This window comes from Nonomuraea sp. NPDC049714, from assembly GCF_044465295.1.
GTDB lineage: Bacteria > Actinomycetota > Actinomycetes > Streptosporangiales > Streptosporangiaceae > Nonomuraea.
Genome location: NZ_JBITLM010000002.1, coordinates 1,236,076 through 1,291,828 on the forward strand (window position 1 = coordinate 1,236,076; position 55,753 = coordinate 1,291,828).

The 55,753-nt window shown below is 72.4% G+C and carries 53 protein-coding genes and 1 tRNA gene (2 of these 54 running past the window's edge); 14 read left to right on the forward strand and 40 right to left on the reverse strand.

The window, feature by feature from the left end:
- The 17 genes from ACIBQX_RS12870 to ACIBQX_RS12950 all read right to left on the reverse strand — a co-directional run.
- Positions 1-969: the 5' portion of an ABC transporter permease gene (locus ACIBQX_RS12870; RefSeq protein ID WP_397003689.1), read on the reverse strand. The gene continues 216 nt to the left of window position 1, outside the view; only the first 969 of its 1,185 coding nucleotides appear in the window; it begins with the start codon at positions 967-969; its stop codon lies off the left edge, out of view.
- Between the two features lies 1 nt (position 970).
- On the reverse strand, positions 971-1,909 hold the full coding sequence (locus tag ACIBQX_RS12875) for an ABC transporter ATP-binding protein (RefSeq protein WP_397003691.1): 939 nt from the start codon (positions 1,907-1,909) through the stop codon (positions 971-973).
- Positions 1,906-2,970, reverse strand: a complete 1,065-nt coding sequence (locus tag ACIBQX_RS12880) for a nitrous oxide reductase family maturation protein NosD (protein WP_397003693.1) — start codon at positions 2,968-2,970, stop codon at positions 1,906-1,908. Before ACIBQX_RS12880 ends, ACIBQX_RS12875 begins: the two co-directional genes overlap by 4 nt.
- Positions 2,970-3,506 carry a hypothetical protein gene (locus ACIBQX_RS12885; RefSeq protein WP_397003695.1) on the reverse strand — a complete coding sequence of 179 codons (537 nt, stop codon included), beginning with the start codon at positions 3,504-3,506 and terminating at the stop codon, positions 2,970-2,972. The genes ACIBQX_RS12880 and ACIBQX_RS12885 overlap by 1 nt, the downstream gene beginning before the upstream one ends.
- Entirely contained in the window at positions 3,503-4,288 is a 786-nt protein-coding gene (locus ACIBQX_RS12890) for an alpha/beta fold hydrolase (protein WP_397003697.1), read from the reverse strand. Before ACIBQX_RS12890 ends, ACIBQX_RS12885 begins: the two co-directional genes overlap by 4 nt.
- A 108-nt stretch (positions 4,289-4,396) precedes the next feature.
- The gene (locus ACIBQX_RS12895) at positions 4,397-5,254 is read right to left on the reverse strand and encodes an ester cyclase (RefSeq protein WP_397003698.1); all 858 of its coding nucleotides are present in this window, start codon (positions 5,252-5,254) and stop codon (positions 4,397-4,399) included.
- Positions 5,247-5,750 carry a phosphopantetheinyl transferase gene (locus ACIBQX_RS12900; RefSeq protein ID WP_397003700.1) on the reverse strand — a complete coding sequence of 168 codons (504 nt, stop codon included), beginning with the start codon at positions 5,748-5,750 and terminating at the stop codon, positions 5,247-5,249. Before ACIBQX_RS12900 ends, ACIBQX_RS12895 begins: the two co-directional genes overlap by 8 nt.
- Entirely contained in the window at positions 5,747-6,655 is a 909-nt protein-coding gene (locus ACIBQX_RS12905; RefSeq protein ID WP_397003702.1) for an ACP S-malonyltransferase, read from the reverse strand. Before ACIBQX_RS12905 ends, ACIBQX_RS12900 begins: the two co-directional genes overlap by 4 nt.
- Positions 6,656-6,674: 19 nt before the next feature.
- Positions 6,675-7,544, reverse strand: a complete 870-nt coding sequence (locus ACIBQX_RS12910; RefSeq protein WP_397003704.1) for an alpha/beta fold hydrolase — start codon at positions 7,542-7,544, stop codon at positions 6,675-6,677.
- Positions 7,541-8,779, reverse strand: coding sequence for an FAD-dependent oxidoreductase (locus ACIBQX_RS12915; RefSeq protein WP_397003883.1), 1,239 nt, complete (start codon positions 8,777-8,779; stop codon positions 7,541-7,543). The genes ACIBQX_RS12910 and ACIBQX_RS12915 overlap by 4 nt, the downstream gene beginning before the upstream one ends.
- A 5-nt stretch (positions 8,780-8,784) precedes the next feature.
- Complete coding sequence (locus ACIBQX_RS12920; RefSeq protein ID WP_397003706.1) at positions 8,785-9,513, reverse strand: nitroreductase family protein; 729 nt, start codon at positions 9,511-9,513, stop codon at positions 8,785-8,787.
- Positions 9,510-11,774 (reverse strand): beta-ketoacyl synthase N-terminal-like domain-containing protein, encoded by a 2,265-nt coding sequence (locus ACIBQX_RS12925; protein WP_397003708.1) that lies wholly within the window; start codon positions 11,772-11,774, stop codon positions 9,510-9,512. The genes ACIBQX_RS12920 and ACIBQX_RS12925 overlap by 4 nt, the downstream gene beginning before the upstream one ends.
- Positions 11,775-11,809: 35 nt before the next feature.
- Positions 11,810-12,886: an aminomethyltransferase family protein gene (locus tag ACIBQX_RS12930; protein ID WP_397003710.1), complete on the reverse strand. Its 1,077-nt coding sequence runs from the start codon at positions 12,884-12,886 to the stop codon at positions 11,810-11,812.
- 3 nt (positions 12,887-12,889) lie between these two features.
- A complete protein-coding gene (gene fabZ / locus ACIBQX_RS12935; RefSeq protein ID WP_397003711.1) occupies positions 12,890-13,378 on the reverse strand; it encodes a 3-hydroxyacyl-ACP dehydratase FabZ in 489 nt (162 codons plus the stop codon).
- Positions 13,375-13,665 (reverse strand): acyl carrier protein, encoded by a 291-nt coding sequence (locus tag ACIBQX_RS12940; RefSeq protein ID WP_189144725.1) that lies wholly within the window; start codon positions 13,663-13,665, stop codon positions 13,375-13,377. The genes fabZ and ACIBQX_RS12940 overlap by 4 nt, the downstream gene beginning before the upstream one ends.
- A gap of 47 nt (positions 13,666-13,712) precedes the next feature.
- Entirely contained in the window at positions 13,713-14,462 is a 750-nt protein-coding gene (gene fabG / locus ACIBQX_RS12945) for a 3-oxoacyl-ACP reductase FabG (RefSeq protein ID WP_397003713.1), read from the reverse strand.
- Positions 14,463-14,544: 82 nt separating this feature from the next.
- Positions 14,545-14,715, reverse strand: a complete 171-nt coding sequence (locus ACIBQX_RS12950) for a hypothetical protein (RefSeq protein ID WP_397003897.1) — start codon at positions 14,713-14,715, stop codon at positions 14,545-14,547.
- Between ACIBQX_RS12950 and ACIBQX_RS12955 the strand changes: the two genes are divergently transcribed.
- Entirely contained in the window at positions 14,668-16,212 is a 1,545-nt protein-coding gene (locus tag ACIBQX_RS12955) for an FAD-dependent monooxygenase (RefSeq protein ID WP_397003885.1), read from the forward strand. The genes ACIBQX_RS12950 and ACIBQX_RS12955 overlap by 48 nt on opposite strands.
- 116 nt (positions 16,213-16,328) lie before the next feature.
- On the opposite strand, the gene ACIBQX_RS12960 is transcribed toward ACIBQX_RS12955, so the two are convergent.
- On the reverse strand, positions 16,329-17,783 hold the full coding sequence (locus tag ACIBQX_RS12960; protein WP_397003715.1) for a BTAD domain-containing putative transcriptional regulator: 1,455 nt from the start codon (positions 17,781-17,783) through the stop codon (positions 16,329-16,331).
- Complete coding sequence (locus tag ACIBQX_RS12965) at positions 17,783-18,970, reverse strand: macrolide family glycosyltransferase (protein WP_397003717.1); 1,188 nt, start codon at positions 18,968-18,970, stop codon at positions 17,783-17,785. Before ACIBQX_RS12965 ends, ACIBQX_RS12960 begins: the two co-directional genes overlap by 1 nt.
- A gap of 162 nt (positions 18,971-19,132) precedes the next feature.
- On the opposite strand from ACIBQX_RS12965, the gene ACIBQX_RS12970 reads away from it, so the two are divergent.
- Positions 19,133-20,233: a DegT/DnrJ/EryC1/StrS family aminotransferase gene (locus tag ACIBQX_RS12970; protein WP_397003719.1), complete on the forward strand. Its 1,101-nt coding sequence runs from the start codon at positions 19,133-19,135 to the stop codon at positions 20,231-20,233.
- Between the two features lie 13 nt (positions 20,234-20,246).
- On the opposite strand, the gene ACIBQX_RS12975 is transcribed toward ACIBQX_RS12970, so the two are convergent.
- Genes ACIBQX_RS12975 through ACIBQX_RS12985 form a run of 3 tightly spaced genes read right to left on the reverse strand, consistent with a single transcriptional unit; the run spans position 20,247 to position 22,699 of the window.
- Positions 20,247-20,819, reverse strand: coding sequence for a dTDP-4-dehydrorhamnose 3,5-epimerase family protein (locus tag ACIBQX_RS12975; RefSeq protein WP_397003721.1), 573 nt, complete (start codon positions 20,817-20,819; stop codon positions 20,247-20,249).
- Positions 20,820-20,850: 31 nt separating this feature from the next.
- Positions 20,851-22,071, reverse strand: a complete 1,221-nt coding sequence (locus tag ACIBQX_RS12980; RefSeq protein ID WP_397003723.1) for a methyltransferase domain-containing protein — start codon at positions 22,069-22,071, stop codon at positions 20,851-20,853.
- A gap of 28 nt (positions 22,072-22,099) precedes the next feature.
- Positions 22,100-22,699 carry a DUF1707 domain-containing protein gene (locus ACIBQX_RS12985; RefSeq protein ID WP_397003725.1) on the reverse strand — a complete coding sequence of 200 codons (600 nt, stop codon included), beginning with the start codon at positions 22,697-22,699 and terminating at the stop codon, positions 22,100-22,102.
- 126 nt (positions 22,700-22,825) lie between these two features.
- Here ACIBQX_RS12985 and ACIBQX_RS12990 point away from each other — a divergent pair, with 126 nt between their 5' ends.
- Positions 22,826-24,208, forward strand: coding sequence for an NDP-hexose 2,3-dehydratase family protein (locus ACIBQX_RS12990; protein ID WP_397003727.1), 1,383 nt, complete (start codon positions 22,826-22,828; stop codon positions 24,206-24,208).
- On the opposite strand, the gene ACIBQX_RS12995 is transcribed toward ACIBQX_RS12990, so the two are convergent.
- Entirely contained in the window at positions 24,189-25,064 is an 876-nt protein-coding gene (locus tag ACIBQX_RS12995) for a TIGR03621 family F420-dependent LLM class oxidoreductase (protein ID WP_397003729.1), read from the reverse strand. The genes ACIBQX_RS12990 and ACIBQX_RS12995 overlap by 20 nt on opposite strands.
- Before the next feature lie 311 nt (positions 25,065-25,375).
- Here ACIBQX_RS12995 and ACIBQX_RS13000 point away from each other — a divergent pair, with 311 nt between their 5' ends.
- The gene (locus tag ACIBQX_RS13000) at positions 25,376-26,350 is read left to right on the forward strand and encodes an aldo/keto reductase (protein WP_397003731.1); all 975 of its coding nucleotides are present in this window, start codon (positions 25,376-25,378) and stop codon (positions 26,348-26,350) included.
- 9 nt (positions 26,351-26,359) lie between these two features.
- Here the strand turns inward: ACIBQX_RS13000 and ACIBQX_RS13005 are convergent, their stop codons facing one another.
- From ACIBQX_RS13005 to ACIBQX_RS13015, 3 genes are all read right to left on the reverse strand, one after another.
- A complete protein-coding gene (locus ACIBQX_RS13005) occupies positions 26,360-27,028 on the reverse strand; it encodes a response regulator (RefSeq protein ID WP_397003733.1) in 669 nt (222 codons plus the stop codon).
- Entirely contained in the window at positions 27,009-27,773 is a 765-nt protein-coding gene (locus tag ACIBQX_RS13010; RefSeq protein WP_397003735.1) for a sensor histidine kinase, read from the reverse strand. The genes ACIBQX_RS13005 and ACIBQX_RS13010 overlap by 20 nt, the downstream gene beginning before the upstream one ends.
- Before the next feature lie 417 nt (positions 27,774-28,190).
- Entirely contained in the window at positions 28,191-29,141 is a 951-nt protein-coding gene (locus ACIBQX_RS13015) for a UbiA family prenyltransferase (RefSeq protein WP_397003737.1), read from the reverse strand.
- Between the two features lie 360 nt (positions 29,142-29,501).
- Between ACIBQX_RS13015 and ACIBQX_RS13020 the strand changes: the two genes are divergently transcribed.
- Together ACIBQX_RS13020 and ACIBQX_RS13025 are read left to right on the forward strand one after the other, a co-directional pair.
- Positions 29,502-31,319 (forward strand): 2-isopropylmalate synthase, encoded by a 1,818-nt coding sequence (locus ACIBQX_RS13020; protein WP_397003741.1) that lies wholly within the window; start codon positions 29,502-29,504, stop codon positions 31,317-31,319.
- Positions 31,320-31,359: 40 nt separating this feature from the next.
- On the forward strand, positions 31,360-34,176 hold the full coding sequence (locus ACIBQX_RS13025) for an AAA family ATPase (protein WP_397003743.1): 2,817 nt from the start codon (positions 31,360-31,362) through the stop codon (positions 34,174-34,176).
- 106 nt (positions 34,177-34,282) lie between these two features.
- Here the strand turns inward: ACIBQX_RS13025 and ACIBQX_RS13030 are convergent, their stop codons facing one another.
- The gene (locus tag ACIBQX_RS13030) at positions 34,283-35,710 is read right to left on the reverse strand and encodes an acyl-CoA carboxylase subunit beta (protein ID WP_397003887.1); all 1,428 of its coding nucleotides are present in this window, start codon (positions 35,708-35,710) and stop codon (positions 34,283-34,285) included.
- A 200-nt stretch (positions 35,711-35,910) separates the two neighbouring features.
- Between ACIBQX_RS13030 and ACIBQX_RS13035 the strand changes: the two genes are divergently transcribed.
- Positions 35,911-39,117: a GH92 family glycosyl hydrolase gene (locus tag ACIBQX_RS13035; RefSeq protein ID WP_397003745.1), complete on the forward strand. Its 3,207-nt coding sequence runs from the start codon at positions 35,911-35,913 to the stop codon at positions 39,115-39,117.
- Between the two features lie 3 nt (positions 39,118-39,120).
- Here the strand turns inward: ACIBQX_RS13035 and ACIBQX_RS13040 are convergent, their stop codons facing one another.
- The 8 genes from ACIBQX_RS13040 to ACIBQX_RS13075 all read right to left on the reverse strand — a co-directional run bounded on the left by ACIBQX_RS13040 (position 39,121) and on the right by ACIBQX_RS13075 (position 44,572).
- A complete protein-coding gene (locus ACIBQX_RS13040) occupies positions 39,121-40,029 on the reverse strand; it encodes an SMP-30/gluconolactonase/LRE family protein (RefSeq protein WP_397003747.1) in 909 nt (302 codons plus the stop codon).
- A 69-nt stretch (positions 40,030-40,098) separates the two neighbouring features.
- Positions 40,099-40,171 (reverse strand) — tRNA-Ala (locus ACIBQX_RS13045).
- A gap of 55 nt (positions 40,172-40,226) precedes the next feature.
- A complete protein-coding gene (locus tag ACIBQX_RS13050; protein ID WP_397003749.1) occupies positions 40,227-41,057 on the reverse strand; it encodes a metal-dependent hydrolase in 831 nt (276 codons plus the stop codon).
- A gap of 4 nt (positions 41,058-41,061) precedes the next feature.
- Positions 41,062-42,282: a CynX/NimT family MFS transporter gene (locus ACIBQX_RS13055; RefSeq protein WP_397003751.1), complete on the reverse strand. Its 1,221-nt coding sequence runs from the start codon at positions 42,280-42,282 to the stop codon at positions 41,062-41,064.
- A gap of 124 nt (positions 42,283-42,406) precedes the next feature.
- Positions 42,407-43,012, reverse strand: a complete 606-nt coding sequence (locus ACIBQX_RS13060; RefSeq protein ID WP_397003753.1) for an SRPBCC family protein — start codon at positions 43,010-43,012, stop codon at positions 42,407-42,409.
- 29 nt (positions 43,013-43,041) lie between these two features.
- On the reverse strand, positions 43,042-43,419 hold the full coding sequence (locus ACIBQX_RS13065; RefSeq protein WP_397003755.1) for a hypothetical protein: 378 nt from the start codon (positions 43,417-43,419) through the stop codon (positions 43,042-43,044).
- Positions 43,416-43,781, reverse strand: a complete 366-nt coding sequence (locus tag ACIBQX_RS13070; protein ID WP_397003757.1) for a hypothetical protein — start codon at positions 43,779-43,781, stop codon at positions 43,416-43,418. Before ACIBQX_RS13070 ends, ACIBQX_RS13065 begins: the two co-directional genes overlap by 4 nt.
- An 11-nt stretch (positions 43,782-43,792) precedes the next feature.
- Positions 43,793-44,572, reverse strand: coding sequence for a TetR/AcrR family transcriptional regulator (locus tag ACIBQX_RS13075; RefSeq protein WP_397003759.1), 780 nt, complete (start codon positions 44,570-44,572; stop codon positions 43,793-43,795).
- 54 nt (positions 44,573-44,626) lie between these two features.
- Here ACIBQX_RS13075 and ACIBQX_RS13080 point away from each other — a divergent pair, with 54 nt between their 5' ends.
- The gene (locus tag ACIBQX_RS13080; protein ID WP_397003761.1) at positions 44,627-46,024 is read left to right on the forward strand and encodes a DHA2 family efflux MFS transporter permease subunit; all 1,398 of its coding nucleotides are present in this window, start codon (positions 44,627-44,629) and stop codon (positions 46,022-46,024) included.
- Complete coding sequence (locus ACIBQX_RS13085) at positions 45,994-46,488, forward strand: DUF523 domain-containing protein (protein WP_397003763.1); 495 nt, start codon at positions 45,994-45,996, stop codon at positions 46,486-46,488. Before ACIBQX_RS13080 ends, ACIBQX_RS13085 begins: the two co-directional genes overlap by 31 nt.
- On the opposite strand, the gene ACIBQX_RS13090 is transcribed toward ACIBQX_RS13085, so the two are convergent.
- Positions 46,464-46,844: a hypothetical protein gene (locus tag ACIBQX_RS13090; protein ID WP_397003765.1), complete on the reverse strand. Its 381-nt coding sequence runs from the start codon at positions 46,842-46,844 to the stop codon at positions 46,464-46,466. The genes ACIBQX_RS13085 and ACIBQX_RS13090 overlap by 25 nt on opposite strands.
- Before the next feature lie 180 nt (positions 46,845-47,024).
- Here ACIBQX_RS13090 and ACIBQX_RS13095 point away from each other — a divergent pair, with 180 nt between their 5' ends.
- Positions 47,025-48,395, forward strand: coding sequence for a Dyp-type peroxidase (locus ACIBQX_RS13095; RefSeq protein ID WP_397003766.1), 1,371 nt, complete (start codon positions 47,025-47,027; stop codon positions 48,393-48,395).
- A 40-nt stretch (positions 48,396-48,435) separates the two neighbouring features.
- On the opposite strand, the gene ACIBQX_RS13100 is transcribed toward ACIBQX_RS13095, so the two are convergent.
- On the reverse strand, positions 48,436-49,980 hold the full coding sequence (locus ACIBQX_RS13100) for a M28 family metallopeptidase (protein ID WP_397003767.1): 1,545 nt from the start codon (positions 49,978-49,980) through the stop codon (positions 48,436-48,438).
- A 169-nt stretch (positions 49,981-50,149) separates the two neighbouring features.
- Here ACIBQX_RS13100 and nhaA point away from each other — a divergent pair, with 169 nt between their 5' ends.
- The 3 genes from nhaA (at position 50,150) to ACIBQX_RS13115 (ending at position 52,981) form a co-directional block, all read left to right on the forward strand.
- The gene (gene nhaA / locus ACIBQX_RS13105) at positions 50,150-51,946 is read left to right on the forward strand and encodes a Na+/H+ antiporter NhaA (RefSeq protein ID WP_397003768.1); all 1,797 of its coding nucleotides are present in this window, start codon (positions 50,150-50,152) and stop codon (positions 51,944-51,946) included.
- Positions 51,947-51,976: 30 nt separating this feature from the next.
- Entirely contained in the window at positions 51,977-52,606 is a 630-nt protein-coding gene (locus ACIBQX_RS13110; protein WP_397003769.1) for a hypothetical protein, read from the forward strand.
- 87 nt (positions 52,607-52,693) lie between these two features.
- Positions 52,694-52,981, forward strand: coding sequence for a hypothetical protein (locus ACIBQX_RS13115; RefSeq protein ID WP_397003770.1), 288 nt, complete (start codon positions 52,694-52,696; stop codon positions 52,979-52,981).
- A 22-nt stretch (positions 52,982-53,003) separates the two neighbouring features.
- On the opposite strand, the gene ACIBQX_RS13120 is transcribed toward ACIBQX_RS13115, so the two are convergent.
- Positions 53,004-53,456 carry a hypothetical protein gene (locus ACIBQX_RS13120; RefSeq protein WP_397003771.1) on the reverse strand — a complete coding sequence of 151 codons (453 nt, stop codon included), beginning with the start codon at positions 53,454-53,456 and terminating at the stop codon, positions 53,004-53,006.
- 44 nt (positions 53,457-53,500) lie between these two features.
- Between ACIBQX_RS13120 and ACIBQX_RS13125 the strand changes: the two genes are divergently transcribed.
- Complete coding sequence (locus ACIBQX_RS13125; protein WP_397003772.1) at positions 53,501-54,493, forward strand: helix-turn-helix transcriptional regulator; 993 nt, start codon at positions 53,501-53,503, stop codon at positions 54,491-54,493.
- On the opposite strand, the gene ACIBQX_RS13130 is transcribed toward ACIBQX_RS13125, so the two are convergent.
- Both ACIBQX_RS13130 and ACIBQX_RS13135 read right to left on the reverse strand, forming a co-directional pair.
- Complete coding sequence (locus ACIBQX_RS13130) at positions 54,453-55,391, reverse strand: GNAT family N-acetyltransferase (protein ID WP_397003773.1); 939 nt, start codon at positions 55,389-55,391, stop codon at positions 54,453-54,455. The genes ACIBQX_RS13125 and ACIBQX_RS13130 overlap by 41 nt on opposite strands.
- 110 nt (positions 55,392-55,501) lie before the next feature.
- Positions 55,502-55,753, reverse strand: the final stretch of a protein-coding gene (locus tag ACIBQX_RS13135; protein WP_397003774.1) for a GNAT family N-acetyltransferase. 546 nt of this gene lie beyond the right edge of the window; only the last 252 of its 798 coding nucleotides appear in the window; its start codon lies beyond the right edge, outside the window; its stop codon occupies positions 55,502-55,504.

Below are 55,753 nucleotides of genomic sequence, written 5' to 3' on the forward strand. Positions count from 1 at the left end.
GCCGCCGAAGAACGCCGCCACGAAGGAGACGACCATGATCACGCCGTCGGCCTGGGCGTCGGTCCGCACCCGGCTGGCCACCAGCATGGTGATCGCGGCGGCGGCCAGCACGTGCGCGACCAGCACCGCGAACACCGCGACGGGCTGGCCCCAGGTGGTGCCGAAGATGAGCGTGGAGGAGCCCCAGCAGACGCAGACGCTGACCACCGCCAGCGCGAACCCGACGACCCCCTTGCCGGCCACCGGCACCCAGGCGGCGACCGGGCCCGCGCGGATGCGGTCGAGGGTGCCGAGCTTGCGCTCGGTGAGCAGGCCCCGGAAAGAAGCGCCGACGACGAAGAAGGCGAACAGCGCCGCCATGCCGGAGCCGTAGTAGACCGACAGATCCACCTTGCCGCCGGAGAGCGGGTCCTCCGCGAGGGTGAGGGCGGGGCCGGCCGCGCCGTTGCGCTCCACCAGCTCCTTGACCTCCTCGCCGGGCACTCCGGCGCGCAGGACCGCGCGGACGGCGAGGGTCCTGGCGTCCACCACCGCCGAGATCCGGTCCACGATGGCGCTCGCCACCACCCCGGCCAGCGGCGCCTCCGGGGAGGTCAGCACCGAGACGCCACCGCCGCGCCCGGCGCCCACGCTCTGGCTGAACCCGGCGGGGAACACGATGGCCGAGCCGATCTCGCCCGCGTCCAGCGCCCGGCGCGCCTGCTCCTGTCCGGGCAGGTCGCGCAGGGTCACCGCCTCCTTCAGCTCGTCGGAGGCCAGCACCTCACGGCGCACGGAGGCGGGGAACTCGCCGCCGTCCAGGTCCACGAAGCCCACGGTGGCGCGCAACGGCGGGTCGTCGCCGCCGAGCGCGAGGCCGAAGAGGGTGGCCAGGGTCACCGGCACGATCAGCGCGATGACGATCGCGGTGCCGTCCCGCAGCCGGGTGCGCAGTTCGAGCGCGCTCACCGTGACAATCGCCCGCCACATGTCAATCCCGCAAGGTGGTGCCGGTGAGGTGCAGGAAGGTCGCCTCGAGGTCGGGCTCGATGACCTGGGTGGCGGTGACCGTGGCGCTGCCCTCCACGGCGGTGATCAGCGCGGGCAGCAGGTATCTGCCGCCTTCGGCGATCAGCCGTACGGAGCCGGCGCCGGTCCTGGCCGCCTCGATGACGCCCTCGACGGTGCGGAGCTTGGCGAAGGCCGCCTCCACGTCGCCGTCGAGCACCAGCTCGATCTTGTCGGCGCTGCCGACCATGGCGACCAGCTCGCGCCTGGTTCCGTCGGCGACGATCCGCCCGTGGTCGATGATCGCGACCCGCTCACAGACCCGCTCGACCTCCTCCATGTAGTGGGAGGTGTACAGCAGGGACATGCCGTCCTGAACCAGGAGCTCCAGCCCGTCCAGGATCGCCTTGCGGCTCTGCGGGTCCACCCCGACGGTCGGCTCGTCCAGGATCAGCACGTCGGGGCGGTGCAGGAGGGCGGCGCCGATGTTGATCCGCCGCCGCATGCCGCCGGAGTAGGTGTCCAGCCGGCCGTCCGCCCGGTCGGTCAGCCCGATCAGGTCCAGCACCTCCTCGATCCGCCCGGCCAGCCGGCGTCGCGGCAGGCCGAACAGCCTGCCGAAGAAGCGCAGGTTCTCGCGGCCGGTCAGCTCCGGGTACAGGGCGATCTCCTGCGGCACGTACCCGATCCGGGCCTTGGCCCGCCTCGGGTCGGCCGCCAGGTCCGTGCCGCCGACCAGGACGGTCCCGGCGTCCGGGCGCAGCAGCCCGACGAGCATGGAGATCGTCGTCGTCTTGCCCGCGCCGTTCGGTCCCAGCAGTCCGTACGCCTGGCCCGGCGCTATCGCGAAGCCGACGTCATCGACCGCGACCACGTCGCCGTACCTCTTGGACAGGCCCTCGCAGGCCAGCGTGGGCGTCATCGCGGGCCCCAGCCCGCTGCGGCCGTCAGCCCCGGCGGGTCGCCCTTGTCGGCGATGTTGCCGGCGAACGCCTGGCGTGTCAGGTCGGCGCCGAGCTGGAAGTCCAGCGGGCTGTTCCCGGTGATCCGGTTCCACAGCACGTGGTTGTCCAGAGCGTCGTCGCCGCCCCACTCCTTGGAGGAGCCGATCACGAAGCCGGCGCCCATCACGGACTCGCCGCTGGGGTGGTTGTCGTGGATGTGGTTGTCGACGACGCTGACCCGGTGGGTGCCGATCAGCGCCAGGCCGACGCCGGAGATCGGCGGCCCCGCCGCGCCGAGCCCGTCCGGCTCGGCGCCGCTCGCCAGGTCGTTGCCGTGCAGCTCGTTGCCGGCGACCAGGCAGTCGCGCACCCCGCCCTCGGGCTCGCCCTCGTACACCTGGTTGAGCAGCAGCACGCCGATCGCGTTGCCGTGGCAGTCGTTGCGTACGACGCGCGCGCCGGAGGAGTTGTCCACGAAGATGCCGAAGGCGTTGGCGAAGGTCTCGTTGCCGGAGATCAGGCCGCCGGAGCGGGCGCAGAAGCTGAGGGCGACGCCGCCGTACTGGCTGCCCGAGGCCCGGCAGCCCACCACCTCGCAGCCGCTCGACTCGCGCAGGTAGACGCCCCAGACGGCGTTCTCCTCGGCGGTCACCTCGCGCACGGTGACGCCGGCGACGGTGTGGGCGTAGATCCCCGCGCCGGAGAAGCCGCGCACGGACAGCCCCTCCACGCGCACGTCACCGATGCCCCCGCCTGTGCCTCCGCCTGTGCCCTCGCCTGTGCCCTCGCCGTGCACCGTCACGCCGCTGACCACGTCCTCGGCCGCGTCGTGCAGCCGGGGCACGCCCGCGGGCCCGCCTTCGCCGGGGACCAGCACGGTCCGCTCCGGTCCGGCGCCGACCAGGGTCACGCCCGAGTGCCGGATCCACACGTTCTGCGAGTAGACGCCCTCTTCCAGCACGATGCGCGCCCCCGGGCCCGCCTCGTCCAGCGCCCGCTGGATCGACTCTCCGGGTCGTACGGTCACCATCCGCGACATCACACGCTCCCCTCCACGTACACGATCGCCAGCGAAACGAACAGGCCGTCGCCGATCCCCCAGCGGGCGGCGCCGGCCACAGTCCCGTCCGCGCCGCCCTCGGGACGCAACCGGCGCAGGGCCGCCCGGCCGCTCGCGCCACGCACGGTGTACGCGGCGCCCTCGGTCAACGGCAGCCCGGTCGAAGCGGCCAGCTCCCCGGCTGCCTCCTCCAGCAGCGAAGCGCCCCGACCGGCGGGCGGCCGGGACTCGGCCTCGAAGTCGTGCCAGGCGAACCCCGGCGGGCGGCCCCCCACGGCCTTGATCAGGCTCTCCTTCACCGAGAACGCGGCCGGCCCGGGGCCCAGGTCACGTTCGGCGGCGGTGGTGAGGCGGCGGTCGAACACGCCACCGCCCCGCCGGCCCGCCCGGACGATCCGATCCACCTCCACGATGTCCACACCCACCAGCACCGCACCGTCCACGCCGAGGACCACGCCACCGTCCACACCCACCGGCACCGCGCCGTTCGCGCCCAAGGCCACGGCGGCGTTCACACCGGCGCTCCGGCGCAGCGGGCCACGAAGGGCTCCAGCACGGCGGTGTACTCCTCGGCCCGCTCGACCATCGGGATGTGCCCGCTGTCCTCCACGAGCAGCACCTCGTTGCGCGGGTACTCGGCCAGCACCTCCAGCCACGGATCCACGGGCGTCATCCGGTCGTGCCTGCCCCAGACGTACATGGCGGGGCAGGCCACCCGGTCCAGCGCGGCCCTGACCTGGTACCGGCGGGTCGCCTTGAGGCTGCGGGCCATGCTCACCATCGACTCCGGACGCCGCAGCATGTCGCCGACCTCCGTCATGCGCTCGGCCGAGAACAGGCTCTGCCCGCCGTGGAACAGCGCGGCCATCATCCGCTCGCCGAACTCGTCACCGAACGGCCGCACGCTCCCCCTCCGGTCGAAGCTGAGCCCGACGTCGGGGTCGGCGGTCAGGCCGGGCGCGCCGCTGACCACGATGCCGAGCACCCGATCGGGGCGGCGGCCCGCCAGGTCGATGGCCACCAGGCCGCCCAGCGAGTTCGCGCACAGCACGATCTCCGCCACCCCGGCCGCGTCACACGCGCGCAGCAGCGCGTCGCCGAGCTGCTCGATCGAGCCGGCGACCCGGCGGTCGAGCGCGCAGATCGCCTCATTGGTACGCAAGACCGGCCGGCCGGCCGCCTCCAGCCGGCGGTAGGGGTGCTCCCAGATCCAGCCACCCGCGAACAGCGCGGACATGAACACCACGGCCGGCCTGGCGCTGTCGCCGAGCCGATGCTCAGCGGTGAAGTCGATCATCAACGCTCCAGTCACTTACGTCTTCGGGGTCACAGATCGCGAGGGCTCGATGGGCGGATCACAGAGGCTCGGTGGGCAGGAGGGCGGCGGGGCGGGGCGGGGGCGGGGTCATAGGGTGGCGGCGTCTTCGGGGGTCCAGCCACATGGACACGTGGTGTCGGTGCCGGTGGCGATGACGGTGGCGCAGGTGGGGCAGCGGGCGTAGTCGCGGGCGGAGGCGGGGTACCAGACACTGGTGTGCACGCGGGTGCACAGGCCCCCCTTGAAGAAGCGGCGCATGGCCCGCTGATGCGGCCGGGCATGGACCGCGCGCAGCGACTCCGGCCGGTCATAGGCGCTCAGCGTGAACTTGCGGTCCCCGGCGTCGAAGGTCGTCGCGCCGAGGAAGCCGCGGGACGCCCGTAGCGACTTGACGATCTCCACGCTGAGCAGGTCCACGTCGGCGGCCTCGGCGTCGTCGCGGATCTCCAGCCAGGTCAGCACCATTGCGCCGGGACGCTCGGTGCGCCCGGCGGCGACCCGGGCGCTCAGTCCGTACTCGCGCGTCTCGTCGGCGGCCGGCACGAACCGCGCCGCGTACCCCAGCGCCTCGGCGAGCGCCAGCCTGTCGTAGGTCCGATGGACGTGCGCGCCGTCCCGGGCGAGCGTCACCAGGTCGGTGCCGGACACCGCGACGGTCCCGCCCGTCGCCGGCATGCCCAGATACGCGCCCCGGTGGTCGGCCCGCAGCGTCCACGAGACGGTGACCGCGTCCTCCCCGCCCGTCACCCTGTCCACGAGAAAGCGCGGCCCCGCGAAACGTGCCAGCACACCCGCCGCGTACGCCACCAGCGCGTCACCGGCCAGCACGCCCCCGGAGTCGGGGTCGGCGTAGGACGCGACACTCGCCGCCACCCCGTCCGGGTCGCCGGCGCTCCACGCCGCCAGGTGCTCTTCCGCGATCTTCCGTACGTCCAGGTCACCCACGACGCCCTCCCCCATGCCCCATCCGACCCCGCACGCCCACCGCACCCTCGGAGAGGTGAGAAGAGGAAAGGACCACAGCACACTGTGCGTCTTCTGGGAGGAGGGCGGAGGCCAGGGCTACGGCCAGGGCGTGGTCGCGGGTGTGGGTGATCGACACGCGGATGTGCCGGTGGGGGTCGGCCCGGGTGGCGGGGGCCCCGCTCAGGTGTACGGCCGGTGGGTGGCCGTCGAGGCAGGCGGCGTCGCCCCGGCAGGCCGGGGTGGGGTGCGGCAGGATCTCGACCCGGCCGAGGTGCCCGGCGGTGGGCGGCAGGCCGAGCAGGCGCAGCACCGCTCGCTTGCCGGCCAGCCGCCCGGCCCAGTGCTCCAGCGTGCCCGCCGTGGACCTGACGCGTTCGGCAGGGGTGAAGACGTCCGCCACCCGCAGCCCGCCGAGCAGCTCGACCGGCCGCGTCAGCCCGGTGTAGGCGACGGCGGCGCTGCCCCAGCGGTTCACGCGGCCACCTGCTTGGCCAGGCGGCGGAGGGTGCCGGGATCGGCCATGCTCAGGCACCGGGCCCCGGCCCGGCGGGACAGCCCGGCCAGCACCTTGCTGTCGCCGACCTCGACCCCGGGGGCGATCGCGTCGACCGCGCCGATCGTACGGGTCCATCGGACCCTGCCGGTGAGCTGGGCGACCAGCGCCTCGCGGAGGATGTGGAGGTCGGTGGTGGGCTCGCCGGTGACGTTCGGCACGACGGGGACGCGGGGCTCGCGCATCGCGGCCGCCGCGACCTCCGCCGCCCACGCGGGGACCGCGCCGGCCATGAGCGGGGAGTGGTAGGCGTCCCCCACCTTGAGCGCAATGATCTTGGTGGCAGCGGTGGCGAGTTTCTCGAAACGGTCCAGGGCAGGGGCCGCGCCGGAGACGACCACGTGGCCGGGCGCGTTCTCCAGCCCCACCACGACGGGCTCGCCGGGCGCGGTGGCGTCGGCGGCCAGCTCCTCCACCCGTTCGACGGCCAGGCCCATCACCGCGCGCATGCCGCCGCCGGCCCCGGCGGCGGCCGCCATGAGCCGCGAGCGCGTCTCCACCAGCCGTACGGTCCCGGCCAGGTCGAGCACGCCCGCCGCGTGCAGCGCGGTCAGTTCGCCCACGCTGTGCCCGGCCACGACGGCGGGCTCGTACCCCTCCTCGGTCAGCACGGCCAGGGCCGCGAGGTTGCAGGCGGTCACCGCCACCTGGGCGTGCTCGGTGGACACCAGGCGGTCGAGCGGGCCGTGCGCGCACAGCGGCGAGATCGGCCGCGACAGCAGGGCGTCGATCTCGTCGAGCCGGTCGCGGGCCACCGGCCTGCGGCGCAGCCAGGCGCCCAGGCCGACGCGCACGGTGCCTTGGCCGGGGAAGAGATAGCCGAACATGACATGCACTCCCTTTCGCTCACAGGCGGCGGCGCGGCCGGCGTTCCTCGTGTGCCGGGCGCTCGGTGCCGAGGAAGCCGAGCAGCAGCTTGTTGACCTCGTCGGGGGCGTCGAGGGGCAGCCAGTGGCCGGCGTCCTCGATCCGCTCGTAGCGCCACGGGCCCTTGACGAACTTGCCGGACCCGGCCATGCCCTCCTCCAGCAGGGCCTTGTCGCCCGCGCCCCAGATGCCCAGCGCCGGCGCCAGGACCGGCGGGAAGGGGCGGGAGGTACGCAGCTCGGCGGCGGGCGAGCGGTTGGCGCGGTACCAGTTGAGTCCGGCGGTCAGGGCGCCCGGCCTGGCCAGGTCGCGTACGTAGCGGTCATGGTCGCCGTCGCGCCCCATGATCTCCTTGAACAGCCGCCAGCCGTTGCGGCGCAGCAGCTCCTCGCTCACGCCGGGGAACTGGTAGAAGAGCATGTACCACGAGGCCGCCCGCTGCTCGATCGACGGCGTGGCGAAGACACCGGGATGCCCGACCGACAGCGCCACCAGGTGATCGAGCCTGCGCGGCATGAGGAAGGCGTACATCCAGGCGATGGCCGCCCCCCAGTCGTGGCCGACGAGGTGCGGCCGCCTGACGCCGAGCTCGATGGTCAGCGCCACGATGTCGTTGACGATCGTCTGCATCCCGTACGCCTCGACCTCCTGCGGCTTGCCGGAGTCGCCGAAGCCCCGCATGTCGGGCGCGATGACGCGGAAGCCACCCTCGACCAGCGCGGGGATCTGGTTCCGCCACAGGTAGGAGGAGTCGGGGAAGCCGTGCAGCAGGACGACCGGGTCGCCTTCGCCCTCGTCGACGTAGGCGATGTCGACGCCGTTGACGTGAACCGTCTTCTTCTCGATCATGCCGTCTCCCTGAACAACCGCTCAGCGAAGAACTCGCTGAAGCCGAACTCGGGTACCTCTTCGGGGGCGACCATGTTGAGCAGCCCGGTCACCTGCGCGGCGAAGTTCTTGGCCATCAGCTTGCGGACCCGGCGTCTGCGCTCGACGGCGGCGGGCCCGAACTCGACGTGCAGCCTGCTGATGATGGAGGCGCCGAAGTCGAGCCGCTCGATCCGGAAGGCCCGCTCCTCGGCGTACGGCGTGAACGCCGACGGCGACCAGTCGGCGGAGCCGAGCAGGATGTCGCAGACGGTCCTGGAGTCGCGCAGCGCGCACGACAGGCCGGTGCCGAGCACGGTGTCGGCGTTACCCGCCTCGTCGCCGATCAGCACCACGCCCTCGGTCATCGGCGGCCCCTCGGGGACGCTCGACACCGAGGGCCACACCGACAGCGGCCCGGCCGGGATCGCCTCGGTCACCGCCTTGCCCCGGTCGGGCAGGCACTCCAGCTCGAAGGCGGCCAGGAACCGCGCCACGCCGCCGGGGCCCCGGTAGCGGTGCTTGTTCACGGTGGGGAAGTTGAGGTAGAGCCGGGCCCGGCCGTAGCCCTGGGGGAAGACCATGAACATCCGGTCACCCTCGGTGCCCATGGCTTGCACGTCGGGCGGCCAGGCGTCCAGGCCCTCGACCATCATGCCGCCGCCCCAGTGGTGCATGGAGTTGCGCATCGTGATGCCCACCTGGCGGCCGACCGTGCAGCCCCTGCCGGTCGCGCCGAGCACGATCCGGGGGCGCAGCTCGCGCGGGCCGTCGGGGGTGCGGTAGGAGACGACCGGGCGCGGGCCCGGCGTCACGTCGATCTTCGAGGCGGCCATCTCCAGGCGGGCGCCGCTCCGTACGGCCTGCTCCGACATCAGCTCGCACACGGCGTGGTGCGGGAAGGACATCGGGCCGCCGATGCCGGGGATGAACCCGGTCATGTCCACGGCCTCGACCTCGTCCTCGGTGACGGCCTCGTCCCAGGTCATCCACTCACGGATCTCCCAGCCGCCGCCGTTCCAGAAGCACTCGTCCACGCCCAGGCGACCGGCCTCCCGGATGCCCCAGGGCGCCAGCCACTCACCGCGTACCAGATCCTTGTAGGCGTCCTGCTTCTCCAGCAGCACCACGGACAGTCCGCCCGCGGCCAGCTTGCAGGCCGCCGAGGCGCCCGCGATGCCGCCGCCGACGATGACGACGTCGGGCTGCTCGAACACTTGCGTCAACTCCCCCACCTCTCCCAGTAGGTGCGCTCTTCCGCGCTGTAGCGGTCGGCCGGGCGAAAGTCGGTCCCCAGCGTGTAGGCGACCGGGATCATGCACACCTGCGTGACCCCCGAGGGGATGCCGAGCAGCTGTCCGACCTGCCGTTCGTGGGGGACGTGCAGGCAGGTGATGGTGCTGCCGAGGCCCCGGCTGCGCAGCGCGAGCTGGAAGGACCAGATGGCGGGGAAGATCGAGCCGTAGAAGATGCTGGCCCTGGTCTCGCCGTGGCGCACCAGGTGACCGGGGTCCTCGTCGGGCTTGTCCGCCATCCGTGTCCGCCACGCCTCGTTGATGGCCGTGACGTCCGGCGGGCGGCCCAGCACGCACGGGATGACCAGCGCCGGCACCGCCTCCAGCGTTTCGGTGAGGGCGTGCGCCGAGGCGTAGTTGCGCTTGGCCTGCGCGTCGTTGCGGCGGCGGCCCGCGTTGGTCCAGATGTCGTTGCGGTGGAACGTCCAGGACGAGCGGATCATCTCGGCCAGCTTCAGCTTGACGGCCGGGTCGGTGATCACCAGCCAGCGCCAGTTCTGGTGGTTGTTGGCCGTCGGCGCCTGGACGGCGACCTCCAGCGCTTCCAGGATGACCTCGCGCGGGACCGGCCGGTCCAGGTCGAGCCGGCGGCGCACGGATCGCGTGGTCGTCAGCAGGCGGTCGGTCTCGGCGACGTCGAAGGGCATGGTGCTCATGCCGCCCCCAGCAGGACGGCGCCGCACACCGAGCCGGGCGCGGCGGTCAGCGCGAGCGCCTGCGCCACCGGCTCGGGCAGGGTGGGGTCGGTCAGATAGTGGCCGGGGTCGCCGGCGACCGGCCGGGTGAGCCCGTCGAGCGCGGGCGCGATCCCGTCGCGTACGGCCAGCGCGCCCAGGGCGATGTTCATCGCCCCGCTCGCCGCCTGGCAGTCGCCGATCAGGGCAGCGGACGAGGTGAGCGCCGCGCTGGAGGCCATCGCCAGCACGGCCGCCGCCTCCCCGTCCTGACCCGCACCGACCACCACCCCAGGAGCCGCCTCCGGCAGCGCCGCGATGCCCCGCGCCACCGCGTGACGAACCGCTGGGTGGTGGGTGGCGTGGGCGGTGCCGAGCACCCGGGCGTACGCCCGGCCGCCGCGTTCCGCGCAGTGGTCGGCCGACTCGACCACGAAGGCCACCGCGGCGGACCCCGGCACCGGCTCCGCCGTGCCCGTCTCGTACGGGGTCGGCACGTTCTCCTGGTCCTCGTACGCGGGCATGCCGCCGGCTCGCTCGTCGGCCGCGACCACCAGGACCACCTCGGCCTTGCCCGCCCTGATCAGCTCCAGGGCGCAGTCGAGCGCGATCGAGGCCGAGGCGCCGCCGTTGCAGATCGTGGTGGTCGGCCCGCGCAGGCCCAGCGTCTGGCAGACGGCCCCGCCGGTGGCGTTCAGCACGACGTTGGAGAAGCTCAGCACGGCCGGCTTGTTCGGGTTGAGCGCGATGCTCTGGTCGAAGCCGCCGGTGCTCTCGGTCGAGCCGGCGCCGGTGGCGAAGATCAGCCCGACGTCGTCCAGCGCCTTCCTGGGCAGCTTCAGCCCGGCGTCCTCCCAGGCCAGGCGGGAGGCGGCGATCGCCATGCGGGACAGGTGGTTCATGTGCCGCCACAGCGAGCGGGGCGCGTACGTCCGGCCGTCCAGCGAGGGCGCGCGCCCGGCGGCCCGCCGTCCGGCGGCGATGGCCGCGCTCACCTCGGCGATGCCGGTGCCCGCGCCGGTGACCGGCCCGAGCCCGGTGATCACCGCGTCACGGCGCGGCAGATCCTCGTACGGGCGCGGACCGCGCAGATCACGTGGCCGGGTCAGCACGAGGGAGACGTTGTTGCCGCCGAACGCGTAGTTGTTGGACACGACCGTCTCGATGGTCATGGGGCGGGCCACGTTCGGCACGAAGTCCAGGTCGGGGGCGGACGGCTCGGTGTCGAAGCCGATCGTGGGCGGGGCGACGCCGTGGCGCAGCGCCAGCACTGCGGCCACCGCCTCGACCGCGCCCGCCGCCCCCAGCGTGTGGCCGAGGAAGGACTTGATGCTGCTGGTGGGCACCTGCCCGGCACGCTCGCCGAAGGCCAGGCGCATGACCTTGGCCTCCATGGCGTCGTTGGCCGGGGTGCCGGTGCCGTGGCCGCTGACGTAGTGCACGTCCTGCGGTGACAGGCCCGCGGCGGCGAGCGCGCGGCGCACGGCCGCGGCCCCTCCCCTGCCGGTCGGGTCGGGCGCGGTCGCGTGGTAGGCGTCGGCCGACAGGCCGTAACCCGCGACCTCGGCCAGCGGGACCGCGCCCCGCGCCAGGGCCAGGTCCAGCGGTTCGAGGAGCAGGAAGGCGGCCCCTTCGCCCAGGTTCAGCCCGTCGGAGCGGCTGTAGGGGCGGCACGGGCCGGTGCTGAGCGCCTGCAGCCCGGCGAAGCCCGCGTAGGTGCCGAACAGCAGCGGGTCCACGCCACCGGCCAGGACGGCGTCCGCCTCGCCGGTCAGGATCTTGTCCATGGCGAGGCCGACCGCGTTCCCGCCGGCCGCGCACGCGGTGGAGACGAGGATGCGGGGCCCGCGCAGCTCCAGCCGCTCGGCCAGCACGTCGCCGGTGCGGTGCATGGGCTGGTAGCGGCCCGCGACGTCCGGGGTCGCCTGGCACTTGCCGAGGATGATCCCGAACCGCTCGGGGTCGGCGGTCACCGTGCCCGCCTGTGCGATCGCCTGGCGCGCGGCGACGAGCGCCAGCTTGGCCGTCCGGTCGAGCCCGGCGTCGGCGCCGGGCAGCTGGGAGGTGATCCACTCCTCGGGCACCTGGCCGGCGTGCCTGGCCTCGAAGACCGCGTACGCCTCGTCCAGCACCGGGGTGAGGCCCCCCTGGCCGGTGGTGAGCCGCGACCAGAAGTCCGCGGGGTCGCGGCCGGCCGCGCAGATGATGCCCAGGCCGGTGACGACGACGGGCCGCAGCGCCATGCTTGTCTCCTTCTCGCGAGAAGCGGGCAGGCCGATCAGATGATCGGGATGCTCCAGCTCTTGGGCACGATGTAGGGGCTGGTCAGCGTGGTGACCCCGACGCCGCCGGCCGACAGCTCCAGCCCGGCGGCGGCCAGGTCGCGGTCCACGCGGGCCAGGCCGAGCGTGGTGCCGAGGCCGACGCTGTGCACGGCGTGCACGACCTCGCCGACGACCTGGTCGCCGGCCATGACCCGGGTGCCGGCCAGAGGCACGCCGTCGGAGCAGGTGAATCCGACGGTGCGCCGCCCGGTCCCCGACTCGAACGCCTCCAGCACGGCCTCGCGGCCCACGAACGCCTCCTTGGTGACGTCGACGAGCCAGTTGGCGCCGATCTCGATCACCGTGGCGCCCGGGGTGGCCTCGTGGCGTGGCATCGGCTGGCGCACCTCCAGCATCGCCAGTTCCAGGGCTTCCTGGCCGGCCGGGCGGGCGTGCTCCAGGGACAGCCGCCACAGACCGGCTGCCGCCTCCCGGGGGACGATCATCTGGTAGCCGTACTCGCCGGTGAAGCCCGTCCTGGCGAAGACGATGTCCACGTCGTCCCAGGTGGTCTCCACCACGGACTCGAACGGCAGCGAGGCCAGCTCGCCGTCGATCAGCCGGCCGACCACGCCCCAGGCGTACGGGCCCTCCAGGCCGACGAGCACCAGCTCCGGGGAGCGGTCGGCGATCTCGATGCCGTCGCCGGCCTGCGCCCGCAGGTGCTCCAGCAGACGCGTCCCGGCGCCGCACGAGCTGGCCAGGAGGATGCCGTCCTCCCGGCCGAAGGCGAGCACCTGGTCCACGACCTGCCCGGCGTCGTCCAGGACGAGGCTCATCATGCAGCGGTCGGAGGTGAGGTACTCCACGTCGCGGGCCAGCACCCGCTGCGCGTACCCGAGCGCGTCGGGGCCGGTGACCTCGATGAGCCGGTGCCCGCTGAGGTCGATCACGGCGGCGCGTTCCCTGAGTGCCGCGTACTCCTCCGACAGCGCGCCGGGCGCGGCAGAGAAACGCAGCGGTACGGTCACATCGCCGACCTCGCCGTAGACGGTTCCCTCAGGATGGGTGGCCGCGAGGACGTTGACCATGGTTCACACCTTTCGCACAGAACGTTGACCGGCCGGATCGGCGATCGTGAGGATTCCTTCGGCGGCCACCTGGCCCGCCACCCGGGCCGACACGCGGAACTCCGCGAATCCGCCGCCGCCTCCGGCGCGTTCGGCCGTGAGGGTGAGCTGGTCGCCGGGGACGACCGGGCGCCGGAAGCGCATCGACTTGATCCCCGCCAGGTAGCTGATCTCGCTGGCCCCGGCCAGGGCGAAGACCACGCCGGCGAGCTGGGCCAGCGCCTCGGTGATGACGACGCCGGGCAGCACCGCCTCGTTCGGGAAGTGGCCCTGGAACCACAGCTCGGTGCCGGCGACGTTCTTGGTGGCCGTGCCCTTCACGCCGGGTTCGACCTTGCCGACCCGGTCCAGCAGCAGCATCGGCCAGCGGTGCGGCAGGACCGCGCGCACCTGGTCGTGGGTCAGCCCGGAGACGACCGGCAGGGCGGTGGGCTGTGCCTGCGTGACGGTCATCCCTGGGCCCGCAGGGCGGGGTTGACCTCGTCCGCGAGTCGCGAGACCGAGCCGAAGACGGCCATCTCACTGTCGTAGAGCGCGACCCCGAACTCCGCCTCGATGGCCACGTAGAGCTCCAGCACGTCGAGGCTGTCCAGCTCCAGGCCGCGGCCGAACAGCGGCTGGTCGTCGGTGATCCAGTCCGGCTCGATCTCCAGGTCGAGCCGGGAGACGATCATCTTCTTGATCTGGCTGCAGGTCTGCTGCCGTTCGGCGGCCTTCGCGCGCAGCTCGTCGATGGTCATGATTCCTCCTGGTGCCTCGGGGCTTGCGAGAGGGAGAGGTGGGTGGTTCACCCGAGGCCGCCGCCGTGGGCGACCACCACCGAGCCGGACATGTACGACGCCTTGTCGGAGGCCAGGAAGGTGACGATCGAGGCGATCTCCTCGGGGCGTCCCATCCGGCCGAGGCGGATGCGCGACTCGTACTGCTTCCTGATGTCGGCGGGAACCCTGCGGGTCATGTCGGTGGCGACGAACCCGGGCGCGACCACGTTGGCCCGCACCCCGTGCGGGGCCGCCTCGTTGGACAGCGCGTGCGTGAAGGCGATGATCGCGCCCTTGGACGCCACGTAGTTGGTCTGGCCGGGGAAGCCGCCGTCCAGGCCGCTGGAGGACGACAGGGTCACGATGGATCCGCTGCGCTGGTGCTGCATCAGCTTCAGCGCCTCCCGGCAGGCGAGGAAGGTGCCGACGAGGTTGGTGTCCACCGGGGCCCGGAACTGTTCCAGGCTCATGGCGATGAGGAAGCGGTCCTGGGTGATGCCGGCGCTGGTCACCAGCACGTCGAGGCGGCCGTGGTCGGCCCGGATGTCGCGGAACACGCGGCGTACGGACTCCTCGTCCGTGACGTCCGCCCGCACGCTCGTCGCGCTGCCGCCCGCTTCCTCGATCCGGGCGACGACCTCCTTGGCGTCCTGCTCAGAGTTGGCGTAGTTGACGATGACGTGGGCGCCCTCCCTGGCCAGGTCGAGCGCGACGGCCCGGCCGATCCCGCGCGACCCGCCGGTGACCAGGGCCACGGAGCCTTGGGTGAACAGCATCAGCGTCTCCAGGAATTCGGCAAGCGCAGAAATGACTTATCTGGATCTTCCCTACATAAGCTACTAAGTCGGGATATCACGCCTACATCATGCGGATATCCTCGTATTGACTGAGGTAATCGGCATATTCGATGCTGACGCCATGGATCAGCATGAGGTGGATGTATTGGTGGTCGGGGGCGGGCCCGTCGGGCTGTCCACCGCCATCGAACTTTCCCGCCACGGAATATCCACACTGCTGGTCGAAAAGCATGCGGGCACGGCGATTTTCCCGAAAGCCCGGCTCATCACCACCCGGACCATGGAGATTCTCCGGTCCTGGGGAATTCAGGACGAGGTGGAGAGCGCCGGAATGCCGCGCGAGGAGTTCCTCGCGGTGGGCGTCGGGAGCTCCCTGACGGCGGACGACTTCGTCAGGTCGGCGGCGGCGCTGCACCGCGACGCCCCGCACAGCCCCACTTACACCTTCCTCTGCTCCCAGGACCTGCTGGAGGTCATCCTGCGCCGGCGCGCCGAGGCGGGCCCGGCCGCGGACGTCAGGTTCGGGGCCACCATGACCGCCATGCGCGAGGTCGCGGGCGGCGTCGAGGCCGTCGTGTCCGCCGAGGGCCGGGAGGTCCTGGTGCGCTGCCGCTATCTGGTGGCCGCCGACGGCAGCCGCGGCGGGGTCCGCGAGCGGCTCGGCATCAAGGTCGAAGGGCCGCCGGTGCTCGGCCACATGATCAGCATCATGTTCGAGGCCGACCTGGGCTTCCTGCCGCCCGAGCGGCGGGCCGCGCTGTCCTTCCTGCGCGATCCGCCGTGCGCCGTGGAAGCGGTCGATCACGGGCGGCGGTGGATGGTGCAGACCGGGTACGAGCCCGAGGAGGGCGGCAGCCCGGCCGACTTCACCGAGGAGGCGTGCCTGGCCGCCGTGCGCGCCGCCGTCGGGGTGCCGGACCTGCCCATCCGCATCCTCGGCGTGCTGCCCTGGCTGCAGCAGGCCAAGGTCGCCGACGGCTTCCAGTCGGGCCGGGTCTTCCTGGCCGGGGACGCCGCGCATGTGGCCACCCCGCAGGGCGGGTTCGGCATGAACTGCGGCATTCAGGACGCCCACAACCTGGCCTGGAAACTGGCCGCCGTCCTGCGCGACGCGGCCGGGCCCGCGCTGCTGGACACCTACACCGCCGAGCGGCGGCCGATCGCCGTCCGTACCGTGGACGAGAGCCTGAACAACGCGCTGATCACCTTCCGGATGATGGAGGGGCGGCTGTCCATGCGGGAGGCCGTCGACCAGCAGGCGGGCCGGCGCAGCTGCGAGGGGCTGGTCCTCGGCTTCGGCTACGAGTCCGCCGCGGTCATCCCGGACGGCACGCCGGCCCCCGCCCCCGGCGACCCCTACCGCGTCTACGTCCCGTCCGCCCGGCCCGGCCACCGCGCCCCGCACGTGTGGCTGGCGGGCCCGGACGGTCCCGTGTCCACCCTGGACCTGCTCGGTCCCCGCTTCACCCTCATGACGGCGAGCCCCGCCTGGGCGCGCGCCGCCCTCCCGGCGGCCCACCGCACCGGGTGCGACCTGACGGCGGTCGAGATCCTCCCCGACGGGGGCACGTACACCTCCCCGACCTGGGCCGTGGAGTACGGCGTCGGCGCGGCGGGCGCGGTCCTGGTACGCCCGGACGGCCACGTCGCCTGGCGCGCCCCGCTCCCCTCCACCACCCCCGAACACGACCTGACCACAGCCCTGGCCACCGTCCTCGCCACCCGCTGACCCACCGGCCGCCCAGCTGACCAGCAGGTCGACGAGCTTTTGACGGCGGCAGGTCGACCAGCAACTGACGGCGGGAGGCCCGGCCGGCCCCCGGGGGGTGAGGGGCCGGCCGGGGGTCAGGCGTGGGCGACGCGGGAGCGGAGGCGGGCGGCGCCCAGGCGGAGGGAGAGTGGGTTACCGCAGGAGGTCGCCACCAGGTCGGTCACCGCCTGCGGTCCGAGGGCGGGGCCCGCCGCGCCCACGAGCATGTCGGCCAGCTCCCGGGCCGCGTCCTCCTCCAGCGGCGCGAGGAACGCGCGGTGCGCGCCCTGCCTGGCCACCAGCTCGTCCAGGGGATCGGCGCTGGTCACCACGACCCGGCAGCCCGGCCCGCCCGGCAGCAGGGACGCCACCTCGTCACCGTCGCGGGCGTTGTCCAGCACCACGAGCATCCGGCGGCGGGCGGTCCGGCTGCGGTACAGGGCCAGCTTCTCGGCGTGGTCGGCGGGCAGGTCCTGCTCGCCGAGCGCCCGCAGGAAACGGTCCAACACGGCGTGCGGCTCGATGCCGTCGAGGTCCGCGAAGAGCTGCCCGTCGGGGAACCAGTCGATCCGGGCGTGCGCCCACCGCAGCGCCAGCGTGGTCTTGCCGACACCCGGCGCGCCGCTGAGCACCATGGCGCCGGGCGTCGCGGTCTCCGGGTCGGGCCGCAGGGCGGTGTCGAGCCCGGCCAGCTCAGCGGCGCGCCCCACGAACGGCAGGACCTGCGGCGGCAGCTGGCACGGCACCACCAGGGCGGGCGGCGCGGGCCGAGACGTGGGCGAGCGCATCAGCACGGCCTCGTCGCGCAGGATCTGCTCGTGCAGCCGGCGCAGCGCGGGTCCGGGCTCCAGGCCGATCTGCTCCAGCAGGAACCGCCGCGTCTCCTGGTAGGTGCGCAGCGCCTCGGCCCGGCGGCCGGCACGGTACTGGGCCAGCATGAGCTGGGCGCGTACCCGCTCGCGGAACGGCGACTCGGCCACCAGGGCCAGCAGCTCGGGGATCACCTGGTGGTGCCTGCCCAGCCCGATCTCCAGCTCCAGGCAGGTCTCCAGCGCCTCCAGCCGGCATTCGGCCATCCGCGCCACGTCGTACCGCAGGCCTCTGAGGTCCTCGAACGGGGTGCCGCTCCACAGCGCGAGCGCCTCGCGCAGCAGCGCGACGGCGCCCTCCTGGTCGTGGGCGGCCTGCTCGCGCGCCCGCGTCACCATGGCGCTGAACCTGAGCCAGTCGATGCTGTCGGCGGGGGCACGCAGGAGGTAGCCGGGACTGGAGGTCTCGATCACGCCCGCGCCGAGCCTGCGGCGCAGCCGCGACACGCAGATGGCGATCTGCCGCCAGGCGCTGCTCGGGGCGGAGCCGGCCCACACCGCCTCGACGAGCCGCTCCACGCTCATCACCCGGTTGGCGTTCAGCAGCAGGCAGGCCAGGATGGCCAGCTCCCTGTTGGCGCTCATCGGCAGCTCGGCGCCGTCCTTGAGCACCTTGAGCGGCCCCAGGACGTGGAACTCGAAGACGGATCCCGGCGCCTGCCCGGTGGTCGGCGCGCTCATCAGGCCGCCCGTGCCAGGTGGCGTTCGAGCTCGTCGGCGGCCCGCGGGGTGCCGCCGGCGGCCCGGACGTCGGCGCGCATCGCCTCGGCGCTCCGCCGCACCTCCGGGTCTGCGGCCACCGCGAGCACCGAGTCGACCAGGCGCCGCGCGGTCAGCTCGGCCGGCTCGACGACCCGGCCCAGCCCCAGCTCGGCGATCCGGCGGGCGGGCGGCCGGTCGATGGCGGTGGCGGGCACCACGACCATCGGGCAGCCCCAGTAGAGGGCTTCCATGGCGGTGCCCATGCCGCCGTGGGTGACCGACGCCGAGGCGTGCGCCAGCACCGCCATGTGGGACACCCACCGGTGGACCTCGATCGTGGGCGGCAGCGGGCCGAGGTCGGCGGGGTCCATGCCGTCGCCCAGCGTGACCACGCCGTGCCAGGGCAGCTCCGCGAAGGCCCGCACGCAGGTACGCACCAGGTCGGGCCGCCCGCTGGCGACAGTGCCGAAGGACAGCAGCGCCACCGGCAGCCCGTCGCCCGGCGGCTCCCATCCGGACAGGAAGGCGCGTTCGCCCAGGCACGGGCCGACGAAGGCGAAGCGCTCGTCGAAGGTCTCGCCGGCGAACTGGAACGAGCGCGGCAGGTTGACCAGGTTGGAGTCCTGGACCTCCCACCACAGCTCGGCCGGGTCCGCCCGCACCCCGTGCGCGAGGGCCAGCTCCCGGGTCCTGGCGAGCATCCCGTCCACCCAGCCGGGCAACTCGCGGGCGGCTTCCTGCCCGCCGTAGATGGCGGACAGGTACGAGAAGTGCTCGTTGGAGGCGAACACGGGGATGAGCTGCGTGGCCGGCAGCCCCCACTTCCTGGCCAGGATGCGCCCGGCGTGCAGGATCGAGATGTCGTAGACGATCAGGTCCGGCCGGTCGCGCAGCCCTTCGGCCGCCCGCAGCATCGCCGCGCTCTCGTCCAGGAACAGAGAGAGCAGCCCCAGCGGGTCGTCCTCCAGCTTGCGCAGGTCCACGGACTGATAGGCCGAGTCGTAGCTGAGCACGGTCGCGCCCGCGCCCTCGGCGTGCCGCGCCGTCGCGGGCGCGGTCAAATAGGTGACCCGGTTTCCCCTGCGAACCAATTCTGCGACCACGGCGAGATGCGGAATGACATGGCCGTGATCGGGCTGACACATAAAAAGATAGTGTCGTGTCATGTGAAGTCTTTCGCTGGATCCACGTATAGGTAGCCACCTCAAACTATTAACGGCGGCCGCGATGAAGGACCCCTAATCTCCCCCTGATCCGGTGTCCGTTCTAGGGGTTTCGCGCGCTGGCCGGCCATGCCTACCCTGGCGGCAATCATGAGGAGGACGACGATGCCCACGCGCGTCTGGGACTATCTGCCCGAATACGAATCCGAGCGCCAGGACATTCTCGATGCGGTCGAGACCGTGTTCCGTTCCGGGCAGCTCATCCTGGGAGAGAGCGTGCGCTCCTTCGAGGCGGAGTTCGCCGCCTACCACGGGGTGCGCCACTGCGTGGGCGTGGACAACGGCACCAACGCCATCAAGCTGGCCCTGCAGGCGCTCGGCGTGGGCAGGGGCGACGAGGTCGTCACCGTCTCCAACACCGCCGCGCCCACCGTGGTGGCCATCGACGCCGTGGGGGCGACGCCGGTCTTCACCGATGTCGACCCGCGCACGTACCTGATGGACGTGGCCCAGGTGGCGGCCGCCATCACGCCGCGGACGCGGTGCCTGCTGCCCGTCCACCTGTACGGCCAGTGCGTGGACATGGCGCCGCTGGAGCGGCTGGCGGCCCGGCACGACCTGGTGATCCTGGAGGACTGCGCGCAGGCCCACGGCGCCCGCCACCACGGGCGGACGGCCGGGTCGATGGGGCACGCGGCGGCGTTCTCGTTCTATCCGACCAAGGTGCTGGGCGCGTACGGCGACGGCGGCGCGGCGATCACCTCCGACGACGAGGTGGAGCGCGCGCTGCGGCGGCTGCGCTACTACGGCATGGAGCGGACCTACTACGTGGTGGAGACGCCCGGCCACAACGCGCGGCTGGACGAGGTGCAGGCCGAGATCCTGCGCCGCAAGCTGACCCGGCTCGACGACTACGTCGCGGGGCGGCGCGCGGTGGCCGCCCGCTACGCCGACGGCCTGGCCGGCACCGGCCTGGTGCTGCCCGAGACCGCCGAGGGCAACGAGCACGCCTACTACCTGTACGTGGTGCGGCATCCGCGCCGCGACGAGATCATCGAGGCGCTGCGCGAGCACGACATCCACCTCAACATCAGCTATCCGTGGCCGGTGCACACCATGACGGGCTTCGCGCGTCTGGGCTACGCCCCGGGCAGCCTGCCGGTCACCGAGGCGCTGGCCGGGGAGATCTTCTCGCTGCCGATGTACCCGTCGCTGCCGCTCGGCGTCCAGGAGAAGGTCATCGCCGCGCTCCGCGAGGTGCTGTGACCGGCCGTCCGGCTCAGCGGACGTACTCGGGCAGGAGGCCGCACGCGGCGGCCTCGCCCAGCGTGCGCGCGGTCCGGTCGCGCTCCGACAGGATCGGCGGCGGCCCGCCGGGCAGCCGCAGCCCGATCTCCTCGTCGAACACCGACAGCGTCAGCTCGTTCTCGGCCCGGTACTCCGCCGAGAGCAGGTAGCACACCACGCTGTCGTCCTCCAGCGCGACGAAGGCGTGGCCGACACCGGGCGGGAAGTAGACGGCCCGGCCGGTGTCGGCGGCCAGCTCCACCGCGTCCCACCGGGCGAACGTCGGCGATCCGACGCGCAGGTCCACCACCAGGTCGAGGACCCGGCCGCCCGAGCAGTAGACGTACTTCGCGGTGCCGGGCGGCGTGAGCGTGTAGTGGATGCCGCGCACCACGCCGCGCCGGGAGACGTTCCGGCTTGCCTGCGCGACGGGGAACAGCGGCCGCCCGACCGCCGCCACGAACGCCCTCTCCTGGTACGGCGAGGCGAAGGTGCCGCGCTCGTCGCCGAAGACGGCGGGGTCGAAGGCGTACGCGCCGGTCACGGCCAGCTCGCGGTGCTTCACGGCCGCGCCCCGCTGGAACCGGTCATGGCCGTCAGTGCCCTACGGTGTGGACCTCGGGGACGTACAGGATCCAGTTGCCGCCCGCCTCGCGGAACGCCGTCTCCTTGGCCATGATCTCCTCGGCGTGGTTCCAGGCGAGCAGCAGGGCGTAGTCGGGGTAGGGGGCGGCGAACGCCTCGGGCCCGCGCACCGGGATGTGCGAGCCGGGCGTGAGCTTGCCCTGTTTGGCGGGGGTCGTGTCGCAGACGAGGGAGACGAGGTCCGGCCCGATGCCGCAGTAGTTGAGCACGGTGGCGCTCTTGGCGGTGGCCCCGTAGCCGTACACCCGCGCGCCCTGCTCGCGCAGGCTCGTCAGCAGCGCCACCAGGTCGTCGCGGTTGGCGGCGACCCGCGCCGCGAAGTCGCGCAGCGTCGCCGGCTCCGTCAGGCTTCCGGCCTCCTCCGCCGCCAGCAGGCTCGCCACCGCCGCGCTCGGCGTGCGAGTGCCGCGCCGGGCCAGCGTGTACCGGACCTCGCCGCCGTGCACCGGCAGCCGCTCCACGTCCACCAGCTCGAACCCGTGGCGGCGGGCCATGGCGCGGACCGAGGTGGCGCAGAAGAAGTAGAAGTGCTCGTCGTAGATCTGGTCGAAGGAGGCCCGCTCGACGATGTCGCCGAGGTAGGGGTCCTCGAAGACGAACACGCCGCCGGGCCGCAGCAGCGTGTCCACCCCGCTCATGATGGAGTCCAGGTAGGGGATGTGGCACAGCGTGTTGGCCGCGTAGACGACGTCGGCGGGGCCGTCGGCGGCGCGGATCTCGGCTGCGACGCCGGCCTCGAAGAAGTCCTTGCGCACGCGCACGCCCCGGGCCGCCGCCACGTCCGCCACGCCGCCGGAGGGCTCGACGCCGAGGTGCCGGACGCCCTCGTCGGCGATGGTCGTGAGCATGGTGCCGTCGTTGCAGCCCAGCTCGACCACGAACGGGTCGGGCCCGGCCAGCTCGGTGGCGAGCAGGCGCTTGGCCATGGCCTCGAAGTGCGCGCGCATCACCGCCGACCCGGAGGAGAGGTACGGGTAGTCGTCGTGGAACATCCGCTCCCTGTCCACCTCGTGCAGGAGCTGCGCCATCGAGCAGTCCGCGCAGACCCCCACGGCCAGGTGGAAGAAGAATTCCGGCGCCGTGTCGCCGGGGGCGACGAAGGCGTCGGAGATCGGTTGCCGCCCGAAGTCGGCGACCTGGTGCAGCGTTCCGGAGCAGATCCGGCACTCCATGCGATCCTCCTAGAGCGTGCGGCCCGCGTCAGGGGTGGCGGTACCTCACCCATACGTCACCGGTCTTCACGTATCCGGTGAGCCGGATCACCACGCCGTCGGGGGCCAGCGCCACGGGCGGGCGGTTGAAGACCGCGCCCATCCAGCGCCGCACGACCTCGTCGTCGCGGACGATCCAGCCGGGCGGGACGATGAGGATGACGTCGCCGAACCAGGAGGTGACCCCGATGTCGATCACGACCTCCTGGTGCGGGCAGTCCGCCCTGGTGAAGTCGATCCTCACCGTGCCGAACCGGCCCGCCCTGGCGCTGATGTACGGCGGCACCGTCCAGCGCCCGTCGTGCACGACCTTGCCGCTGCGGGTGTGCAGCTCCAGCGCGCCGGTGGCGCTGGGCACGGCCATGGCGGCCGTGGGGACGGCCGGGGCCATGGGGGGCAAGGCCCTGGTCTGCCACAGGTCCGCCACCAGCACGTCCAGCTGCCCTCGGGTGCGGGCGGTGAAGGTGCGGTCGACCCGCTCGTTGAACTCGTCGAGGGTGATCCGCCCGTCGCTGACCGCGACGCGGAGCATCTCGGCCACCCTCTCGCGATCCTGGTCACTTGCTCGCATGTCCGGCTGCTCGGTCATGGCGTCCACCCTAGAAGCCTATGAAGGTCGTACCGGCGCAGAAACCCCTATTCCACAGGGGTTCCAGGCCGGGGGCAGGGGTTGAGCGGGGTGGCGGCCCCGTGGCAGGTTCGGCCATGACGGACCGTGATCAGGAGCCCTGAGGAGGCTGCCATCATCGACGTTCGCGGTTGGCTCGACGAGGTCGCCGGCCACACCTTCATGGAAGTGACGCGGGTGCCCCTGGAGGAGCTGGCCGGGTGGCGGGCGGACCCGGTGACGGGCGACATCCGGCACCGGAGCGGGCGGTTCTTCACCGTCGAGGGCCTCGACGTCCGGCATCCCGCGGGGCCGGTGACCGCCTGGACGCAGCCCATCATCAACCAGCCCGAGGCGGGCATCCTCGGCATCCTGCTCAAGCGGGTGGACGGCGAGCCGTACCTGCTGATGCAGGCCAAGAACGAGCCGGGCAATCCCGACGGGCCGCAGCTCTCGCCCACCGTGCAGGCCACCAGGAGCAACTACACGCGGGTGCACGAGGGGCGGCCGGTGCCGTACCTCGACTTCTTCCGGGAGCCGCGCGGCCGGGTGCTCGCCGACGTGCGCCAGTCCGAGCAGGGGGCGTGGTTCTACCGCAAGCGCAACCGCAACATGGTGGTCGAGGTCGGCGCGCACGTCGAGGCGGCCGAGGGGTTCCGCTGGCTGCCGCTGCGGCGGGTGCACGAGCTGCTGTCCGTGCCGGAGCTGGTGAACATGGACGCCCGTACGGTGCTGGCCTGCCTGCCGCCCCAGCCCCGACCGCCGTCCGATGGCCTCAGGGGCTTCGGCGCGCTCGTAGCCCGTTCCCGCCTGCCCGGCGGCCCCGCCGTGCACGCCACGGGCGAGATCCTGAGCTGGCTGAGCGGCCTGCGCTCCACGGTCGACATCCAGGCCCGGCCGCTCGCGCTCGGGCGGCTGCGCGCGTGGCGGCGGGCCGAGGGCCGCATCACGCACGACACCGGCAGGTTCTTCGAGGTCATCGGCGTACGCGTGCGGGCGCGCGGGCGCGAGGTCGGCGGGTGGGACCAGCCGATGATCGCGCCCGTGGGCATCGGGGTGGCCGCGTTCCTGGTCAGGCGGATCGGCGGGGTGCTGCACGCCCTGGCGCACGCGCGCGTCGATCCCGGCTACACCGACGTGGTGGAGCTGGCGCCGACCGTGCAGTGCACCCCCGGCAACTACGACCACCTGCCGCCCCGGGCCAGGCCGCCGCTGCTGGCGGAGGTGCTGGGCGCCGGGCCGGACAGCGTGCGCTTCGACACGGTGCTGGCGGAGGAGGGCGGGCGCTTCTACCACGCGCGCAACCGCTACCTCGTGGTGGAGACCGCCGAGGACCCGCTGCCCGGCCACCCCGGCTTCCGCTGGGTGGCGCTGCACCAGCTGGACGAGCTGCTCCGGCACAGCTACTACCTGAACGTCGAGGCGCGCACCCTGGTCAGCTGCCTGCACGGCCTGGCGCACGCCGACCGGCTCACCGCAGCAGCTCGATGACCCTGCCGAAGTCCTCCATGGCCGACTCCATCACGGTGAAGTAGGACAGGCCGAACCTCTCCCGGTGCCCGCGCACCTGCTCCGCGATCTGCGCCGGTGTCCCCACGAACAGCGTCGGCAGCTCCAGCAGCCGCTCGGGCGCCAGATCCGGGGCGTATCGGCGGAGGCTCTCGGCGCCGGCCCGCCGGTCGCCGGTCAGCACCGTGGCCTTGGACAGCACGTTCAGCTCGATCCGCGCGGCGCGCGGCCCGGCCGCGGCGCGGACGAACTCGACCCGCCCGAGCAGCTCCTCCGCGTCGACCAGGGCGGTCCTGCCGTACTCCGCCCGGTAGGGGGCGCCGGTGAAGCTGACGATCTCGGCCCGCCGGGCGGCCAGCCGGAGCACGCGGTCGCCGTGGCCGCCGATCATGAGCGGTGGCCCCTTGTGCGTCAGCAGCGTCTCCAGCGCGCCGACCAGCTCCACCAGGCGGCGGGTGCGCGAGGCCGGATCGTCGGGCAGGCCCAGGGCGGCGAATTCGGATCGGACGTAGCCGGTGCCGAGTCCGAGCTCCAGCCGTCCGCCGATGAGCCGGTCGGTGGTGGTGACGTCCCTGGCCAGCAGGACGGGGTGGTGGAACGCGGCGTTGAGCACGTAGGTGCCGATGGTCGCCCGCTCGGTGGCCTCGGCGGCCAGGATCGCCGACGGGAAGGGCGAGAGCAGGTTCAGATGGTCGGGCACGGCGATCACGTCGTAACCCAGCGCCTCCGCCCGGCGGCACTTGGCCACCCACTCGGCCCTGGGGCAGTCCTCGGTGATGAGCACCACGCCGAACCGGAAGGACGGGACCGTCACGGGCAGGATCTCCGCGTTCACCATGCGTCTCCTCGTGCGGGATTCACTCGCACAGTAACTAATTTCCACAATTCCATGTCGCCCTGAAAGAAATACGCGGGCCACTCTTGCGGGAATTAAGGGTCACCAGGGGTCCGGACCCATGACAATCTACGTAGTACCCCTGGAACCCCTACGACGACGTAGGGGGAAATCGTGCTTTTGCACATCACGGCCGTATCATGACAGCGGGTTCGTCGGCAAGGCACCCATCGAAACAGTCCCATTTGACTTGACGGCTCAACGCACTTTGACTGGAGCAGTCAACAGCCGGGGGGACTCGTGAAGGGAATTCGGTGCGTTACACGAGGCTAGGCCGAACCGGGCCGGTCATTTCAGCAATCGGACTCGGCTCGATGGCTCTGAGCGGCGCCTACGGCCACGTCGACGCCACCGAGGCGAGCCGGCTGGTCCGCCGGGCGCTCGACGCGGGCGTCACCTTCTTCGACACGGCCGACTTCTACGCGGCCGGCGAGGTGGAGCGGCTGGTCGGCCGGGCCGTCGCCGGGCGGTCCGCGGAGATCGTGGTGGCCACCCGCGGCGGGGTGCGCGTACGCGGCCCCAAGGAGCCGGTGGAGTTCGACGACCGGCCAGGCTGCCTCGAACGCGCCTGCGAGTCGTCGCTCCGCCGCCTCGGCATCGACCACATCGGGCTCTACTACCTGCAGTGCCGCGGCTCCCACGTGCCGATCGAGGACAGCGTGGCCCGGCTGGCCGAGCTGGTGCGGGCCGGCAAGATCCGGCACATCGGGCTGTCCAACGCCACGCCCGAGCAGCTCCGGCGGGCCTGCGCCGTGCACCCGATCGCCGCGCTCGCCATCGAATACTCCCTCTGGGGCACCTGCATCGACGCGTCACTGCTGGCCACGGCGCGCGAGCTGGGCGTCTCCATCGTGGCGGTCCGCCCGCTCGGCCGGGGCTTCCTGACCGGCCGGATCAGGACCCACGACCGGCTCGCCCCGGGCGACTGGCGGCGCTCCGACCCCAGGTTCAGGCCCGAGCGGCTGCGGCTGCACGTCGGGCCTCTCCAGCGGCTCGAAACCGTGGCCGCACGGCTCGACCTGGGCACGGGCCGGCTCGCGCTGGCCTGGCTGCTGACGCGCGACGAGCACATCGTGCCGGTGCCCAGCACCCGTGACCAGGTGCACCTGGAGATGAACATCGCGGCCTCGGCGGTCGAGTTGCCGCCGGAGGTCCGCGAGCGGCTGACCGGCCTGTTCCCCGGGCGCTTCCCCGCCGAGCTGGCGCACTCACCCGTCCCGCTGATCTGACACGGCGAGTCAGTCCAGGTCGGCCCTGCTCTGCGGCGTGATCAGGGAGGCGGCCAGCGCCTTGTTCACCGCGTCGATCCGCGAGACCGCGTTGAGCTTCACGAAGATGTTGCGCATGTGGCGCTTCACCGTCGCCTCGGCCAGGCCGAGCCTGCGGGCGATCTGGCTGTTGCTCAGCGCCTGCGCCGCGAGCTGGAGCACCTCCAGCTCCTTCTCCGACAGCGTCGGCGCGGCCGCGGCCTCCACCTGGGCGACGCTGTTGCGCGAGACGGCGAGCACCACCCTGGAGGGATCCTCGTGCACGCTGCGCACCGCCGCGATCAGCTCGTGCCGGTGCACGCTCTTGAGCAGGTAACCGCGGATCCCCGCGGCCAGCAGCCTGCTGAGCAGCTGCGGACCGTCGTACATGCTCAGGATGATGATCCGGGTCTCCGGCGACATGGAGCGGATCCGGGAGACGGTCTCGGTGACCTCGTCGCCGGGGATCTCCACGTCCAGCAGCACGACGTCGGGGCGGGCGCCGGTGACCAGGGCGACGGCGGCCATCGAGTCGCCGGCCTCGCCGACGATCCGCATGTCGCCGACGGACTCGAGGATCTCGCGCAGCCCCTCCCGGAACAGCGCGTGGTCGTCCACCAGCGCGATGGAGATGCTCGCCTCAGCCGTCGTCGGGTCCACCGTTTTGCCTTTTGAGTGGGATGAACACCTCGACCAGACATCCGCCGCGAGGCGTGCTGGAGATCACGACCCGCCCGCCGAGCAGCGCGGCCCGCTCCCGCATGGAGGCCAGGCCCACGCCGCCCTGCTCGCGGGCGCTCGCCGGGTCGAAGCCCCGGCCGTCGTCCTGCACCGACGCGATCAGCGCGTGCGGGGCGATGTCCACCCGGATGAACACCGACGCCGCGCCGGCGTGGGTGAGCGCGTTGCGCGCCGCCTCGCGGACGATGAGGAACGCCTCACCGATGCTCGCCGGATCCGCCCAGGACTCGTCGCCGTTGACGTCGAGGCCGATGCAGACCTCGGCGTCCTCGGCCGTCTCCAGGAAGCTCAGCAGGGACTTCTCCAGGTCACCGGCAGGGGTGGCCGGGTGCAGCTCGGAGGTGATCTGCCGCAGGTTCTCCATGATCTCCTGTACGGCCTGCTGCACGACCGCGATCTTGGCCAGGGCGCGCGCCGGGTCGGTGGCGTGGTAGACCTCCGACAGGGCCAGTTGCTGGTGGGCGACGCTGATGCCGTGCCCTATCCGGTCGTGGAGTTCGCGCGCGATGCGCCGGCGCTCGTCCTCCTGGGCCTGGTGCACCTGGTTGAGCAGAAAGCCGTTGTAGCTCTCCGACGCGTCACGGACCCGCCGCGACAGGCTCTCCTCCATGCCGGTGACGGCCAGCGCCAGCGCCTCGGCGGGCGCGTCGAACTCGGCCGCCATTCTCCGGGCGAGATGGTTGACGGCGGTCCGGAAAAAAAGCGAGCCCGCCTCAAGAGAGGCGGCGGGATGAACTCCTTCCGCGGCTCTGGCGTTTCCGACTTCGCGCGCGTGGAGTTTGTGCCGATTACTTACCTGAACCTTTCCGGCGCGTAGCGTAGCGGCCACGTCCTCCAGAACGTACTGCGCGGTCAATAAGGCCTGGCGCCTGGCCTGGGAAGCAGCGAATACGGCGTTGCCCGTGGTCAGCAGGGCCGACTCGAATTCCGCGAGTATTTCGTCGCGACACGACTCGACACATCTCGCCGGATCATCCGTCGCTTTGTAAGCCCCCTCCACTGACGTCCCCTCCGGCCGTGGGCCGAGTACAAGCACGCCTCCCACTATCGATCATCGACAAGATCACCGCAACATTTAGCGTCATATGTTCGACAAGACAGCCGTAATGTGAACCAGGTGTTGCGTCGCCATAAACGTTTCGTAAGGGCGTCGGCGCGCTCTGCGTCCCTGCTCAGCCGCCCGGACACCGACGCGCGTCCCCGCCCACGCCACCGCCCAGACCACCGCCGCGACCCCGGCCGCCATCGCCGCCAGCACGCCGGCGAGCCGGGCCTCGAAGACCGCCACGGCCACGCAGAAGCCGGCCAGCAGCGCCGGCGCGGTCACGACCATCAGCCGGCGCGACACCCGCTCGCCGAGCAGGACGCCCACCGTGCGCCGGCCGGCCGCCGCGTCCCCCGGGATGTCGGACAGGTCCTTCGCCGGCACGCCGACCATCACCATCCAGCAGGTCGCGGCGGCGGCGAACACGATCAGCCCGGTCGGCGCGACCCCGCCGGAGCCGGCCGTCGCGACGGTGAACCCGGCGAGGTAGGACAGCAGCCCCGACAGCACGAGCACCGCCACCGTGCCGCTCGAACTGCTCTTCAGGGCGGCGGGCGGCCCCGAGTAGAGGTAGCCGAGCCCGAGGTTGACGGCGATGATCCAGCCCATCGGGCCGGGCAGTCCCACCGTGGCGACGAGCGCCAGGACGGCCGCCCCGGCGGCCACCCCCGTGGCGGTGCGGGGATGCAGGTCGCCCCTGGCGATCGGCCGGGCGGAGCCGTTGACGCGGTCCTCGGTGATGTCGGTGACGCCGTTGAAGAGGTAGATCGCGAAGATCGACGTCACCCAGGCGACGCCTCCCTGCAGGACCTTGGCGGGCTCGGCGAGCGAGGTGATCGGCAGCGCCAGGGCGACCCCGGTCAGGTAACGGAGCGACGAGACGGCCAGCACGGCCGGGCGGGCTTCGGCTAGGCACAGCACGACGACCCGCACGCCGGCGAGGACATCAGCGGGGAACGGGGCCGAGGGAGTCCATTTACCTGGCATAGCCGGATTGTCATCAGCGCCGTGCCCGCTGATAAGGGGGCCACCCCGGAAGTTGTAGCGGCACTACGCCTTTCGATACCCCGGCCTGCCCCCTTGGATTTCAGGTACGAACTCATGGTGCACCTTCTTGTCCCGCCCTGGCGACCCCTATAGTTTCGGCCTCGCCACCAGATATTCACCGGCGTCCCGGATCCGACCCGCACACCGACCCCCTGAGAATCCCGCAGGGGAGGCTTTCCCCGATGAAACCTGCGCAGTGCTGATATCGGAAACTCACCCGACACGGGACCATCGCCGCGCGGCGGCCACCTCCTCCGGAGCGAACCAGAACAGGACATTCATCAGGAAGGAATTCCTACCATGCAGGGCGCCGAACGCTATACCGGATTCACCCCGCTCGACCTGACCGACCGGACCTGGCCCAGCAGGCGCCTCCGCTCGGCCCCTCGCTGGCTCTCGACCGACCTGCGGGACGGCAACCAGTCCCTGGCCCGCCCGATGACCCCGGAGCGCAAGCTCATGATGTTCGACCTCCTGGTGGCCATGGGCTACAAGGAGATCGAGGTCGGTTTCCCCGCCGCCAGCCGCGACGACCACGATTTCGTCCGGTTGCTCATCGAGCGCGACCTCGTCCCCGACGACGTGCGGATCACCGTGCTGACCCAGGCCCGCGAGGAGCTGATCCGCGACACCGTCGACTGCCTCAAGGGCGTGCGCCGGGCGATGGTCCACATCTACAACGCCACCTCCCCGCTGTTCCGGCGGCTGGTCTTCGACCTCGACCGGGCCGGCTGCCGGGAGCTCGCGGTCCGCGGCACCCAGGTGATGATGGACCAGGCCGAGCGCGTGCTGGGCGGCAGCGACGTGGGCTACCAGTACTCCCCCGAGCTGTTCAACGAGACCGAGCTGGACTTCTCCCTCGAGGTGTGCGCGGCCGTCATGGACGTCTGGCAGCCCGAGGCGGGCCGGGGCATCATCCTGAACTTCCCGACGACCGTCGAGCGCTCGCTGCCCAACGTCTTCGCGGATCAGATCGAGTGGCTGGACCGCAACCTGCCGCGCCGCGAGCACGTCTGCCTGTCGATCCACCCCCACAACGACCGGGGCACCGGCGTGGCGTCGGCGGAGCTGGCCCTGCTGGCCGGCGCCGAGCGGATCGAAGGCTGCCTGTTCGGCAACGGCGAGCGCGCGGGCAACGTCTGCCTGGTCACCCTGGGCATGAACCTGTTCTCCCACGGCATCGACCCCGGCATCGACTTCTCCGACATCAACGCCGTGCGCCGCACGGTCGAGCGATGCAACCAGCTCCCGGTGCACCCCCGGCATCCCTACGGCGGCGACCTGGTCTACACCGCCTTCTCCGGGTCCCACCAGGACGCCATCAAGAAGGGCTTCGACGATCGGGAGCGGCAGGCCGCCGCCACCGGGGTGGCGCCGTCCGAGCTGCCGTGGCGCATGCCGTACCTGCCGGTGGACCCCAAGGACGTGGGCCGCACCTACGAGGCGGTGGTGCGGGTCAACAGCCAGTCGGGCAAGGGCGGCGTGGCCTACGTGATGAGCGCCTGGCACGGGCTCAACCTGCCGCGCGGGTTACAGGCGGACCTGGCCGCCCGGGTGCAGGCGCAGGCCGAGGCGCTGGGCGGCGAGCTGTCCCCCAGCCGGATCGGGGCCCTGTTCCACGAGGAGTACCTGTACCGGGGCGACCCCGCCGCGCCGCTCCCGATCGGCAGGACGCCGCTCGTGGCCACTCTGTATGTGGACGGCGGCGCGCAGATGGGCGAGATGAGCGGGCCGCGCGCGGACGCCGTACGCACGCTCGGCTCGGTGCTCGCCCCGTGGGGCGTCCAGGTGCGTGCGGTGCACCGCACGGCGCCGCCGCTGGACGAAGGGCTGACGCCGGAGCGGCCCGTGCTCGCCGGACGCGCGCCGGGAGACGTCGTGGTGTACGCCGAGTGCCGCCTGGACACGGGGACGGGGACGGGCACGGGGACGGGGACGGGGACGGGCATGGGGACGAGCACGGCGTGGGGCGCCGGGATCGGCGGGGACCTGGCGGAGGCGGCCCTGTCGGCGGTGCGTGCGGCGAACCGCCGGCAGACCGGCCGGCCCAACCGTCCGGCGCCGGGCCGGCCAGGCGTGCCCGCCGCGCGCCCCCGCCTGGTGGCCGCCGGAGAGTGACGACCAGACCGCCACGAGCCGCATGAGGAGGACCCTGGCTGTGGACGACCAACGGCAGGACATGGCCCATCTCGGGAAGCTACTGGAGGAGACGCTCGGCGGCCGGGGCCGGATCGCGATGGTGACGGGCGCCGTCGCCACCGGCAAGAGCGAGCTGCTGCACGGCTTCGCCGACCAGGCACTCGAACAGGGCGCGCTCCCGCTGTCCGCGACGGGCTCGCGGGCGGAGCGTGACCTGCCGCTCGGCGTGCTCTCGCAGCTTGTGCACAACACGCCGGCCGACGAGCACCGCGCGGTCACGCTGGACCTGCTGCGTGAGGGCTCCCGCGCGCGGATGTCACGGGATCCGGGCGCCGAGTCCTTCGAGCATGTGGACGTGCAGATCGTGGACGCGCTCTGCACGGCGCTGCTGAAGCAGGCGGAGCGCCGCCCGCTGGTCATCGCGGTGGACGACGTGCACCATGCCGACCGCGCCTCGCAGCTGTGCCTGTCCTACCTCGCGCGGCGGGTGAGGTACGCCCGGATCATGCTCATCTTCAGCGCCCCGGACCATCACGCGCACCTGCGGACGCTGCTGCACACCGAGATGGTGCGCCAGCCGCACTGTCACACGCTGCGGCTGGCGCACCTGCCGGCCGAGGGCGTGGCCGAACGGGTGCGGCAGCGGGCCGGGGCGCAGGCGGCCGACCGGTTCGCCGAGCGGTGTCACGAACTGACCGGCGGCAACCGGCTGCTGGTGGACGCGCTGCTGGAGGACCTGCAGGCCACCGGCGAGCCCGGGGAGAGGTACGCCGACGCGGTGCTGGCCTGCCTGCACCGGGCGGATCCGAGTCTGCTTCCCGTCGCCCGCGCCCTGGCCGTTTTGGGCGAGCCCGGCACCGCCGGGCGGCTGCTCGGCCAGGGCGAGGCGACCACGAACCGGGCCGCCCAGGCGCTGACCGGGGCCGGCCTGCTCGCCGAGGGCCGCTTCCGGCACGAGGCCACCGCGTCCGCCGTGCTGGCCGGGCTGGACGGCGCGGAGCTGATCGACCTCCACCGCCGGGCCGCCGAGCTGACCTACGAGGAGGGCGCGCCCGCCCCCGTGGTGGCCGGCCATCTCCTCACGGCGAGCCACGCGGGCGACCCGTGGGCGCTGTCGGTGCTGGAGGAGGCCGCCAGGCAGGCGCTGCGCGACGACGGGGTCGAGGCGGCGATCGAGTATCTCAAACTGGCCCTACGGGCGTGCGACGACGGGCCGCGCCGGGCGCGGATCGCCACCACCCTGGTCCGGGCCATCTGGCGGATCGACCCGAGCACGCCGACCGGGCACCTGGCCGAGCTGACCGAGGCCCTGCACAACGGCGACCTGGGCGGCGCCGACGCCATCGTGCTGGCCAGGGCGCTGCTCTGGCACGGCCACGTCGCCGACGCCAAGGACGTGCTGTCCCATCTACGGGATCAGGGCGAGCTGGACCGGGAGGCCCTGGCGGAGCTCGCCGCGACGCGCGCCTGGTGCCGCGGCAGCTGGCCCGCCTTCCTGCCGCACCTGCCGGACTCGCCCGCCGCGGATGTGAGCGCCGCGGCCCGCGCCCTCGCGACCGACCGCCGTCTGGAGTCGGCCGACGCGCTCGCCTCGGCGCTGAGCGATGGCCCGAGCGCGGAGATCGCGCACACGGCCGAGCGCATCCTGCGCGGCTCCCGCCTGGACGAGATGTCCATGGACGCGGTGGAGTGCGCGCTGCTGACCCTGACCTACACCGATCGCGCCGATCGGGCCGCCCCCTGGTGTGACGCCTTCGTCGCGGAGGCGGCCAGCCGGCACGCGCCGAGCCGCCAGGCCCGGCTCTCGGCGATCCGGGCGGAGATCGCGCTGCGCCGTGGCGACCTGGCGGCGGCGGCGCGCGACGCCCAGCGGGCTCTCGACCTCATCTCGCCGGAGAGCTGGGGGGTGGCCGTCGGCGCGCCCCTGAGCGTCCTGCTGATGGCCGGCGCGGCGATGGGCCGTCACCTGGACCATCAGCGGCAGGCGGCCCAGCCGGTGCCGGAGGCGATGCTGGAGACCCGGTTCGGCCCGCAGTACCTCTACGGCAAGGGCCGCTTCGCGCTCGTCTCCGGCCAGCCTCAGCAGGCGCTGCGCGATCTGCGGCTGTGCGGCGAGCTGCTGGGCGCGTGGGGGCTGGACGTCCCGGAGTTCATCCCGTGGCGGGTGGACGCGGCCGAGGCGCTGATCCGGCTCGGCGAGGTCGACGAGGCGCGCGCGCTGATCGAGAAGCAGCTCGCCGGGTCCGGCAAGCGGTCCCGGCGGGTGCACGGCATGGCCCTGCGCGCGCTGGCCGCGACAGCCGATCGGCGGCACCGCGCCGTGCTGCTGCGCCGCGCCGCCGACCTGCTCCAGGACTGCGGCGACAGGTACGAGCACGCCAGGGCGCTGTACGACCTCATCGACGCCTACCACGTGATCGGCGAGCATCGCAGGGCCGGGATGCTGGGCGGCCGGGCCCGCGCGCTGGCCGAGGAGTGCCACGCCGGCGCCCTGGGCGGAACGCCGCCGCGCGGCCACCGGAACGGCGCCGGCCCGAACGGCCGCCTCAATGGCCAGTCCAACGGGCGGTCCAACGGGCGGTCCGGCGAGCAGCTCGACCAGCCGGCCGACGGGCACGTCATCGAAGCCGCGCGGGCCATGACGCCGCCGCCCCTCAGCGACGCCGAGCAGCGGGTGGCGGCGCTGGCGGCCGACGGATACTCCAACCGGGAGATCTCCGGCAAGCTCTTCATCACCGTCAGCACCGTGGAGCAGCACCTGACGCGGATCTACCGCAAGCTCAACGTCTCCCGGCGCGACGACCTGCCACCCAGCCTGGCCGACAGGGCGCTATAGGACAGGGCGCCGTAGGACAGGGGCGCCGTAGGACAGGGCGCGCTGTAGGACAGGGCGCGCTGTAGGACAGGGCGCGCTGTAGGACAGGGCGCGCTGTAGGACGCTTTCACAGCGGGATGTTGGAGTGCCGTCCGCGTGCTCGCGGCGCCCGGTCCAGCGCCTGGGCCAGCCGGAACCGCGTGGTCTCCGGCGCGATCACCTCGTCGACCACGCCCAGGGCCATCGCCCGAGCCACCCCGCCGGCGGTCCGCCGCTGCTCCTCGGCCAGGCGGGCGCGCAACTCCTCGCGTTCCTCGTCGGGTGCCGCGGCCAGGGCCTTGCGGTGCAGGACGCCGACCGCGCTCTCCGCGCCCATCACGGCCACCTCCGCGTCCGGCCAGGCGAAGATCGCGGTGGCGCCGAGCGAGCGGGAGTTCATCGCGATGTACGCCCCGCCGTACGCCTTGCGGGTGATCAGGGTGACGCGCGGCACCACGGACTCGGCGAAGGCGTGCAGGAGCTTGGCCCCCCGCCGCACGACGCCGCCCCACTCCTGGCCCACCCCGGGCAGGTAGCCGGGGACGTCGACCAGGACCACCAGGGGCACCCCCAGCGAATCGCACATGCGGACGAACCGGGCGCTCTTCTCCGCCGACAGGGAGTCCAGGCAGCCGCCCTTGCGGATGGGGTTGTTGGCCAGCACCCCGACCGGACGGCCACCGAGCCTGCCCAGGCCGATCAGGACGTTGGCCGCCCAGCGAGGCTGCAGCTCCTGGAAGACCGGCCCGTGGACGTCGCCGTCCAGGATGGCGTGCACGAGAGGACGCACGTCGTACGCGCGCCGCGGCGAGTCCGGCAGCAGCGCGCGCAGGTCCCTCGGCGCGCGCAGCGCGGCCAGGTCGAACCGGCCCGGCGCGTCGCGGAGCAGCCCGGCGAGGCGGCGGGCACGGAAGCAGGCGTCGTCCTCGTCGGCGGCCGGCACGTGCACGACCCCGGATCTCGGGCCGTGCGCGTCGGGGCCGCCGAGCGCGGCCATGTCGATCCGCTCACCGGTGACGCTGCGGACGATGTCCGGGCCGGTCACGAAGACGCGCCCGGCGCCGGTCATGATCACGACGTCAGTCAGGGCCGGTCCGTACGCGGCGGCCCCGGCGGCCGGCCCGAGCACGACCGAGATCTGCGGGACCACGCCCGAGGCCCTGGTCATGGCGGCGAACATGCGCCCCACGCCGTCCATCGACTCGACGCCGTCGGCGAGCCTGGCGCCTCCGGAGTGCCACAGGCCGATCACCGGGCAGCCCTCGGCCGCGGCGGCGTCGGTGGCGGCCACGACGTGCATCGCGCCTGCCGCGCCGAGCGCGCCGCCCATCCGCCTGGCGTCGGTGCAGAAGGCGATGACGGGCCGGCCGTCCACCCGCCCCCGCACGGCCGTCACGCCGCTGTCGTCCTCGGCGTGCAGGGCGGCGGGCGTTCCGGGGTCGAGCAGCCGGGCCAGCCTGGTCAGCGGGGCACGCGGGTCGGCGGCGGGCCGCTCGTCCGCCTGCGCGTGCGGCATGGTCGGTAAGACGGTCATCTCTGGTCCCTGCTGCTCGGTGGTCCTCATGGCATCCACCGAATCTGTCAACGGTCCCGGCATCCGCCAACCCCTATTCGCACCTGCGGCGATGGCAACTTGTGCACGCCGTTTCCGCTCGTTGACCGGGGTCGCGGGGGCGGGATTCGATGTCACGATCTGACTTCCGAAAGGTGTGCGGCATGTCCCCATGGTCGTTACCGATCGTCACCACGCTGCTGATCGCCACGGTGCTCCCTCCTGGAGCCGCGGCGACGGCCGATCCCGTCGCCTCGACGGCGCACGACCCGGCCGCCCTCGTCAACGTCTTCCACGGCACGAAGGAGGCCGCCTCCGACTTCGGCCACGGCGGCGGAGGAGGCATGACCTTCCCCGGCGCGGTTCTGCCGTTCGGCATGATGCAGTGGAGCCCTGACACGGTGGAGGACGCCGGCGGCGGCTACCGCTGGGAGGACGACCGGTTGCGCGGCTTCTCCATGACCCACATCTCCGGGCCCGGATGCACCGGCGCGCAGGACTTCCCGGTGATGCCCTTCTCCGGGAAGATCGGCCGATCACCGGCGACGCACGGGATGGACTACGTCCAGACCTTCAAGCACGCCAACGAGCAGGCCTCGCCCGGTTCGTACTCCGTCACCATGGACTCCGGCGTCAAGGCCGACCTGTCGGTCAGCATGCGGGCGGGCGTCGGCCGCTTCACCTTTCCCCAGGACAAGCCCGCCACGCTGCTGCTGAACACCAGCGGCTCGATCAACGGCGTGGACGACGGCGAGACCCGCATCAGCGGCGACACCGTCGAGGGCTGGGTGCAGACCGGCGGCTTCTGCGGCCCGCCGACGCGCTACAAGGTCTACTTCCACGCCACCTTCGACCGGCCGGTCACCGGCTTCGGCACCTGGAAGGACGACCAGGTGATGCCGGGCTCGCGGACCGTCGAGAACGCCTCCAAGGCCAAGGTGCGGGGCCACGTCGTCACCTCCGACGACGTCGTGGTGAACGGGCCGGGCTCGGGGGCGTACCTGGAGTTCGACTCCGCCGCGCCGGTGCAGATGCGCGTCGGCCTGTCGTACGTCAGCGTCGACGGCGCCAGGAACAACCTGCGGACGGAGATCGCCGCCAAGAACCTGGAGCAGGTGGCGGACGAGGCCGACGCCGTCTGGAACAGGCGTCTCGGCCAGGTGGCGATCACGGGCGGGACCGACGCCCAGCGACGCACCTTCTACAGCAACCTCTACCACGCGCTGCTCCAGCCGTACGTCTTCGACGACGCCGACGGCACCTACGTCGGCTCCGACTACGAGACCCGCACCGTGAAACCGGGCCACCACCACTACGCGACCTTCTCCGGCTGGGACGTCTACCGCAGCGAGGTCCAGCTGCTGGCGCTGCTCGCACCGGACGTGGCCGCCGACATCGCGCAGTCGATGTACGCCAACGCGCAGGCGCTCGGCAACGTGTGGGACCGCTGGTCGCACCAGAACGCGGTCACCGGCGTCATGACGGGCGATCCGTACCATGTGATCCTCTCCACCATGTACGCCTTCGGGGCGCGTGACTTCGAGGCCGCCGAGGCGCTCAAGGCGATGGCCGCCGCCGCCCGGCGCAGCGGCCCGATGGACATCGGCCACCCGCTGCTCGGCTACGACGAGCGGCCCGGCAACGCCGCCTACATGGCCAAGGGGTACGTACCGTCGGACCCGTCCTCGACCCTGGAGTACGGCGTGGCCGACTTCGGCATCGCGCAGCTCGCCTCCCGGATCGGCGACCGGACGACGCACACGGAGTTCATGCGGCGCGCGCAGGCGTGGCAGCACCTGTACAACCCGGGCAACGACTGGATCCAGCCCCGGACGGGCGACGGCTCGTTCAAGGCGCCCTTCGACCCGGCCGCCGCGGACGTCTACATGGAGGGCAACGGGGCGCAGTACCACTGGATGGTGCCGCACAACGCGCGCGGGCTGTTCACCGCGATGGGCGGCCCCGGCGAGGCGGTGTCCAGGCTGGACGAGTACTTCACCGAGCTGAACGCCGGGCCGCACCGGGCGTACGCCTACCTCGGCAACGAGGTCGCGCTGCAGTCGCCGTGGCTGTACGCGTGGGCCGGCCGGCCGTACAAGACGCAGGAAGTCGTGCGGCGGACGCAGAAGGAGCTGTTCGGACCCGGTCCTGACGGGCTGGTCGGCAACGACGACCTGGGCACGATGGGCGCCTGGTACGTGTGGTCGGCCATGGGCCTGTTCCCGGCGATCCCCGGCCGGGCCGAGCTGCTGGTGCACACGCCGCTGTTCGACCGCGTCACCATCGACCGGCCCGGCGGCGACATCGTGATCAACGCGCCGGGCGCCGAGGGCGGTTACGTCCAGGCGCTGCGGGTGAACGGGGCCCCGACCTCCCGGGCGTGGCTGCCGGAGACGTTCGCCACCCGGGGCGGGCGGCTGGACTTCAGGGTGGGCAGCACGCCGAATCGGGCTTTCGGGGCAAACCCCGCCGACGCGCCACCGTCGTTCGACGAGGGCTCCGAGCCGTACCTGCTCGGCGCGGACCCGGGGAGCGGCCCGGTGGAGCCGGGCGGCACGCTCGACGCCGACCTCACCGTACGGTCCCTGGACCAGGCCGCCACAGTCGAGTGGCGGGCCGCACCGCCCGCGGGCGTCACCGTCTCACCGTCGAGCGGCACCCTGCGCGTCCCCGCCAAGGGCGCCGTGAGCGCCAAGGTCAAGATCACCGTGGGCCCGGACGTGGCGCTCGGTTTCCACACCGTCCCGATCGTCGCGGGCGAGGCCACCGGCGCCATCCGGCTCAACGTGGCCGAGCGCGGCACGCTGGCGTGGCACCAGAACAACGCCGGGATCGGCGACGCCACGGCCGCCGACGAGGCCAACATCGACGGGCCCGGATTCAGCTACTCGGCGCAGGCGCTGGCCGACGAGGGGATCGAGCCCGGCGGCGACGTCATCTGGAAGGACTTCACCTTCACCTGGCCGGACCGTAAGCCGGGCGAGTGGGACAACCTGCGGCCGGGCACCGCGCCGATCGAGGTGGCCGCGCCCGAAGGGGCGAGCAAGCTCGCCTTCCTCGGCGCGGGCGTCAACGGCTGGCCCGAGTCGAAGGTCACGATCACGTACACGGACGGCTCGACGAGCACCGGCACGCTGGGGCTCAGCGAGTGGATCCTGGACTTCGGCGGCGAGGAGCCCGCGTTCGGCAACGAGATCGTGGCCAGCACACCGCACCGGCTGTTCTGGGGCTCCTGGGCGCTCCAGCCGATCGGCGCGCACGTGTTCGCGGCGCAGCCGATCGCGCTGGATCCGGCCAAGAAGGTGGCCAGTCTGACCTTCGCCCCGGCGGAGGACGGCGAGCTGCACATCTTCGCCTGGGCCTTCTCCTGACGGTCAGGAGGCCCAGACGGGACGGGCGCCGCGGATGTTCAGCATGACGGAGTAGAGGGACGTGGTCGCCGTGATGAACATCCGGTTGCGCTTGGGACCGCCGAAGACCAGGTTGGAGACGCTCTCCGGCAGGATCAGCCTGCCGAGGAGCGTCCCGTCCGGGTCGTAGCAGTGCACCGAGGAGCCCACCGCGGCCCACAGGCGGCCCGCGTCGTCCAGGCGCAGGCCGTCGAAGCCGCCCTTGCCGGGGTGCTCGGCGAACACCCGGCCGCCCGCCAGCGTGCCGTCGTCGCGCACGTCGAAGACCCGTACGTGGCGCTCCTCGGTGTCGGCGACGAACAGGCTCCGCTCGTCCGGGGAGAAGGCCAGGCCGTTGGGCCTGGTGAAATCGTCCACGACCATGCTCGTCTCGCCGGAGATCGGGTCGATGCGGTAGACGTGGCAGCCGTCGATCTCCTGCTCGGCCCGGTGCCCTTCGTAGTCGCTCAAGATGCCGTAGGGCGGGTCGGTGAACCAGATCGACCCGTCGGAGCGGACCACGACGTCGTTGGGGCTGTTGAGGCGGTCGCCCCGCCAGCGGTCGGCCAGCGTGGTGACCGACCCGTCGTGCTCGGTCCTGGTCACCCGGCGCGCGCCGTGCTCGCAGGAGATCAGCCTGCCCTGCAGGTCGAGAGTGTTGCCGTTGACGTAGCCGGACGGCTGCCGGAACGGCGCCACCGCGCCCGTCTGCTCGTCCCAGCGCAACAGCCGGTCATTGGGGATGTCGCTCCACACCAGGAAGCGGCCGGCCGGGAAGTAGACCGGCCCCTCCGCCCAGCGGGTGCCCCGATAGAGGCGCTCGACCTGCTTGTCTCCGCTGATGGCGGCGACGCGCTTGTCGAGTGCCTCGAACTCCACGGGAATGAGATCCATTGTGTCCGGCCTCCCTCGGCTACGAGGGTTCATTCATAGCAAGATCGCCCAGCGGACACCAGCGAGAGGTGGAGCTATGGGGATTCGAACCCCAGACCTCCTCCATGCCATGGAGGCGCGCTACCAACTGCGCCATAGCCCCTTGCGATGCGTCGCCAAGTGTATCGGAATCTCCACACCGTCGTGTCACACCCGCCTCAGGCCTGAGGCGTCACGGTGGTGCGCATGGTGAGCGACTGTTCGGCCAGGGTCAGTTCCACCGTCACCTCGCCCAGCTCCGCGGCGTCGCGCACGTGGGTGCCGCCGCACGGGATCGACGCCTCGCCTTCCGGCAGGGCGCAGTGCCAGGTGCGGCGGGCGGTGAGCTCCGGCCCCGGCACGTCGAGCCGGATCGCCGCGCCCGCCGTCACCCACGCCTTGAGCCGCTCGTTGACCGCATGCGCGGCCTCGGCGACGTCCAGCCCGTCGGCCGTGAACCCCTTCTTGCGCAACGACTTGCCGAGCCGGTACTCGTCCAGGCTGGCGTGCGGCGTGATCCGCGAGGAGGTGATCGCGCTCTGGTCGAAGTCGGGGTGCCCGAGCCCGTCGAGCGCCGCCTCCTTGCGCCATCGCCCGGCCAGGGCGGCGTTGAGGGCCAGGGCGGCGAGGTGGCAGGCGGTGTGACCGGCCGACAGGGCGGCCCGGTGGGCGGCGTCGACCTCCAGCTCCACGTCCGCGCCGACGGCCAGCGGGCTGCCGGTCACGTGCACGACCAGCCAGTCCCAGCCGTCCGCGCCGCGTCGTACCGGGATGTCGCTCCCCAGGAGGATCGCGCCGTCGGCGGCGCGCGCGCCCGTCACGCAGTCGAGGACGGGCAGTCCCCCGATGGCGCCGCGGTCGGCGGGCTGGTCGGGCCAGGTGTGGTCGAGGGGATGGAACGGCGTCTCGCTGACGACGAGGCCGTGCCGGGCCCCCACCGGCACGGTCCCGACGATCTGTGAACGGCCCGTGACATGACCGTGGGGAAAGGTGACGACTGTCGATTTCACGGTGTCATCCTGGCAGAGGCGCTTTCCGCTCGTCCTCCAGATAACGCTCGCGTCCCGCGTACAGGCCCGTCAGAAGCTGTGCGACGAGCACACTGAAGATCAGTGTGTACGGCGCCGCCCAGCCGCCGCTGACCTCCCTGAGCACGCCCACGAGCAGCGGCCCGGCGCCGGCGATGAGATAGCCGGCGCTCTGCCCGAAGGCGGACAGGCCGGCCGTCGCCTCGGGCGTCCGGGTGCGCAGCGCGAGCATCATGAGCGCCAGCGGGAACGAGCCCATGCCGATCGCCACGAACACCACCCAGATCGGCGCAGTGGAGGCGGGCGCGGCCCACAGGCCGGCGAAGCCGATGGTGTACGCGACGACGAGGCCGACGACGACGGGCCGCTGGTCGCGGAAGCGTGCGGCGATGACCGGGACCAGGATGGAGACGGGGATGTTCAGCGCGGTGAACCCGCCGAGGATCACCCCGGCCTGGTCGACGGTGAAGCCGCCGTCGGTGAGAATGGTGGCGAGCCAGCCGAACATGATGTAGGCGATCATGGACTGGGTGCCGAAGTAGATCGCGACCGTCCAGGCCAGCTTGCTCCTGGCGAGCCGGCGCATGCCCGACTCCGGCTGGGCGGCGCGACGTTCCGGCTCACTGCGCAGCAGCAGGAGCCAGGGAACGGCGGCGACGGCGGCCAGCGCGGCCCACACCCCGAGGGCGATGTGCCAGTCACCGGAGGCACGCTCGATCGGCACGGTGGCCGCGGCGGCGAGCATGGTGCCGACGGCCAGCGCCGTGGTGTACACGGTGGTCATCGTCCCGGTGCGGGCCGGGAAGTGGCGCTTGATCAGGGTGGGGATGAGCACGTTGCCGACGGCGCCGCCCGACAGCGCGACGGCGCTGCCCATCAGGAACACCGGCGCGGAGTCGACGAGCGATCGGACGAGCGTGCCGGCGCCGAGGGTGACGAGCGCGAGCAGCAGCAGCCGGTGCTCGCCGATGCGGCGGGCCAGCGTGGGCGTCACCGCGCCAACGGTGGCGAAGGCCAGCACCGGCAGGGTGGTCAGCAGGCCGGATCCGACGCTGGTCATGCCCAGCGCGGCGGACAGGTGGTCGAGCAGCGGGCCGACGCTGGTCACGGCGGTGCGCAGGTTGAGCGCGGCGAGGACGATTCCCAGCACGAGGAGCCAGGCGAGGGAGTTGGTTCTGCCTCGTGAGGCTTGGGTGAGCACGGTCATGCCGGGTCAGCGTCCTCCACTCATCAAATCATGGGATGAATCGCTAGTCTAACAGCCGCAAAAGCGACATATATTCCCGGAACATGACGAAGCCCCCGGCAGGTGCCGGGGGCTTCGGGTCGGCCTACAGGACCGGTCTGGGGCCCTGGGGCGGCTCGTCGCGCGGAGACACCGGGCCCGGAGGCGGAAGCGTGCCTTCCTGGGGAAAGCCGCTGCCGCCGATCGTGCCGGGCGGCACGGGGCGGTCGGTGACACCGCTGCTGGAGCCCCGCTGGTGCGGGCCGGGCACGTCGCCACGCCACGCGCCGGTCTCGCCGCCGCGCGACTCGATGAACGCCTTGAAGCGTTCCATGTCGCCCTTGACGCGCAGCTTGACGATCTGCAGCCAGTCGCCGGCCTTCTCCACGAACCCCTCGGGGTCGTACTCCATCTGGAGCGTGACCCTGGTGGTCTCGGGGGTGAGCCGGTGGAAGGTGACCACACCCGACTGGTGCGGCTTGTCGATCGACCGCCAGGCGATGCGCTCGTCCGGGTGCTGCTCCGTGATCTCGGCCTCGAACTCACGCTTCACACCGGCGATCTCGGTGATCCAGTGCGTGCGCGTGTCGGTGACCTGCTTGATGGATTCGACGCCTTCCATGAACTCGGGAAAGCTCTCGAACTGGGTCCACTGGTCGTATGTGACCTTGACAGGGACGTTGACGTCTACGGAGTGTTCGATCGTACTCATGAGAGTCGGCTGCCCTCGCGAACGCGCCGTTAACGTCGGCGCAGCAGCCAGTAGAGGCCCACGAGAGGCAGCACCAGGGGAATGTACAGGTAGCCGCTGCCGTAGCCCGACCAGACGGTGTCGTCGGGGAAGGCCGCCGGGTCGAGCAGGCTGACCGTGCCGATGACGAGCACCCCGGCCAGCTCGATGCCCAGCGCCACGAGCGCCACCCGGCGCGCCCCGCGCGCCAGCGCGACGGTGAGCAGCACGTAGACCAGCGCGGCGAACGCCGACAGCGCGTAGGCCAGCGGCGCCTCGCCGAACCTGGTGAGGATCTGCACGGTGGCACGCGCGCCGGCGGCCAGCGCGAACAGCCCGTAGACGGCGACGAGGGCGCGTCCGGGCCCCTTGCCGAGGGCGTCGCTCACCCGGCCCCCTGCCAGATCTGCAGCAGCCGCCCTGTCATCACCGCGACGGCGAAGCCGGCCACGACCAGGATCGCCGGGCCCCACCTGCTCCGCTCGGCCAGCGCCAGCCCGACGCCCGCGGGCGGGATGAGGGCCACGCCGGCGAGGTAGCCGAACAGCGTGGCGGCGCCCTCGGCCGGCTCCTGCCCACCGGCCATCGCCGCGATCACCAGGCCCGCCTGCACCAGGACGGCCACTTCGAGCACGGCGAACGAGACGAGCAGGATCATGCCCATGGTCCGGTCGCGGATCGCGGTGATCAGGCTCGCCAGCGCGAGCAGCAGCGAGCCGGCGATGACGATCGTGGCGACGGTGGTGTTCATCGGAGGAAAGGCTATCGCCCGGGCAGGTCGCCCTCGATCCCGTCCAGCACCCAGCGCAGCCCGCGCTCGAAATTGTCGTCCGCGCCGCGCACGCCCTGCTCCAGCATGGGCGCGAGCCTCGGGAACTCGCCGCTCGCGACGAGGTCCCGGATGTACGGCTCCGCCATGGCCGCCCGCTCGGCGTCGTTGACGCCCTCCCGGCGTGGAGCGGCGCGCTCGGCGGCCTCGCGTACGACGAAGCCCGTCACGTAGTCGTCGACGGCGGCCAGGATCCGCCAGGCGCCCAGCCGGTCCACGCCGAGACCGTCGAGCGCCGACAGCTTGCGCTCCACGTGGCGCAGCCCGTTGGGCCCTACGGCGACGCGCTGGGAGATCAGCTCGACCCGCCAGGGATGCCGCCGGACCAGGTCACGCTCACGACCGGCGGTCAGCAGCAGCGCCTCCCGCCAGCCGCCGGGCGGCCGCTCGCCGGGCTGCCCTTCGCCGGGCTGCCCATCGTCGGCCCGCCCTTCGCCGGGCTGCCCTTCCTCGGACTGCCGTTCGCCGGGCTGGGGCTCGGCGGCGAGGAGCTCGCCGGCCACCTCGTCGAGCATCAGGGCGAGCAGGTCCTCCTTGCGCTCGATGTAGGTGTAGAGGCTCATCGCGCGGGCGCCGAGCTCGGCGGCGACGCGGCGGATGGAGACCGCGCCCAGCCCCTCGGCGTCGGCGATCGACACGGCTGCGGCCACGATCGCCTCGCGGGTCAGCGCGGGACGCCGCTGCGGCGCGGGGCGTGACCAGACGGAACTCACGGGCTCATTCTAAGCCAGGCGATACAGTGTACGCTAAATGCTACGCTGTACGGCATGCGCGATCCCCTGAAGGCCACCGGGCTCGTGGTGCTGCTCGGCGTGGTCATGACGATGCTCGACACCACGATCGTCAACGTCGCGATCCACTCCCTGGGCCACGAGTTCGGGGTCACCCCGGCGACCATGCAGTGGGTGGTCACCGGCTACCTGCTGGCACTGTCGATGACGGTGCCGATCACCGGCTGGGCCGTCGGCCGGTTCGGCGCCGGGAAGGTCTGGCCGGCCGCCCTCCTGCTGTTCGCCGCCGGGTCGGCGCTCAGCGCGGCCGCCTGGTCGGTGGGCAGCCTGGTCGCCTTCCGGGCCGTACAGGGACTCGGCGGCGGGCTGCTGCTGCCGGTCGGGCAGGTGATGCTCGCCCAGGCGGCGGGCCGGGAGCGGATGGGCCGGGCGATGGCCCTGATCTCCGTTCCCGCGATGCTGGCGCCGGTGCTCGGCCCGGTGGTGGGCGGCCTGCTCGTGGACGGCCCCGGCTGGCGCTGGCTGTTCCTGGTGAACCTGCCCGTCTGCGCGCTCGCGCTGCTCGCGGCCGTCCGGCTGCTCCCCCGCGACCCAGGCACGGGCGGGGGCACGGGCGGGGGCACGGGCGGGGGCACGGGCGGGGGCGGGATGCGGCTGGACGTGACCGGGCTCGCGCTGCTGTCACCCGGCCTGGCGGCCCTGGTCTTCGGCCTGTCGGAGGTCGGTGACGGCGCCTCGCTCGCGCATCCGGCCCTGTGGGCGGGGCTCGCGCTGGTGGCCGGGTTCACCGTGCGCGGACTGCGGACCCCGGGGACGCTGGTGGACCTGCGGTCGTTCGGCGACCGCGGGTTCGCCGCCGCCGTGGGCGCGCTGGCCTGCTACTCGGCGGCGATGTTCGGCGTGACCGTGCTCGTCCCGCTCTACAGCCAGCTCGTCCAGGGCGGCAGCGCCCTGGACGCGGGCCTGCTGCTGGCGCCGATGGGGCTCGGCGCGGCGATCACCATGCCGGTCGCCGGCAAGCTCACCGACAGCCGTGGCCCACGGGGCGTCGCCACCGTGGGGATCGTCGTGGCGGTGGCCGGCATCACCGGGTTCGCCGCCTCCGGGGCGCTGGTGCCGATGCTCGCCTCGATGCTCGTGCTGGGGCTCGGGCACGGGCTGGTCGCGCCCTCCGTCATGGCCGCCGCCTTCCGGACCCTGGACCACGCCGCGATACCGGCCGCGACCACGCTCAGCACCATCGTGGTGCGGGTGGCCGCGCCGTTCGGGGTCGCGTTGCTGGCCGTGCTCCTGCAGGTGTTCGACAGGGCGGCCGTGGCCCAGCCGTTCACCTGGGCGTTCGGCTGCGCGATCGGGCTGGCCACAGGCGCGCTGGTGCCGATCGCGCTCGTAGGATCGAAGGCGTGGAAAGGATCCTCGTCAGCGCCTGCCTGATGGGCCGCCGGGTCCGCTATGACGGCGGCGCCAAGACCAGCTCCGACGAGCGGCTCGCCGCCTGGCTGCGGGAGGGCCGGTTGGTGCCGTTCTGCCCCGAGGTGGAGGGCGGGCTGGCCATTCCCCGGCCCGCCGCCGAGATCGAGGGCGGCGCGGGCGGCGCGGCGGTGCTGTCCGGGACGGCCCGGGTGCTCGCCGCCGACGGCTCCGACGTCACGGCCGCGTTCGTGGCGGGCGCGCGGGCCGCGCTGGAGGCCGCCCGCGCCTGCGGCGCCCGGCTCGCGGTGCTGAAGGAGGGCAGCCCGTCGTGCGGCGCCCTGACGATCTATGACGGTACGTTCAGCGGACGGCGCACTCCTGGCCGGGGCGTCACGACCGCGCTGCTGGAGAGCGCGGGCGTCCGGGTGTTCACCGAGGAGCGGGTCGACGACGCGGCCGCCTATCTGCGCACTCTCGAAACGTAGAACGCGCCGCCCAGGCCGAGCGCGAGCAGGGTCGCCATCGAGCGGTGATACCACGTGTTGAGCACAGTGGCCTCGCCGCCGCCCAGCGCGAGCGCCAGGATCCCGAGCAGCACCCCGGCCAGCGCGACCGCGTGCGCGTAGATCAGCCCGTCCCAGGCCCGCGCCCGCCCGGCCAGCGCGCCGTATCCTCCGGCGAGCGTCGCCACGGCGCAGATCGTCTCCACGATCACGGCCGGGACGATCACCGGCTCGGCCACCGGCCCGAACGCGAACCCGGCGTGCAGCAGCGCCGCCAGCGAGAAGATCAGGCCATAGGCGAGGGAGGCGACGCCCAGGGCCCTGCGCAACACGTCCATACCCTCACCGTGACACCCGGTACGGCGCGCCGAATCACCCCTGAGGCGACGGTCCCGGTACACCGACGGTGGTAGCCGAACAGAAAAGTTCCTCACATCGAGAACCGACGGGCCGCGTGCGAAGTCTTAGAGATGGGGCCCGGAGCAGACCATCGGAACACGGGGAGAGGACACTCGGCGATGCCAGTCGATCTGACCAACGAACGACCCCTGGCCTGGGATTCGGCCAAGCTCGACGCGGACACCAAGAAGATGCTCGACCACTTGCAGCCGAACATTCTGAAGGCGCACGTGCGCGACCACCTGTCCGTCCTGTTCGTCCGCTTCAACGACGTCGCCGCGGGCCGGCGCTACCTGAGGCGGATCGCCGACACGAAGATGAAGTCGGCGCGCCGGCACCTCGAAGAGGTCCGGGACTTCGCCGCGACGGGCCACCGCGGCACGCCTTATGTGGGCATCGGCATCAGCAAGGCCGGCTACCGCGACCTCGGCCACTCGGTCGAGGACCTGCGCAGGTTCGGCGACCAGGCTTTCCGCGACGGCATGAAGCGCCGTGTCGCCGAGGTCCTGGACCCGCCCGTGGCGGAGTGGGACAACTGCTACCAGCGTGAGATCCACGCCGTCATCCTGATCGGTGACGCCGAGCGCGAGCCCGTCGAGGCGCTGCGCGAGGAGCTGCTGAACGACCTGCCCCCCGGTGCCAGGCTGCTGGGCGAGGAGACGGGCCAGGGCATGCACAACCCGGCCGGCGACGGCATCGAGCACTTCGGCTACGTCGACGGCCGCAGCCAGCCGCTGTTCCTCAAGGACGAAGTGGACAAGGAGCCCAAGGAGCACTGGAACCCGGCGTTCCCGCTGAGCAACGTCCTGGTCGCCGACCCGCTGGCGGCCGACCCCGCCCGCCACTTCGGCAGCTACTTCGTCTTCCGCAAACTGGAGCAGAACGTCCGCGCCTTCAAGGAGATCGAGCAGGAGCTGGCCGACAACCTGGGCCTGGCGGACGCCGACCGCGCCCGCGCGGGCGCCATGCTCGTCGGCCGGTTCAAGGACGGCACGCCCGTGACGCTCAAGAGCGAGGCCGCCGGCGGCACGGTCGTCAACGACTTCGCCTTCGACGCCGACGAGGGCAGCAAGTGCCCGTTCAGCGGCCACATCAGGAAGACCAACCCGCGCTCGCACAGCCGCGAAGTGATCATGGCCAGGCGCGGCCAGACGTACGGGCGGCGCGACGACGACGCGTGGGACGACTCACCACCGGAGACCCGGCCCAGCGGCGAGGTGGGCCTGTTGTTCATGGCGTTCAACAGCAGCCTGCAGAGCCAGTTCGAGTTCACCCAGCAGAGTTGGGCGAACAACCCCGACTTCGAGGTCTCCGAGACCGGCCACGACCCGGTCATCGGCCAGGGCGATCGGGACATCAAGGTCACCTACCCCAAGGTGTGGGGCAAGCCCGGGATGTCGCCGCCGCAGACGCAGGTGGCCCAGACCGTCACCATGAAGGGCGGCGAGTACTTCTTCATGCCGTCCCTCGCCTATCTGCGCGCACTGTGATCAGGGGCGCGCGGGATCCCCGGTCCCGCGCGCCCGCCGCTCACCGGCGGGTGATCACGACATCGTCCACACCCGCCTCCACCAGGCTCGCGGTCGACTCGTCCGCCGCTTCCACGAGGATCCGCACGCTCTGGCCGGCGAACGCGGAGAGGTCGGCACCGGCCGTGCCCCACGCGCCGTCACGGTCGGCGGCCGAGCCGAGCCGCTGGAACACCGTGCTCGTGGTGTTCCCCACGACCTTCACCCGGAGGAAGTCGGCGCTGGAGGAGTTGCTGCCGTGCGCGAGATACCACCCCAGCGACAGGTTCAGCGCCCCGTCCGCCGGCAGGGCGATCACCGGTGACCGGATCGAGGTCACGCCGCCGTCGATGTCGTTCGCACCGGCGCTGGAGCCCGCGAGCCGGCCGGTGACCAGCCCGTTGGCGCCGCTCAGGGTGGTGCCGAGCTGCTTGGGCCCGCTGGAGTCGGTGGCCTGCGGGTCGCCGCGCTCCCACTGGCCGGTGGCGGCGGTGTCGGCGCCGTCCGGGTCCACCGTCCAGCCGCCGGCGCTCTCGAAGGTGTCCGACCACACCGTCTCGGGTGCCGCGGCGGTGCCGATCGTCCAGACGGCGTGCGCGATGGCGTCCGTGTTGCGGTCCAGCGCCGTGTCGTCGATGTTGGAGATCGTGTCGCACGAGCGGTGGTAGCACGGGTCGAACGCCTGACCCGCGGTGCCGCCCCAGAGCGCCGCCTGCGCGCTGGTCTTGACGCCCTCCGCCCCGGTGAACGTGCCGCCCGCCGGGATGCCCGCGCTGATGAACGGCCCGTAGTCGGAGCGGCCGTCGAAGTCGGTGCCCCGGGTGGGGACGCCGATGGAGGTGAAGTAGCTCTGCAGGGTCTGCTCAAGCTCCGCCGAGCCGGAAGGGCCGGGGCCGGAGCCCACGCCGTCGGAGTCGTCGCCGTCATAGAGGAAATATCCGGCGTTGGGCGAGCCGACCATGTCGAAGTTCAGATACGCCGTGATCCTGGCGCGCTCGGCGGCCGACAGGCCGTTGACGTAGAACCGGGACCCGCGCAGGCCCAGCTCCTCCGCGCCCCACCAGGCGAACCTCAGGTGCTTGCCCGGCTGCAGCCCTTGCCGCGAGACCTCCAGCGCCACCTCCAGGATCGCCGCCGACCCCGAGCCGTTGTCGTTGATGCCCGCCCCGGCGGTGACGCTGTCGAGGTGGGCGCCGGTCATCAGGACGTCGTCCGGGTCGCCGCCGGGCCAGTCGGCGATCACGTTGTAGCCGGTGGCGCCGTTGTAGGTGAACGGCTGCAGGGTAGTGCTGTAGCCGGCCGCGTCGAGCAGGTCCTGGACATAGGTGGCGGAGGCCAGGTAGCCGGGCCGGCCGTGTGCCCGGGAGCCGCCGTTGGCGGTGGCGATCGACTGCAGCTCGGTGAGATGGGCCTTGACGTTCGCCAGCGGGATGTCCGGGGGTGACAGGCCGGCGGCCGAGGCCATGGGTGAAGCCGTGGGTGAGGTCAGGACCAGGGCGAGGGGGAGGACGAAGGCCGCTGCTAGGGTGCCGGCACGGGCCATGCCTTGGGGGAGGTGAAAGCGCATGTGGCTCCTCCGCGGGATCGATGGGCGCGGTTGGAACGTAACGAGCGCGAAGCACTGTGAACAGACCCATATATTCGACTCGTCTGGGACCGGTCGACAGGGGTCACGGGTGCATGCCCCTCTCTGAGAGCCCGCTCTAAGATCGAGTGCTGAGGGGGGCGAAAAGACCATGTTGCGGGCTTTTTTCAAAAATGAGGCGAGCAGCACCACCGCGCTGCTCGCCGCGACGGTCCTGGCGATGCTCTGGGCCAACTCCCCCTGGGGCGAGACCTACGAGGCCTTCTGGCACACCAGCATGGGGCTGTCGTTCGGCGACGCCACCTTCTCCCTCGACCTGCGCCACTGGGTCAACGACGGGCTGATGACGCTCTTCTTCTTCGTCATCGGGCTGGAGGTCTCGTACGAGGTCCGGATGGGGCAGCTGCGCGACCGCCGGCTGATCGCGGTGCCCGCCATCGCGGCGCTCGGCGGACTGCTCGTCCCCGCGGCCATCTACCTCGCCTTCAACGCGGGCGGGCCCGGCGCCGTCGGCTGGGGCGTGCCGATCGCCACCGACACCGCGTTCGTGCTCGGCCTGCTGGCCGTGGTGGGCGCCCGCTGCCCCGAGCCGCTGCGGGCGTTCCTGCTCACGCTGGCCATCGTGGACGACATCCTGGCCATCATGGTCGTGGCGATCTTCTACACGGAGAGCCTGTCCATCCCGTCGCTGCTCACCGCCGTCGCGCTGCTGGCCGCGATCATGACGCTGCGGTGGCTGAAGATCTGGCGCGCGCCCGCGTACATCGTGCTGGGGTTCGGGCTGTGGCTGGCGACGCTGGAGAGCGGCGTGCACCCCACCCTGGTGGGCATCGCGCTGGGCGTCCTGGTGTTCGTGTACGCGCCCAGCGACCACAAGCTGCTGCGGGCCGGGGAGGCGGTGCAGGAGTTCACCAGCTCCCCCAGCCCCAGGGCCGCCGCCCAGGCGACCCGGCTGGTGCGGATGGCCGTGTCCGTCAACGAACGGCTGCAGATGCGGCTCCACCCGTGGACCGCGTTCGTGATCGTGCCCGTCTTCGCGCTGGCCAACGCCGGGATCCGGCTGGACGCCGAGACGCTGCGCAATGCCGCCACCTCCCCCATCGCCATCGGCGTGGCGCTCGGGCTGCTGGTCGGCAAGCTCATCGGCATCACCATCGGCACCTGGCTGCCGCTCCGGCTCAACTGGGGCGTGCTGCCCGGCAACCTGGTGTGGGGCCAACTCCTGGGCGGTGCGGCGGTGTCCGGCATCGGGTTCACGGTCGCGCTGTTCATCGTGGACCTGGCCTTCGAGGACCCGCGACTGCACAGCGAGGCCAAGATCGGCATCCTGGCCGGGTCACTGCTCGCGGCACTGCTCGGCTGGATCGTCTTCAAGCTGGCCTGGGACCGGGGCGGCGTCTGCGCCCCGCCCGAAGCCGAGCCCGAGGAAGAGCTGCCCGTGCTGCTCAGCGAGCCCGTCGGGCCCGACGACCACGTGCGCGGGCCGAAGAACCCGGCCGTCACCATCGTGGAGTACGGAGACTTCGAATGCCCCTACTGCGGACGGCTCCACCCCATCCTTGAGTCGCTGCGCCACCGGCACAAGGACCTGCGGATCGTCTTCAGACACTTCCCGCTGCGCACGCTGCACCCCCGTGCCGTGCCCGCCGCGATGGCCGCGCAGGCGGCCGCCGACGCCGGCAGGTTCTGGGAGATGCATGACATGCTCTTCGACAACCAGCGCTTCCTCACCGACGAGGACCTGAACCGCTATGCCGCCCAGCTCGACGTGGACCCATGGTCCGACATCCGGCTCCACACGGCCAGGGTCGGGCGGGACGAGGCGTCCGGCCGCGCCAGCGGGGTGCGCGGCACCCCCACGCTCTTCATCAACGGCGTGCGCTATCAGGGCGGACTGGACCTGGAGTCGATCAGCAAGGCAGTGGATCGAGCGCGGCCCCAACCGTAAGACGTCCCCGACCGTCTGGAGACCTGCCCCATGAATGTCGTCAGTCTGATCCCCTCCTTCTTCCTGTGCCTGGTGCCCGTCCTCGGCATCGTGGCGACGGCGATGACGCGGCGCACCCATGGGCGCGCGGCGGTCATCGGCATGATGGGCTGCGTCGCGCTGCTGCTCAGCGCGCTGGCACAGGTCGTGCAGCTCATCCTCCTGTCGACCATGTCCCCCAGGGACGTTCTCACCTTCGTCACGATCATGTCGCTGGTCATGACCGTGCTCACCCTCACGGGCGTCAGTCTGCTGATCTGGGGTGTGGTGGCCCGCCGCCCGGCCGGCCAGCCGCAGCAGCAGCCGCAGCAACCGGCCTGGCAGCAGCCCGGCCGGCAGTCCCCCTGGCAGCAGCCCCAGCCCCAGCAGCCGCCCTGGCAGCCCCACGCCCAGCAACCCAGCAACCCGCAGCCGTACGGCCAGCAAGCCAGCAACCCGCAGCCGTACGGCCAGCGACCCAACGATCAGCAACCCCAGGGCCAGCAGCAGGGCTGGCAGCCGCAGCACGGGCAGCAGTCCGGCTGGCCCCAGCAGCCGTCAGGCGAGCAGCCCCAGCAGGGACAGCAGGGGCAGCAGGGGCAGCAGCCCGGTTGGCAGCCGCCCCACGGTGGTCAGGGCTGACCTGGTCCCGCGCCGGGCGCTTCCCGAAATGCCGACAGGAAATGTGACACTGTTAACGGAAATATCCACTCATAGCCTGAGGGGATCATGAATCCAGAGCAGCCCGACCCAGAGCAGACCATCATGCATCCCCGGCGCGCCACCCCCCAGCCGCAACAGCGCCGGCCGGCACCCCCGTCCCCCCCAGCCGGGTCCCCGGACCCCTCCTACACGCAACGCCTGCCGTACACCCCCGACATGCTCCCCGACGTGCCCGTCTACGAGGCGAAGCAGCCGCGGTCGGGCTGGTGGTGGTTCGTCGTCGTGGGCGGCATCGCGCTCCTGGTGGCGGCGCTGGCGGTGGGCGTCGTGCTGTGGAGCAGCGGCAACAGCTGACCCGCCGCCCCGGCGGCTCCGTTCACGCCCTGATGAAGTCCATGGTCCAGTTCGTCTCCCAGCTCTGCTCGCCGTCCACCGAGAAGGCCTGCTCCCAGCGGCAGGAGTCCGCACCGAGCACGGTCCAGATGAACCGGCAGCGCACCGGCGTGCCCTCGTAGGAGTCGTCGGCGTAGAACTCCCCCCGGTCCCCGTCGAAGGCGCCGACCAGGGGCGGCAGGTCGAGCACGCCCCGGGCGCTGCTCGACCAGTAGATGGACCACAGCCGCGTGCCGGGGTTGAAGACGCGCAGGGTCAGCCCGCTGAACCCCTTGGTGGGGAAGGCGATCTCGTCGAAGTTCGCGGCGCCGTCGAAGTGGCGGGTGGCGACGGACCGGCCGGGGAACTCCTCCCAGTCGTCGCTGCCGGCCAGGGCCTTGGCCAGCCGGCGGTTGGTCACGTTCCAGGTGCCTACGAGGAAGTCGAAGTCGTTCATGGGAGGACCGTAGGGCAGGGTCACTGACAGGTAGTGTCAGTGTGATGCGCGCCTCCCGACTGGTCTCGATCTTGCTGCTGCTGCAGACGCGGGGCCTGATGACCGCCCAGGAGCTCGCCGGCAGGCTGGAGGTCTCGGTGCGGACCATCTACCGCGACATGGAGTCGCTGCACGCCGCCGGGATCCCGCTCTACGGCGACGCCGGCCCCCGGGGCGGCTACCGGCTGCTCGACGGCTACCGGACCAGGCTCACCGGGCTGACGACCGACGAAGCCGAGTCGCTGTTCCTGGCCGGGCTGCCGGGGCCCGCCGCCGAGCTGGGGCTGGGCGCGGTGGTGACGGCGGCGCAGCTCAAGCTGATGGCGGCGCTGCCGGTCGAGCTGCGTGACCGGGCCGGGCGGATCCAGGAGCGCTTCCACCTGGACGCCCCGACGTGGTACCGGGACCCCGAGCCGGTCACCCATCTGCCCGCCGTGGCCGACGCCGTCTGGAACGAGCACCGGCTCCAGGTGCGTTACCGCCGCTGGAAGGCGCCTCAGGAGGTTGAGCGCCGCCTGGAGCCGTACGGGCTGGTCGTCAAGGCCGGGCGGTGGTATCTGGTGGCCCGCAGCGGCGAGGACGTGCGCACCTACCGGGTGTCGCAGATCCTCGACCTGCACCCGCTGCCCGAGCGCTTCACCAGGCCGGGCGACTTCGACCTGGCGGCCTACTGGCAGTCCTACCTGGCGGAGTTCGAGGCCCGGCTGCGGCGCGGGGAGGCGGTGGTGCGGCTGTCGCCGCGCGGGCTGGAGCGCCTGCCCGACCTCATGACGCCCGGTGTGGTGACGGCGGCGCGGCAGAGCGCGGAGCCGCCGGACGCGCGGGGCTGGACGCGGGTGACGGTGCCCATCGAGTCGGTCGACCACGCGGTGGGCGAGTTCCTCCGGCTGGGCGCCGACGCCGAGGTGCTCTCCCCGGCCGAGCTGCGCGAGCGCGTGGCCGCCACCGCCGAGGAGCTCACCCTGCTGTACGGGTCATCACCTGGAACCGACGGGTGACCTCGTATCCGGCCTTGCGGTAGAGGTGACCCGCCGGGCTCGCCTCGTCCGCCCACAGGAACCACGACGAGTGCAGCCCTTCGGCGCGCATCCTGGCCATGGTCAGGTGGAGCAGGATCCTGCCGAGCCCGGTGCCACGCTCCCCCGCGTCCACCCCGAACGGCCCGAACCTCTCCCGGATCCCCCGGTAAGCCCCGAACATCGCGAACCCCACTATGCACTCTTTTTTCGCGATGACCATCCGCTGCGGGTCGGCGTGCCGCCTGATCGCCTCACCCCAGTCGGGGTTGAAGGCCCCCGCCGCGAACCTGATGAGCTCCGGCAGCTCACCGTCCACCGGCGGGCGGAAGACGTACCCCTCGCTCTCCCGCGCGGCCCGCAGCCTCCCCACCTCGTCAGGCGGCACATGACCGACCAGCGTGCGGCCCATGGCGACCGGCGAGGAGCGGGTCTCGAAGCCGAGCCCCCGCAGCAGCCCGAACCCGTCGGGATACAGCTCCACGTCCACCCCGGGCAGCACGTAATGAGGCGTGTAGGAGGCGAAGTCGACGCGCGTCCTGCCCCGCTGCCGCAGGAACTCCAGCGCCTCGCCGAGAAGCCGCCGCCCCAGGCCGCGCCCCCGCTGCTCCGGCACGACGAAGAAGAACGGGATCCAGCCCGTGTCCGGCTCCAGATCGGCCCCCGGCGCCTGCGGGGTCAGCCTGCGGACGCCGTACGCGCATCCCGCCACCCGGCCGTCCACCACCGCGACCCGCAGCCCTGCCGGGTCGAAGTTGGGGTCGAGCAGCACGCAGTCGCGCAGCCACACGGCGGTCGTGGGGTCACCCGGCATGCTCCTGTTCCAGGCGTCCACGAGGGCGGTCTCGTCCCCCGCCGTGAACGCGCGGACAGTCACCATCACCGGCTCCTTCCCCTGGCTTTCCGGCCAGCCTCCCGGCACCCGCCCACCGTGGTCAAGCCGTTCCGGGCAACGATTTTCCCCGTACGTGCACGTACCGAAAAAATCCTTCAGTCGCGGAGCCTGACGCTGACCTGAGCGCCCACCTCGTCGAAGCCGAGCGCCCGAGCCACCCGGCGGGAAGCCTCCGGCCGGGCCCGCCACTGCGGGAGCAGCCCGCGCTCCAGCGCGTCCGCGACCGCCGCGGACGCCACGGCCTTGGCCAGCCCCTCGCCCCGGCGGTGGGCGGCGGTCAGCACCGACACATGCGCCGCCGTGTTGAGCCACGGCCGATACCCGGCCACGGCGACCACCTCCTGCCC

Excerpts from the sequence above, each read along its gene's own strand:
- ACIBQX_RS13070 (WP_397003757.1), bottom strand. The coding sequence starts at position 43,781 with ATGAACACCACCGTCGCCACGATCGTCATCGCCGGCTCGCTGCTGCTC.
- ACIBQX_RS12940 (WP_189144725.1), bottom strand. The coding sequence starts at position 13,665 with ATGACCATCGACGAGCTGCGCGCGAAGGCCGCCGAACGGCAGCAGACC.
- ACIBQX_RS13030 (WP_397003887.1), bottom strand. The coding sequence starts at position 35,710 with ATGCCGCACGCGCAGGCGGACGAGCGGCCCGCCGCCGACCCGCGTGCC.
- ACIBQX_RS12960 (WP_397003715.1), bottom strand. The coding sequence starts at position 17,783 with ATGAGCGCGCCGACCACCGGGCAGGCGCCGGGATCCGTCTTCGAGTTC.
- fabG (WP_397003713.1), bottom strand. The coding sequence starts at position 14,462 with ATGCTGTTCACCCAAGGCTCCGTGGCCCTGGTCACCGGCGGGTCGCGC.
- ACIBQX_RS13110 (WP_397003769.1), top strand. The coding sequence starts at position 51,977 with ATGAATGTCGTCAGTCTGATCCCCTCCTTCTTCCTGTGCCTGGTGCCC.
- nhaA (WP_397003768.1), top strand. The coding sequence starts at position 50,150 with ATGTTGCGGGCTTTTTTCAAAAATGAGGCGAGCAGCACCACCGCGCTG.
- fabZ (WP_397003711.1), bottom strand. The coding sequence starts at position 13,378 with ATGACCGTCACGCAGGCACAGCCCACCGCCCTGCCGGTCGTCTCCGGG.
- ACIBQX_RS13060 (WP_397003753.1), bottom strand. The coding sequence starts at position 43,012 with ATGAGTACGATCGAACACTCCGTAGACGTCAACGTCCCTGTCAAGGTC.
- ACIBQX_RS13010 (WP_397003735.1), bottom strand. The coding sequence starts at position 27,773 with ATGGCGGCCGAGTTCGACGCGCCCGCCGAGGCGCTGGCGCTGGCCGTC.
- ACIBQX_RS13100 (WP_397003767.1), bottom strand. The coding sequence starts at position 49,980 with ATGCGCTTTCACCTCCCCCAAGGCATGGCCCGTGCCGGCACCCTAGCA.
- ACIBQX_RS12985 (WP_397003725.1), bottom strand. The coding sequence starts at position 22,699 with ATGACCGAGCAGCCGGACATGCGAGCAAGTGACCAGGATCGCGAGAGG.
- ACIBQX_RS12920 (WP_397003706.1), bottom strand. The coding sequence starts at position 9,513 with ATGAGCACCATGCCCTTCGACGTCGCCGAGACCGACCGCCTGCTGACG.
- ACIBQX_RS13120 (WP_397003771.1), bottom strand. The coding sequence starts at position 53,456 with ATGAACGACTTCGACTTCCTCGTAGGCACCTGGAACGTGACCAACCGC.
- ACIBQX_RS13015 (WP_397003737.1), bottom strand. The coding sequence starts at position 29,141 with ATGCCAGGTAAATGGACTCCCTCGGCCCCGTTCCCCGCTGATGTCCTC.
- ACIBQX_RS13035 (WP_397003745.1), top strand. The coding sequence starts at position 35,911 with ATGTCCCCATGGTCGTTACCGATCGTCACCACGCTGCTGATCGCCACG.
- ACIBQX_RS13040 (WP_397003747.1), bottom strand. The coding sequence starts at position 40,029 with ATGGATCTCATTCCCGTGGAGTTCGAGGCACTCGACAAGCGCGTCGCC.
- ACIBQX_RS13090 (WP_397003765.1), bottom strand. The coding sequence starts at position 46,844 with ATGGACGTGTTGCGCAGGGCCCTGGGCGTCGCCTCCCTCGCCTATGGC.
- ACIBQX_RS13080 (WP_397003761.1), top strand. The coding sequence starts at position 44,627 with ATGCGCGATCCCCTGAAGGCCACCGGGCTCGTGGTGCTGCTCGGCGTG.
- ACIBQX_RS12925 (WP_397003708.1), bottom strand. The coding sequence starts at position 11,774 with ATGGCGCTGCGGCCCGTCGTCGTCACCGGCCTGGGCATCATCTGCGCG.
- ACIBQX_RS12930 (WP_397003710.1), bottom strand. The coding sequence starts at position 12,886 with ATGGTCAACGTCCTCGCGGCCACCCATCCTGAGGGAACCGTCTACGGC.
- ACIBQX_RS13115 (WP_397003770.1), top strand. The coding sequence starts at position 52,694 with ATGAATCCAGAGCAGCCCGACCCAGAGCAGACCATCATGCATCCCCGG.
- ACIBQX_RS12875 (WP_397003691.1), bottom strand. The coding sequence starts at position 1,909 with ATGACGCCCACGCTGGCCTGCGAGGGCCTGTCCAAGAGGTACGGCGAC.
- ACIBQX_RS12965 (WP_397003717.1), bottom strand. The coding sequence starts at position 18,970 with ATGACACGACACTATCTTTTTATGTGTCAGCCCGATCACGGCCATGTC.
- ACIBQX_RS13125 (WP_397003772.1), top strand. The coding sequence starts at position 53,501 with ATGCGCGCCTCCCGACTGGTCTCGATCTTGCTGCTGCTGCAGACGCGG.
- ACIBQX_RS12880 (WP_397003693.1), bottom strand. The coding sequence starts at position 2,970 with ATGTCGCGGATGGTGACCGTACGACCCGGAGAGTCGATCCAGCGGGCG.
- ACIBQX_RS13055 (WP_397003751.1), bottom strand. The coding sequence starts at position 42,282 with ATGACCGTGCTCACCCAAGCCTCACGAGGCAGAACCAACTCCCTCGCC.
- ACIBQX_RS12970 (WP_397003719.1), top strand. The coding sequence starts at position 19,133 with ATGCCCACGCGCGTCTGGGACTATCTGCCCGAATACGAATCCGAGCGC.
- ACIBQX_RS12980 (WP_397003723.1), bottom strand. The coding sequence starts at position 22,071 with ATGGAGTGCCGGATCTGCTCCGGAACGCTGCACCAGGTCGCCGACTTC.
- ACIBQX_RS12910 (WP_397003704.1), bottom strand. The coding sequence starts at position 7,544 with ATGATCGAGAAGAAGACGGTTCACGTCAACGGCGTCGACATCGCCTAC.
- ACIBQX_RS13095 (WP_397003766.1), top strand. The coding sequence starts at position 47,025 with ATGCCAGTCGATCTGACCAACGAACGACCCCTGGCCTGGGATTCGGCC.
- ACIBQX_RS13020 (WP_397003741.1), top strand. The coding sequence starts at position 29,502 with ATGCAGGGCGCCGAACGCTATACCGGATTCACCCCGCTCGACCTGACC.
- ACIBQX_RS13130 (WP_397003773.1), bottom strand. The coding sequence starts at position 55,391 with ATGGTGACTGTCCGCGCGTTCACGGCGGGGGACGAGACCGCCCTCGTG.
- ACIBQX_RS12995 (WP_397003729.1), bottom strand. The coding sequence starts at position 25,064 with ATGGTGAACGCGGAGATCCTGCCCGTGACGGTCCCGTCCTTCCGGTTC.
- ACIBQX_RS12950 (WP_397003897.1), bottom strand. The coding sequence starts at position 14,715 with ATGCTTTTCGACCAGCAGTGTGGATATTCCGTGGCGGGAAAGTTCGAT.
- ACIBQX_RS12905 (WP_397003702.1), bottom strand. The coding sequence starts at position 6,655 with ATGTTCGGCTATCTCTTCCCCGGCCAAGGCACCGTGCGCGTCGGCCTG.
- ACIBQX_RS12890 (WP_397003697.1), bottom strand. The coding sequence starts at position 4,288 with ATGATCGACTTCACCGCTGAGCATCGGCTCGGCGACAGCGCCAGGCCG.